The 56731-nt window shown below is 72.0% G+C and carries 50 protein-coding genes and 2 pseudogenes (1 of these 52 only partly in view); 23 read left to right on the top strand and 29 right to left on the bottom strand.

The features are described 5' to 3' along the window. From ACWGKT_RS24465 to ACWGKT_RS24420, 10 genes are all read right to left on the bottom strand, one after another. Positions 1 to 311, bottom strand: partial view of a coiled-coil domain-containing protein gene (locus ACWGKT_RS24465; protein WP_356145130.1) — the beginning only. Its footprint begins 1015 nt before the window's first position; the window shows 311 of its 1326 coding nt (coding positions 1–311); its start codon is at positions 309 to 311; its stop codon lies beyond the left edge, outside the window. A gap of 47 nt (positions 312 to 358) precedes the next feature. Beyond that, positions 359 to 1453 carry a glutamate ABC transporter substrate-binding protein gene (locus ACWGKT_RS24460; RefSeq protein ID WP_453275366.1) on the bottom strand — a complete coding sequence of 365 codons (1095 nt, stop codon included), beginning with the start codon at positions 1451 to 1453 and terminating at the stop codon, positions 359 to 361. A gap of 14 nt (positions 1454 to 1467) precedes the next feature. Further along, complete coding sequence (locus ACWGKT_RS24455) at positions 1468 to 2886, bottom strand: hypothetical protein (protein WP_453275365.1); 1419 nt, start codon at positions 2884 to 2886, stop codon at positions 1468 to 1470. A gap of 204 nt (positions 2887 to 3090) precedes the next feature. Then, positions 3091 to 4062 carry an N-acetylglucosamine kinase gene (locus ACWGKT_RS24450; RefSeq protein WP_453275364.1) on the bottom strand — a complete coding sequence of 324 codons (972 nt, stop codon included), beginning with the start codon at positions 4060 to 4062 and terminating at the stop codon, positions 3091 to 3093. Beyond that, positions 4053 to 5318 carry a 6-phospho-beta-glucosidase gene (locus ACWGKT_RS24445; RefSeq protein ID WP_453275363.1) on the bottom strand — a complete coding sequence of 422 codons (1266 nt, stop codon included), beginning with the start codon at positions 5316 to 5318 and terminating at the stop codon, positions 4053 to 4055. The genes ACWGKT_RS24450 and ACWGKT_RS24445 overlap by 10 nt, the downstream gene beginning before the upstream one ends. Before the next feature lie 6 nt (positions 5319 to 5324). Continuing rightward, positions 5325 to 6218, bottom strand: a complete 894-nt coding sequence (locus tag ACWGKT_RS24440; protein ID WP_235458982.1) for a carbohydrate ABC transporter permease — start codon at positions 6216 to 6218, stop codon at positions 5325 to 5327. 2 nt (positions 6219 to 6220) lie between these two features. Next, positions 6221 to 7162: a carbohydrate ABC transporter permease gene (locus ACWGKT_RS24435; protein WP_235458983.1), complete on the bottom strand. Its 942-nt coding sequence runs from the start codon at positions 7160 to 7162 to the stop codon at positions 6221 to 6223. Between the two features lie 7 nt (positions 7163 to 7169). Next, complete coding sequence (locus tag ACWGKT_RS24430; protein WP_453275362.1) at positions 7170 to 8513, bottom strand: ABC transporter substrate-binding protein; 1344 nt, start codon at positions 8511 to 8513, stop codon at positions 7170 to 7172. Between the two features lie 61 nt (positions 8514 to 8574). Next, positions 8575 to 9786: an ROK family transcriptional regulator gene (locus tag ACWGKT_RS24425; RefSeq protein WP_235458985.1), complete on the bottom strand. Its 1212-nt coding sequence runs from the start codon at positions 9784 to 9786 to the stop codon at positions 8575 to 8577. Positions 9787 to 10008: 222 nt separating this feature from the next. Then, positions 10009 to 10347: a Uma2 family endonuclease gene (locus tag ACWGKT_RS24420; RefSeq protein WP_453275361.1), complete on the bottom strand. Its 339-nt coding sequence runs from the start codon at positions 10345 to 10347 to the stop codon at positions 10009 to 10011. 16 nt (positions 10348 to 10363) lie between these two features. Between ACWGKT_RS24420 and ACWGKT_RS24415 the strand changes: the two genes are divergently transcribed. Then, a complete protein-coding gene (locus tag ACWGKT_RS24415) occupies positions 10364 to 10663 on the top strand; it encodes a hypothetical protein (RefSeq protein WP_453275360.1) in 300 nt (99 codons plus the stop codon). Between the two features lie 302 nt (positions 10664 to 10965). Here ACWGKT_RS24415 and ACWGKT_RS24410 read toward each other — a convergent pair whose 3' ends face one another. Next, positions 10966 to 12066 (bottom strand): mechanosensitive ion channel family protein, encoded by a 1101-nt coding sequence (locus ACWGKT_RS24410; protein ID WP_453275359.1) that lies wholly within the window; start codon positions 12064 to 12066, stop codon positions 10966 to 10968. Between the two features lie 305 nt (positions 12067 to 12371). On the opposite strand from ACWGKT_RS24410, the gene ACWGKT_RS24405 reads away from it, so the two are divergent. Further along, complete coding sequence (locus ACWGKT_RS24405) at positions 12372 to 12908, top strand: HNH endonuclease (RefSeq protein WP_453275358.1); 537 nt, start codon at positions 12372 to 12374, stop codon at positions 12906 to 12908. Between the two features lie 80 nt (positions 12909 to 12988). Here the strand turns inward: ACWGKT_RS24405 and ACWGKT_RS24400 are convergent, their stop codons facing one another. The 3 genes from ACWGKT_RS24400 to ACWGKT_RS24390 all read right to left on the bottom strand — a co-directional run bounded on the left by ACWGKT_RS24400 (position 12989) and on the right by ACWGKT_RS24390 (position 15641). Further along, on the bottom strand, positions 12989 to 14344 hold the full coding sequence (locus ACWGKT_RS24400) for an ABC transporter permease (protein WP_453275391.1): 1356 nt from the start codon (positions 14342 to 14344) through the stop codon (positions 12989 to 12991). A 68-nt stretch (positions 14345 to 14412) separates the two neighbouring features. Beyond that, the gene (locus ACWGKT_RS24395; protein WP_356145114.1) at positions 14413 to 15111 is read right to left on the bottom strand and encodes an ABC transporter ATP-binding protein; all 699 of its coding nucleotides are present in this window, start codon (positions 15109 to 15111) and stop codon (positions 14413 to 14415) included. Then, positions 15108 to 15641: a PadR family transcriptional regulator gene (locus ACWGKT_RS24390; RefSeq protein WP_453275357.1), complete on the bottom strand. Its 534-nt coding sequence runs from the start codon at positions 15639 to 15641 to the stop codon at positions 15108 to 15110. The genes ACWGKT_RS24395 and ACWGKT_RS24390 overlap by 4 nt, the downstream gene beginning before the upstream one ends. A gap of 279 nt (positions 15642 to 15920) precedes the next feature. Here ACWGKT_RS24390 and ACWGKT_RS24385 point away from each other — a divergent pair, with 279 nt between their 5' ends. From ACWGKT_RS24385 to ACWGKT_RS24375, 3 genes are all read left to right on the top strand, one after another. Next, a complete protein-coding gene (locus tag ACWGKT_RS24385) occupies positions 15921 to 16166 on the top strand; it encodes a hypothetical protein (protein ID WP_453275356.1) in 246 nt (81 codons plus the stop codon). Continuing rightward, positions 16167 to 18257: a 4-alpha-glucanotransferase gene (gene malQ / locus ACWGKT_RS24380; protein WP_453275355.1), complete on the top strand. Its 2091-nt coding sequence runs from the start codon at positions 16167 to 16169 to the stop codon at positions 18255 to 18257. It abuts the gene before it with no gap. An 89-nt stretch (positions 18258 to 18346) separates the two neighbouring features. Then, entirely contained in the window at positions 18347 to 18601 is a 255-nt protein-coding gene (locus ACWGKT_RS24375) for a hypothetical protein (RefSeq protein WP_356145107.1), read from the top strand. Between the two features lie 86 nt (positions 18602 to 18687). On the opposite strand, the gene ACWGKT_RS24370 is transcribed toward ACWGKT_RS24375, so the two are convergent. Then, positions 18688 to 19317: a TetR/AcrR family transcriptional regulator gene (locus tag ACWGKT_RS24370; RefSeq protein ID WP_453275354.1), complete on the bottom strand. Its 630-nt coding sequence runs from the start codon at positions 19315 to 19317 to the stop codon at positions 18688 to 18690. Positions 19318 to 19505: 188 nt separating this feature from the next. Here ACWGKT_RS24370 and ACWGKT_RS24365 point away from each other — a divergent pair, with 188 nt between their 5' ends. Then, a complete protein-coding gene (locus tag ACWGKT_RS24365; RefSeq protein WP_453275353.1) occupies positions 19506 to 20972 on the top strand; it encodes an FAD-dependent monooxygenase in 1467 nt (488 codons plus the stop codon). Between the two features lie 30 nt (positions 20973 to 21002). Here ACWGKT_RS24365 and ACWGKT_RS24360 read toward each other — a convergent pair whose 3' ends face one another. Continuing rightward, positions 21003 to 21503: a MarR family winged helix-turn-helix transcriptional regulator gene (locus ACWGKT_RS24360; RefSeq protein ID WP_453275352.1), complete on the bottom strand. Its 501-nt coding sequence runs from the start codon at positions 21501 to 21503 to the stop codon at positions 21003 to 21005. 128 nt (positions 21504 to 21631) lie between these two features. Between ACWGKT_RS24360 and ACWGKT_RS24355 the strand changes: the two genes are divergently transcribed. Both ACWGKT_RS24355 and ACWGKT_RS24350 read left to right on the top strand, forming a co-directional pair. Beyond that, positions 21632 to 22627 carry an EamA family transporter gene (locus ACWGKT_RS24355; RefSeq protein ID WP_453275351.1) on the top strand — a complete coding sequence of 332 codons (996 nt, stop codon included), beginning with the start codon at positions 21632 to 21634 and terminating at the stop codon, positions 22625 to 22627. 90 nt (positions 22628 to 22717) lie between these two features. Beyond that, positions 22718 to 23445 (top strand): annotated as a pseudogene (locus ACWGKT_RS24350) (DMT family transporter); the annotation flags it as partial. A 134-nt stretch (positions 23446 to 23579) separates the two neighbouring features. Here the strand turns inward: ACWGKT_RS24350 and pepN (ACWGKT_RS24345) are convergent. Next, entirely contained in the window at positions 23580 to 26150 is a 2571-nt protein-coding gene (pepN, locus tag ACWGKT_RS24345) for an aminopeptidase N (protein WP_453275350.1), read from the bottom strand. Positions 26151 to 26263: 113 nt separating this feature from the next. Here pepN (ACWGKT_RS24345) and ACWGKT_RS24340 point away from each other — a divergent pair, with 113 nt between their 5' ends. Both ACWGKT_RS24340 and ACWGKT_RS24335 read left to right on the top strand, forming a co-directional pair. Beyond that, positions 26264 to 26749 (top strand): DUF1203 domain-containing protein, encoded by a 486-nt coding sequence (locus ACWGKT_RS24340; protein WP_453275349.1) that lies wholly within the window; start codon positions 26264 to 26266, stop codon positions 26747 to 26749. A gap of 99 nt (positions 26750 to 26848) precedes the next feature. Next, positions 26849 to 28054 (top strand): MFS transporter, encoded by a 1206-nt coding sequence (locus ACWGKT_RS24335; protein WP_453275348.1) that lies wholly within the window; start codon positions 26849 to 26851, stop codon positions 28052 to 28054. 85 nt (positions 28055 to 28139) lie between these two features. On the opposite strand, the gene ACWGKT_RS24330 is transcribed toward ACWGKT_RS24335, so the two are convergent. Continuing rightward, entirely contained in the window at positions 28140 to 29159 is a 1020-nt protein-coding gene (locus tag ACWGKT_RS24330; RefSeq protein ID WP_235459135.1) for an aspartate-semialdehyde dehydrogenase, read from the bottom strand. Positions 29160 to 29267: 108 nt separating this feature from the next. Next, on the bottom strand, positions 29268 to 29450 hold the full coding sequence (locus tag ACWGKT_RS24325) for a hypothetical protein (RefSeq protein WP_453275347.1): 183 nt from the start codon (positions 29448 to 29450) through the stop codon (positions 29268 to 29270). Between the two features lie 176 nt (positions 29451 to 29626). Between ACWGKT_RS24325 and ACWGKT_RS24320 the strand changes: the two genes are divergently transcribed. Further along, entirely contained in the window at positions 29627 to 30166 is a 540-nt protein-coding gene (locus ACWGKT_RS24320) for an RNA polymerase sigma factor (protein ID WP_235459133.1), read from the top strand. Between the two features lies 1 nt (position 30167). Further along, entirely contained in the window at positions 30168 to 30968 is an 801-nt protein-coding gene (locus ACWGKT_RS24315) for a hypothetical protein (RefSeq protein WP_453275346.1), read from the top strand. Positions 30969 to 31045: 77 nt separating this feature from the next. Here the strand turns inward: ACWGKT_RS24315 and ACWGKT_RS24310 are convergent, their stop codons facing one another. Then, complete coding sequence (locus ACWGKT_RS24310; RefSeq protein WP_453275345.1) at positions 31046 to 34360, bottom strand: S8 family serine peptidase; 3315 nt, start codon at positions 34358 to 34360, stop codon at positions 31046 to 31048. Between the two features lie 204 nt (positions 34361 to 34564). Then, positions 34565 to 35107, bottom strand: a complete 543-nt coding sequence (locus ACWGKT_RS24305) for a CGNR zinc finger domain-containing protein (RefSeq protein ID WP_356145086.1) — start codon at positions 35105 to 35107, stop codon at positions 34565 to 34567. 126 nt (positions 35108 to 35233) lie between these two features. Here ACWGKT_RS24305 and ACWGKT_RS24300 point away from each other — a divergent pair, with 126 nt between their 5' ends. From ACWGKT_RS24300 to ACWGKT_RS24275, 6 genes are all read left to right on the top strand, one after another. Continuing rightward, positions 35234 to 35677, top strand: a complete 444-nt coding sequence (locus ACWGKT_RS24300) for a VOC family protein (RefSeq protein ID WP_453275344.1) — start codon at positions 35234 to 35236, stop codon at positions 35675 to 35677. Between the two features lie 2 nt (positions 35678 to 35679). Then, positions 35680 to 36621 (top strand): pyridoxamine 5'-phosphate oxidase family protein, encoded by a 942-nt coding sequence (locus ACWGKT_RS24295; protein ID WP_453275343.1) that lies wholly within the window; start codon positions 35680 to 35682, stop codon positions 36619 to 36621. Between the two features lie 9 nt (positions 36622 to 36630). Continuing rightward, positions 36631 to 37125, top strand: coding sequence for an NUDIX hydrolase (locus tag ACWGKT_RS24290; protein WP_453275342.1), 495 nt, complete (start codon positions 36631 to 36633; stop codon positions 37123 to 37125). Between the two features lie 201 nt (positions 37126 to 37326). Beyond that, entirely contained in the window at positions 37327 to 39096 is a 1770-nt protein-coding gene (locus tag ACWGKT_RS24285; protein ID WP_453275341.1) for a TIGR03767 family metallophosphoesterase, read from the top strand. A gap of 90 nt (positions 39097 to 39186) precedes the next feature. Beyond that, entirely contained in the window at positions 39187 to 40338 is a 1152-nt protein-coding gene (locus ACWGKT_RS24280) for a serine hydrolase domain-containing protein (RefSeq protein WP_453275340.1), read from the top strand. Positions 40339 to 40582: 244 nt separating this feature from the next. Further along, entirely contained in the window at positions 40583 to 41851 is a 1269-nt protein-coding gene (locus tag ACWGKT_RS24275; protein WP_453275390.1) for a glycosyltransferase, read from the top strand. Here the strand turns inward: ACWGKT_RS24275 and ACWGKT_RS24270 are convergent. From ACWGKT_RS24270 to pepN (ACWGKT_RS24260), 3 genes are all read right to left on the bottom strand, one after another. Then, entirely contained in the window at positions 41848 to 42384 is a 537-nt protein-coding gene (locus ACWGKT_RS24270; protein ID WP_453275339.1) for a GNAT family N-acetyltransferase, read from the bottom strand. The two genes, ACWGKT_RS24275 and ACWGKT_RS24270, sit on opposite strands and share 4 nt — an antisense overlap. Positions 42385 to 42499: 115 nt before the next feature. Further along, positions 42500 to 43537, bottom strand: coding sequence for a hypothetical protein (locus ACWGKT_RS24265; protein ID WP_453275338.1), 1038 nt, complete (start codon positions 43535 to 43537; stop codon positions 42500 to 42502). A gap of 178 nt (positions 43538 to 43715) precedes the next feature. Further along, positions 43716 to 46310 (bottom strand): aminopeptidase N, encoded by a 2595-nt coding sequence (gene pepN / locus ACWGKT_RS24260; RefSeq protein ID WP_453275337.1) that lies wholly within the window; start codon positions 46308 to 46310, stop codon positions 43716 to 43718. A gap of 149 nt (positions 46311 to 46459) precedes the next feature. Here pepN (ACWGKT_RS24260) and ACWGKT_RS24255 point away from each other — a divergent pair, with 149 nt between their 5' ends. After that, on the top strand, positions 46460 to 47119 hold the full coding sequence (locus tag ACWGKT_RS24255; protein WP_356145070.1) for a mycothiol-dependent nitroreductase Rv2466c family protein: 660 nt from the start codon (positions 46460 to 46462) through the stop codon (positions 47117 to 47119). Positions 47120 to 47174: 55 nt separating this feature from the next. Here ACWGKT_RS24255 and ACWGKT_RS24250 read toward each other — a convergent pair whose 3' ends face one another. Then, positions 47175 to 48602, bottom strand: coding sequence for an FGGY family carbohydrate kinase (locus ACWGKT_RS24250; protein ID WP_453275336.1), 1428 nt, complete (start codon positions 48600 to 48602; stop codon positions 47175 to 47177). Positions 48603 to 48826: 224 nt separating this feature from the next. Then, positions 48827 to 49855, bottom strand: coding sequence for a 2-hydroxyacid dehydrogenase (locus ACWGKT_RS24245; RefSeq protein ID WP_453275335.1), 1029 nt, complete (start codon positions 49853 to 49855; stop codon positions 48827 to 48829). Positions 49856 to 50070: 215 nt separating this feature from the next. Between ACWGKT_RS24245 and ACWGKT_RS24240 the strand changes: the two genes are divergently transcribed. Together ACWGKT_RS24240 and ACWGKT_RS24235 are read left to right on the top strand one after the other, a co-directional pair. Then, a complete protein-coding gene (locus ACWGKT_RS24240; RefSeq protein WP_453275334.1) occupies positions 50071 to 51516 on the top strand; it encodes an FGGY-family carbohydrate kinase in 1446 nt (481 codons plus the stop codon). After that, complete coding sequence (locus tag ACWGKT_RS24235) at positions 51513 to 52124, top strand: histidine phosphatase family protein (RefSeq protein ID WP_356145062.1); 612 nt, start codon at positions 51513 to 51515, stop codon at positions 52122 to 52124. Before ACWGKT_RS24240 ends, ACWGKT_RS24235 begins: the two co-directional genes overlap by 4 nt. A gap of 119 nt (positions 52125 to 52243) precedes the next feature. Here ACWGKT_RS24235 and ACWGKT_RS24230 read toward each other — a convergent pair whose 3' ends face one another. Then, positions 52244 to 52885, bottom strand: a complete 642-nt coding sequence (locus ACWGKT_RS24230) for a superoxide dismutase (RefSeq protein ID WP_453275333.1) — start codon at positions 52883 to 52885, stop codon at positions 52244 to 52246. 110 nt (positions 52886 to 52995) lie between these two features. Next, a pseudogene (locus tag ACWGKT_RS24225) lies at positions 52996 to 53268 on the bottom strand (amino acid transporter); the annotation flags it as partial. Positions 53269 to 53638: 370 nt separating this feature from the next. Here ACWGKT_RS24225 and ACWGKT_RS24220 point away from each other — a divergent pair. After that, positions 53639 to 54259 (top strand): biotin transporter BioY, encoded by a 621-nt coding sequence (locus tag ACWGKT_RS24220; protein WP_453275332.1) that lies wholly within the window; start codon positions 53639 to 53641, stop codon positions 54257 to 54259. A gap of 69 nt (positions 54260 to 54328) precedes the next feature. On the opposite strand, the gene ACWGKT_RS24215 is transcribed toward ACWGKT_RS24220, so the two are convergent. Further along, on the bottom strand, positions 54329 to 55057 hold the full coding sequence (locus ACWGKT_RS24215) for an LPXTG cell wall anchor domain-containing protein (protein WP_453275331.1): 729 nt from the start codon (positions 55055 to 55057) through the stop codon (positions 54329 to 54331). A 234-nt stretch (positions 55058 to 55291) separates the two neighbouring features. On the opposite strand from ACWGKT_RS24215, the gene ACWGKT_RS24210 reads away from it, so the two are divergent. Next, the coding region (locus ACWGKT_RS24210) for a protein kinase domain-containing protein (protein WP_453275330.1) at positions 55292 to 56731 on the top strand (1440 nt) is incomplete at its 3' end.

The raw sequence follows: 56731 nt of genomic DNA, 5'->3' as shown, positions 1-56731 counted from the left end.
AGCTCGGTCAGCTCGACCAGGTCTTCGCGGCTGGACCAGCGGCGCCGGGCGCGGATCTCCCGGGCGCCGCGCAGCGTGCCCGCGTACGCGTCGAAGTACGCCCACAGCAGCGTGATCGAGGCCTCCGCGGCCGCCCAGCGCTCCTGGGTGGTGCCGGTCAGCTCGGCGCCTTCGAGGAGTCTGCGGCCCGCGTGGTCCTGCAGGGCGAGCAGCGAGCTCTCGATCGCCTCGTGCTCCGCGCCGAGCCGCGCCAGCGCACGGTCCACCTCGTCCCGGTCCATCACCGGCCCGGCGGGGTCCGTGACGCCCATCGATCACCTCTCGCTGCGTTGTCGGTGCTGTCTTTGAGGAAGTCTGGTCAGCTCTTGCGCAGGTATTCCGGCGCGGGCGGCTTCGACGGTGTCGAGCTCTTCCCCAGTGTCGCCGACAGCCAGGTGTCGTACGACGCCTGCCAGCCGCTCGCGCGGTAGTCCACCAGGATCCGGTTGACCCGGCGTACCAGATCGTCGGCGTCCTTCTTCATCGCCACTCCGTAGTACTCGGTCGTGAAGGCCGAGCCCTTGAGGGCGACCGTCGGGTCCTGGGCGGCCTGGCTCGCGGCCAGCGCGCCGTCGGTGACCACCGCGTCGACCTCGCCGAGCTGCAGTCGCACCAGGCAGTCGAGCTGGTTGGGCACGGTGTGGTGGATGTCGGCGGAGGAGACCAGCCGGCCGTCCTTCTGGTCCGCCTCCAGCTTGGCGTACGCCGTGGAACCGGTCGCCGTGCAGATCTTCTTGCCGGCCAGCGACTTGTCGTAGCCCCTGACGGACGACGACTTGGCCGCGAGGACCGTCTGGCCCGTCTTGAAGTACGGCGCGGAGAAGGCGACCTTGTCCAGCCGGTCGCAGTTGATGGTCATCGTGCGGACGACCATGTCGACCCGGCCGTCCTGGATCGCCGGGATGCGCTGGCTGGTCGGGATCGCCTTGAACTGGACCGCGTTCGGGTCGCCGAGGATGTCCTGGGCGATCCGGTGCACCAGATCGATGTCGAAGCCCTCCAGCTCCGCGTCCTTGTCCTTGTTGTTCGGGTTGCGGTAGCCCCAGTGGTAGCTGTTCTGGTCGACGCCGACGATCAGCTTGCGCTTCGCGCCCGTACGGGCCTTGATGGCGTCGATCGTGGGGCCGTCCGCAGCGGACGGGGACAGCGTCTGCTTCTGGGCCTGCGCGTCCTCACAACCGTCCGCCCGCGCCTGCCCGGCGGTGGCCAGGTGCGAGCCGCCGAGTCCCGCGCCGCCGCCGGAGCCGCCGTCCCGCTGGGTCAGCGGCAGCAGCAGCACGAACGCCAGCGCCAGCGCGCACACGGCCGCCATCGCGCCCACGCCGCCCCAACCGCGCAGGGCGGCACGCACATTCCGCCGCGGAAGCGGACTCCCGGCGCCCCGGCGGGGAGGAAGGCCATCGCGCGCGTTCATCGTCACGCCCCCTTTCACCGGTACTCCGAGAGCCTGCGCCCGATGCCGAGCAGCGCGCCGGCCGCGCCCAGGACGGCGAGGACGGCCGCGCCGACGGGCAGGCCCATCATCGCGTCCCGGCCGTCACCGGCCGCCTGCCGGAACTCGGTCTGCTCGTGCGTGATCGCGGTCCGCAGGTTGTCGTCGACGCTGTCGAAGCACTCGCCGGTCGCGCCCCGGGCGCCGATCACCTTGTCCAGCGCCTGCTGGTAGTTGCCGTTCTCGTCCTCGGCGCGGGCCGAGGCGTGGCGCTTCTTCCACACCGTCATGTTGCCCTCGGCCGCCTCGACCGGCTTGCTGCCCGCCTGGTCGTCGGCGAGTCGCCCCGCCTCGGTCAGCCCCTTGCCCAGGGCCAACATGTCCTTGTCGAAGTCGTAGTAGAACGCGTCGTACGTGGTGCCGTCGACCGTGATCGTCTCGGCGCCGCGGGCCACCAGGCTCAGGTTCTCGTTGCCCCGGGCCTTGAGGGAGGCGATGCGGGCGTCGTGCAGCACGTTCAGCGAGCGGACGCCGTGGTCGTAGGAGTCGTTCAGGCCCGCGCGGGCGACGCTGTGGCCGACGACCAGCCAGAGCAGGACCACCGTCGCGGTGGCCGTGGCGGCGACCAGCCCGTGGTTCAGCACCCGGTTGGTGCGCCGGTAGTTGCGCTGCTGGGCCCAGGCGAGCGCGGCGAGGACGAGGACCCCGAGGGCTATCGAGGCCCACGGGTAGGGCGTCGCGTTCCCGTAGTCGGAGCGGAGTTTCTCGTTCTCCTTCTTGTAGAGGTCCTCCGCCGCCGGGAGCATCTCGTTCTGCATCTTGTCGTTGGCGTAGCGCAGATAGGCGCCGCCGACCGGGTAGCCCTGCCGGTTGTAGGTGCGGGCTCGCTCGACCAGGCCCTTGTACTCCGGCAGCAGCTTGTTCAGCTTGGAGACGGCCGCCTCGGACGGCGAGCCCGGCTCGGAGCTGGCGGCGGCCGTCACGAGCTTCTCGGCGGCCGTCCGGATGTCCTTCTCGTACCGGTCGCGGGACTGGGCCGTCTCCTGACCGCCCGCCAGGAAGCCGCTGGAGGCGGCCGTGTTGGCGTCCGCCAGGGAGCGGTAGATGTCGGCCGCGTCCGAGCTGAGCGGCTGGCTGCTGTGCAGCACGTCGTCGGCGGCGGCCGCGCGGTCGGAGGTCTCCCAGGCGGTGACCGCGCCGAACGCGACGACCAGGAGGGCGAGGACCGCCCCGATGATCCGCAGCCGGCCCGGTTCGGTGGTCGCGGCCGCGCGCAGCCGCTCGGCGCCCTCCGTGAACGCCGTACGGCGCGCCTGCGCGGGCGCACCGACGGGCGCGGGGGGTCCGGACTGCGGCGGTACGGACGGCAGGGTGGGCACGCCGGATCCCGGTCCTGGCGGTGCCGCGCTGCTCATCGGCGGGTGTGTCACTGTTTGACCTCCCCCATGGTCATCGTTCGCCGCCAAGTATCGCCGCCCGGACCGACATCCGCACCGGCCTTCACTGGATCTTGATCGGATCGCAGCGGAGTTGGCGGCGCGGTGCGGTGTGCTGCACCACCCCCTGCCCATGAATACGCCGCGGGAATCAGTTCGGTTCCCGCATGCCGGTCCGGCCGTTCAGGACTCCCAGTGGGCCCGTGCGCGTTCCTGCGCCGCGGCCTGCGCTCCCACCCGGTCCAGGCCCAGCAGCGCCGCCCCCAGCACCGGGCTCGCCGTCACCACGCGCGCCACCGCCTTCGGTGCCCGGACCGCCAGCAGGTCCCGGACCCCGTCGTCGAGTTGGGGGTGCCCGGCGGTGAGGACACCGCCGCCCAGCAGCACCGGGGTCTCCTCGTCGAGGAGGTCGAGGCGGGTCAGGGCGACCGTGGCCATCGACACCACCTCGTCGGCGAGCCGGTCGACGATCGCGCGGGCCACGGCGTCCCCGCCCGCCGCCGTCTCGAACAGCACCGGCGCCAACTCGTGCCGCCGGGCGTGCGCGACGTGCTCCAGGTGCAGGGCCTCGATCAGCGCGTACATCGAGGACAGCCCGAAATGGGCCGGGAGGGTCCGGGCGAGACGGGTCGGCTCCCCGCGCCCGTCGTCGGCGCGGGCCGCGTACCACAGGGCCTCCTCCGCCAGGCCCCAGCCGCCGCCCCAGTCACCGGAGATGCGGCCGAGGGCCGGGAAGCGGGCGGTGCGGCCGTCGGGGCGCATGCCGACGCAGTTGATGCCCGCGCCGCAGACCACCGCCACGCCGCGCGGCTCGGCCACGCCCGCCCGCAGGATCGCGAAGGTGTCGTTGCGGACCTCCACGGTGTCGCCCCACGCGCGCGCGTGCAGCGCGGCCGCCAACTGCTGTTCCTCCACCGGCAGATCGGCGTTGGCCAGGCAGGCGGAGACATGCGCGACGGAGGTGACCCCGGCGTCGGCGTAGGCCCGGTCGACGGCCCGGGCCAGCTCGTCCACCGCCGTGCGAACCCCCACCGCCGGCGGCCGGAACCCGCCGCCGCGCGCCGTGGCCAGGACGTCGCCGTCCGCCGCCAGCACCGCGACGTCCGTCTTGCTGTTGCCCGCGTCGATGGCGAGGACACTTGCGGTCAGGCCCACGCGAGGTGCTCCCGGTTGTGCGCGATCAGTCGGTCGGTGAGGGCTTCGGCGTACGCGTACTGGCCGATCAGCGGATGGGACAGCAGCGCCCGGAACACCCGGTCCCGTCCGCCGCGCAGCGCCGCCTCCAGCGCCAGCTCCTCGTACGCCGTCACGTTCGCCACCAGCCCCGCGAACAGCGGGTCCAGCTCCGGCACCGGCAGCGGCACCGGCCCCTTCGGGCCGACCACGGCCTGCACCTCGATCACCGCGTCGTCCGGCAGGAAGGACAGGGTGCCCCGGTTGTAGGTGTTCACCACCTGGTACGTGCTGCCCGCGCCGCCCAGCAGCGAGGCCGCGAGGTCCACCGCCGCCTCCGAGTAGTAGGCGCCGCCGCGCTTGGCGAGCAGCTTCGGCTTCTCGTCCAGGGCCGGGTCGCCGTACATGGCCAGCAACTGCCGTTCCATCTCGGCGACCTCCGCCGCCCGGGACGGCTTGGTGCCCAGCTCCCGGACCACCTCGTCGTGCGCGTAGAAGTAGCGCAGGTAGTACGACGGGACCACGCCGAGCCGGTCGAGCAGCGGCCGGGGCAGGCGCAGGTCGTCCGCGACGGCGTCGCCGTGGTCCGCGAGCAGCTTCGGCAGGGCGTTCTCGCCCTCCGGGCCGCCCAGGCGCACGCCCGTCTCCCAGGTGAGGTGGTTGAGGCCGACGTGGTCCAGGTGGATCTCGGCCGGCGCCACGCCCAGCAGGGCCGCGAACTTCCGCTGGAAGCCGATGGCCACGTTGCACAGCCCGACGGCCTTGTGCCCGGCCTGCAGCAGCGCGCGGGTCACGATGCCCACCGGGTTGGTGAAGTCGATGATCCAGGCGTTCGGGTTCGCCCGCCGGACGCGCTCGGCGATGTCGAGGACCACCGGGACGGTCCGCAGCGCCTTGGCCAGACCGCCCGCGCCGGTGGTCTCCTGGCCGATGCAGCCGCACTCCAGCGGCCAGGTCTCGTCCTGCTGCCGGGCCGCCTGCCCGCCGACGCGCAACTGGAGCAGCACCGCGTCCGCGCCCTCGACGCCCGCGTCCAGGTCGCCGGTGGTGACGATCCGCCCGGGGTGGCCCTGCTTGGCGAAGATACGGCGGGCCAGGCCGCCGACCAGCTCCAGGCGATCGGCGGCCGGGTCGACGAGGACCAGCTCCTCGATGGGCAGCACGTCTCTCAACCGCGCGAAGCCGTCGATGAGTTCGGGTGTGTAGGTCGAGCCTCCGCCGACCACGGTGAGTTTCATACGGGGTTAACCCTTCACTCCGGTGAGCGTGACGCCTTCGACAAACGCCTTCTGGGCGAAGAAGAAGACGAGGATCACGGGGGCCATGACCAGCACGGTGGCGGCCATGGTGAGGTTCCAGTCGGTGTGGTGCGCGCCCTTGAACGACTCCAGGCCGTAGCTGAGCGTCCAGGCGCCCGGGTTCTCGGACGCGTAGATCTGCGGGCCGAAGTAGTCGTTCCAGGCGTAGAAGAACTGGAAGAGGGCGACGGCGGCGATGCCCGGCCGGGCCATCGGCAGGACGACCTTCAGCAGGGTCCGCAGATCGCCGCAGCCGTCCACCCTGGCCGCGTCCAGGTACTCGTTCGGGATCGTCATGAGGAACTGACGCAGCAGGAAGATGGAGAACGCGTCGCCGAACGCCATCGGGATGATCAGCGGCCACAGCGTGCCCGACAGATCCAGCTGTTTCGCCCAGAACAGGTACATCGGGATGATGATGACCTGCGGGGGCAGCATCATCATCGAGATCACCAGCATGAGGGACAGGTTGCGACCCGGAAAGCGCAACTTCGCGAGCGCGTACGCGACGGGGATGGACGATACGACGGTCAGCACGGTGCCCAGACCGGCGTAGATCAGCGTGTTCTTCCACCAGGTCAGGAAGCCCGGGGTGTCGAACACCTTCCGGTAGTTGCCCCACTCCCAGGTGTCCGGGACCAGGTCCCGGCTGAGGGCCTGGCTGTCGCTCATCAGGGACGTCAGGAAGACGAACACGAAGGGCAGCGTGAAGAAGAGCGCGGCGGCGATCCCGAGGGAGTGCACCGCGATCCACTCCAGGAGCGCCTTGCGGCGGGCCGTGCGCTCGGCCGTCGACGCCGGGGTCCGCACGTCCACCGGCTTGTCCAGCACTTGGGTCATGGTCAGTCACCTGCCTGGATGAGACCGCCCCGGCGCCGCATCAGGAACGCGGTGAACACCATCGACAGGGCGAAGAGGACGAGGGCGACGACACACGCGGAGCCGTAGTCGAAGCGCTGGAAGCCGAGGTTGTAGACGAGTTGGGGGAGGGTGAGCGTGGACTTGTCCGGATAGCCGGGCTCGAACTGGGTGCCCGCGCCCTGGATCACGCCCGAGGCGACCTTTCCGGCGATCAGCGGCTGTGTGTAGTACTGCATCGTCTGGATGACACCGGTGACGACGGCGAACATCACGATCGGCGAGATGTTCGGCAGCGTGACGTACCTGAAGCGCTGCCAGGCCGAGGCGCCGTCCAGTTCGGCGGCCTCGTACTGCTCCTTCGGCACGTCGAGCAGCGCGGCCATGAAGATGACCATCAGGTCGCCGACGCCCCACAGCGCCAGCAGGGTCAGGGCCGGCTTGGACCAGGCCGGGTCGTTGAACCAGCCCGGCGCCGGGATGCCGATGTTCTCCAGGATGGAGTTCACCGGGCCCGTGCCGGGGTTGAGCAGGAAGGCGAAGGCCATCGTCGCGGCGACCGGCGGGGCCAGGTAGGGCAGGTAGAACAGGGTGCGGAAGACACCCGTACCCGTCTTGATCTTCGTGATCAGCAGGCCGACGCCGAGTCCGAAGACGACCCGCAGGCTCACCATCACGAGGACCAGCCACAGCGTGTTGCGCAGGGCGGGCCAGAAGAGCGGGTAGTGCTCGAAGACGTACGTCCAGTTCTTCGTGCCGCTCCACGTCGGCGGTTTGAAGCCGTCGTAGTGCATGAACGAGAAGTAGACCGTGGAGATCAGCGGGTACGCGAAGAAGACCGCGAAGCCGATCAGCCAGGGCGACATGAAGGCGACCGTCCGAAGCGCCGCCCGGCGGCGCTTCGACGCGAGGGTTACCGTGCTCATCGCTGGACTACTTCGCCTGCGCGATGTCCGTGTCGATCTGCGCGGCCGTCTTCTTCAGGCCCGCCTTCAGGTCCGTGGTCCTTCCGCTCTCGTAGTCGTAGCCGAACTGCTGGATCGTCACCAGGTAAACACCGCCGTTGATCGAGGCGGGAGACGTCGTCGAGTTCGGGTTCGCGGCGATGTCCAGGAACGTCTTGAAGCGCGGGTCGTACTTCAGCTTCGGCGACTTCAGCGCGGCCAGCGTGGACGGCACGTTGTGGATCGCGTTGGAGAAGCCGACCACCGCGTCCGTGTCGGTGGTCATGTACTTCACCAGTTCCCAGGCCGCGTTCTGCTTCTTGCTGGTGGCCGCGATGCCCGCGATGGTGCCGGTGATGTAGCCCTTGCCGTACTGCGCCGCCTGCTCGTCGGGGACGGGCAGCGGGGCGACGCCGATCTCGAAGCCGGGCTTGGCCTCCTCGGCCATGCCCAGGCGCCACTCACCGTCGAGCTGCATGGCGACCTGGCCGGTGTGGAAGGGGTGCTTGGGGCCCCATTCGTCGCCGAGGGTGGCGCGGAACTTCTCCAGCTTCTGGTAGCCACCGAGTTCGTCGACGAGCTTCTTCTGGAGCGAGAAACCGGCCTGGAACGCCGGGTCCTTGGCGAGGTTCGACTTTCCGCCGCCGTCGAAGTACGTCGGCGAGAACTGGGCGAAGTAGTGCTCGGTGGTGGATTCCCAGCCGTGGTAGTTCGGCATGAATCCGAGCTGCTTGTAGCTGTCGCCCTGGGTGATCGTCAGCTTCTTGGCGTCGGCCTCGAATTCCGACCAGGTCTTCGGCGGGTTCGCGATGCCCGCTTTCTTGAACGCCGTCTTGTTGTAGTAGAGCCCGTACGCGTCGCCCAGCAGCGGCACCGAGCAGCGGTTGCCGTCGAACTGGGTGTACTCGTTCATCGGCTTCGGGAAGGTCTTCTCCGGGTCGATGTTCGACTTCTTGAAGAAGGGGTTCAGATCGACCAGGGCGCCCGAGGAGCAGAACTTGCCCACGTTGTTGGTCGTGAAGGAGGAGATGACGTCGGGGGCCTTCTCGCCGCCGGTCCGCAGCGCCTGGTTGATCTTGTCGTCGGTCATGTTGCCGACGACGTTCACATGGATGTTGGGGTGGGCCTTCTCGAACCCGGCGATCAGGTTCTTGATGCCCTTCACCTCGTTCGGCGCGCTCCAGGCGTGCCAGAAGTTGATCGTCGTGTCCTTGGAGGCGTCGTCGGAGGCGCCGGAGGAGGACTGGCCGGTACAGGCGGCGGTGAGCAGGACGGCGGAGGCGGTGAGGGCAAAAGCCGCCTTTCGGGCGACTTCGGGTATGGCTGTGGGCATGGCGAGGTCTCCCAGGAACGGGGTGGGTGAGGAGGAAGGGGCGGAAGGGGCGGTACGGGGCTCAGCGCGAGGTGTCGAAGACCTCGTCGCGGGTGGTCGCGAGCGCGCTCTCCAACGCGCCGCGCAGCACGGGGTGTTCACGGACGTCGCCGACCACGAGGCGCGGGCGGGCCGCCGCCAGCTCCTCCAGCTCGGCCTGGACGAGGGCGCGCAGTACCTCGCCGCCCGCGGTGAGTGAGGTGCCGCTCAGCACGACGAGTTCGGGGTCGAGGACGGAGACGAGGGAGGCGAGACCGGTGGCGAGCCGGGTCGCGTACGTGCGCAGCAGTTCGCGGTGGGGTCCGGTGGCGTGGTCGGCGGCGTCGGCCACGAGCGTGGCGGCGGTCTCGGTGTACGGCCCGGTCGGCACGTCCTCGATGCCCAGCTCCCGGGCCAGCTTCGGCACCGCCTGCGAACCGGCGAGTTCCTGGTAGCCGCCGCTGTTGGCCTTGGTCACCTGGCGCACCAGGGGCGTGCCCGGCACGGGGAGGAAGCCGACCTCGCCGGCGCCGCCGGTCCAGCCGCGGTGCAGTCGCCCGCCGAGGACCAGGGCGGCGCCGAGGCCCTCCTGGTTCCACAGCAGGACGAAGTCGCCGTGTCCGCGGGCGGCGCCCAGCCGCTGCTCGGCTATGGCGACGAGGTTGACGTCGTTCTCGTACTCGACCGGCATCGGCAGCGCGGCGGCGAGTTCGTCGAGCAGTGTGGGGGAGTGCCAGCCGGGCAGGTGGGAGGCGTAGCGCAGGCGGCCGGTGCCCGGGTCGAAGGCGCCGGGTGTGCCGATGACCAGCCGGTGGACGTCGTCGCGGGCGAGTCCGGCGGCCTTCACGGCGCCGTCGAGGGCCTCGGTGACCTGCTGGACGACGGGCCGGGCCGGACGTCTGCCCGGGGTGGGCAGCTCGTACTCGCCGACCGTCCGTCCGGTGATGTCCGCGACGGCGGCGCGGATGCGACCCGGGTTGACGTCGAGGCCGGCGGCGTGGGCGGCGGCCGGGTTGACCGAGTAGAGCTGGGCACTGGGGCCCGGGCGGCCCTCGCTGGTACCGGTGGCCAGGACCAGGCCGGCCGCCTCCAGGCGGGCCAGCAACTGGGAGGCGGTCGGCTTGGACAGGCCGGTGAGCTTGCCGATCCGGGTACGGGACAGCGGCCCGTGCTCCAGCAGCAGGTCCAGTGCGGCGCGGTCGTTCATGGCGCGGAGCACGCGCGGGGTGCCCGGCGTACCGGCGGTTCCTGCCATGTGGGTCGACACCTGCCTTTCCAACTGCCCAGTTTCCCAGTGACCTGGGCGGGAAGTCCATCCGGTGATCGTTATCGGATGCTCGCCCCATGATCACTGTTAGGAAAGTTTCCTATTGGGTGGGAGGAACGTAAGCCCAGGACGAAGGGGGCGTCAATAGACACCGCCCCCGAGGCAACAGACTCGTTACCTCGGGGGCGGTGGGGGTGGACTTCGGTCGGCTCAGTCGGTGAGGAACGGGGCCGTGTCCAGGGTGGGGTACGGAGCCGGGAGGGCGAGCGGGTCGCCGAGGTCGACCTTGTTGTCGGTGTCGTAGTAGGCCTCGGTGGGGTCGTCGCCGGGGAGGACGGGGTCGGTGTAGCAGTGGGCCGTCTTGGCGTGGCGGTCGATGGGGACGTAGACGGGTACGCCGGCGGCGGCGTAGGTGCGGAACTTGGGGCCGGTGTCGATCTCGTGATTGCTGGAGGTGACTTCGCCGACCAGCGAGAGCATGTCGATGGGGTACCAGCCCTTGTGAGCCCGGCGGTACGACTCGTCGAGCTCGGTCGGCTGCCGGCGCATGACGTAGAAGTCAGGGATGGACGAGAGCCATGGTGTTGCCGTCTTTGCCGGTGGCCCGATAGCCGTTTCCCACACCCGCCAGATCGAACCCCACGTTGAAGAACTGGACGGCGAGCTGGAACGCGCCGTGGCTGTGTTCGTTGTTCGGCTGCGGTGGCACGCTGACGGACCCCTCGATGAACTCGGGCCGAATCGGCGCCACGGACGCCTCCTCGAACGCGATCAACAAATCGATGGGGTCCTGCTGCGTATCACCGGCTCCATGATCGGTTCGGCGCTCATCGCGGTTCTCCTCGTCATGCTGGTGCCGGGCTAAGCCCGCCCCGGGTGCCCCGGCAGAACGATGGGGCACCCAGGGGCCTGTCCGGCGGATCCTGTCGCAGGAGCGGGGTCTGGCACGCCCATCTACCGCGTTGTCGTCGGTCGCCGACGCTCCGCGTCGACTCCCTCCTCCGCCTTGCAGCTGGACGCACCAGACCCCGCTCACCTGCGCCGATCGGATGCCGTTTCTTTCCTGCGACCTGATCCGCCGGACAGGCCCCTGCGCCTGTGCGGCGCCGGATGCCCCCGCCCTTCACTCGAACGAGCGTGCTGAAACCGTTCCTCCGGTTCCGCGGCCTACTTGATCGGCGGCGCGGCCCGCTGAGGAGTGATCGGTGTCGTCGCCATCGACTGCGGGGAGTCCGCGTTGGCGAACGCCGAGGGGGCCGCGACCACCGCCGTCGGGTCGGGGACGTCCGTGCCCAGCACGGCGGTCTCGCCGCCCACGATGCGGATGTGGGCCGCGTCGAAGGCCCGCTTGATGCGCCAGCGCAGCTCGCGCTCCACCGTCATCGCCTTGCCCGGCATGGTCTTCGCCGAGACGCGCACGACCATCGAGTCGATCAGGACGCTGTCCAGGCCCAGCACCTGGACGGGGCTCCACAGGAGCTCGTTCCAGGGCTCCTCCTTGCCCATCTTCTCGGAGACCTCTTCGAGGGTGGCCCTGACCCGGTCCAGGTCCTCGGAGGACCTGACGGTGACGTCGACGCCCGCCGTCGCCCAGCCCTGGGACAGGTTGCCGATGCGCTTGACCTCGCCGTTGCGGACGTACCAGATCTCGCCGTTGTCGCCGCGCAGCTTGGTCACCCGCAGGCCGACCTCGATCACCTCGCCGGAGGCGACCCCCGCGTCGATGGTGTCGCCGACGCCGTACTGGTCCTCCAGGATCATGAACACGCCGGAGAGGAAGTCCGTGACCAGGTTGCGGGCACCGAAACCGATGGCCACGCCGGCGACACCGGCGGAGGCCAGCAGCGGGGCCAGGTTGATCTCGAACGTGCCCAGGACCATCAGCGAGGCCGTGCCGAGGATCAGGAACGACGCCACGGAGCGCAGCACCGAGCCGATCGCCTGTGAGCGCTGGCGGCGCCGCTCGGCGTTGACCAGCAGGCCGCCGAGGGCCGTGCCGTCCACCGCCTCGGCCGTACGGCCCATGCGATCTATGAGCTTGGTGATCGCCCGCCGCACCACCACTCTCAGCACACCCGCGATCACCAGGATCAGCAGGACGCGCAGACCGATCGCGAGCCACGTCGACCAGTTCTGCTCGACCCAGCTCGCGGCGTTCGTCGCGCTCTCCTGGGCGTCCTGGAGCGTGGGGACCGTCGGGGTCGTCGACTCGGCAGGAGTGGGCGAAGGGGACGATCCGGCGGCCAGTAGGACGGCGGACAAGGACACGGCAGGTACCTCCAGGTGCGGCGCTGCCTCGCCCGGTGTGGCGGTCAAGGTCACGAAAAGGTCACCGGACGTGCAGGGTCACCACACTAACGGGGCATCGTGTGTGCCCCGGCGCGATACGCGTAGGAGAGACCGGGCTCACCCGGGCTTGAACAGGCCGTGATCCGGGGGATGACTGTGGTGTGGTCGAAAACACTCCCAGCCCGTTACCGGGACATGGTGGCGCTTCCACCAGGCAAGAGGGGAGACTGGCCGCAGATCGTCCCGGCGCGAGCCACGCGCCGCCGACGCCCAAGGAGGCACCCGTGCCGCATGTCCTGGTCCTCAACGCGTCGTACGAGCCACTTGGCGTCGTACCGCTCCACCGCGCGCTCGTCCTCGTGCTCGAAAACAAGGCGGTCTGCCTTGAGGAGTCGGGCGCCTTCATGCACAGCGCAACCGTCACAGTCCCCGCACCCAGCGTGGTCCGGCTCAAGCGATTCGTGCGGGTTCCCTACCGGGGGCCCGTTCCTCTCACCCGACGGGCCCTGTTCGCCCGTGACGGGGGCCGGTGCATGTACTGCGGTGGCGTCGCAACCAGCGTCGACCACGTCATCCCGCGCAGCCGCGGGGGCAAACACGTGTGGGACAACGTGGTGGCGTCCTGCCGTCGCTGCAACCACGTGAAGGCCGACCGTCACCTCGTCGAGATCGGCTGGCGGCTGCGCCACAAACCCGCTCCGCCCACCGGTCTGGCCTGGCGCATCATCGGGACCGGACATAGGGACCCGCGCTGGCTGCCCTACTTGCAGCCGTACGGCGCGGACGACGCCTTGGCCCGGATCGACGGCATTTCCGCCTGACGATCCGGGCCTTCGCACACGCGGGCACGCGAGCGTGCGTGCCGGCCCCGGGAGTCCCCTGTGCCCCCGGGGCCGGACGGTCATGCGTACCGCAGCTCCGCCGGGTGCACCGAGCGGCGCAGCAGGGGCAGCGAGGTGGCCGCCGCCAGCAGGCAGCACACGTACACGCCCACCGGGACCAGCAGCGCCGCGTACGGCACGGTCTGGGCGGCCCGCCCGGCGGTCAACGAGCCGTACCAGACGCCGATCGCCATGCCGCCCGTGCCCGCCAGCACGACCGCCGGGGCCAGCGGCAGCGCCGTCTCCAGGAGCAGCGCCCGGCCGAGGACCGCCCGCGGCACTCCGGCCGCGACCTGCGCGGCCAGGCCGCGCCGGCGGTTGGCCAGCGACTCGGCGGTGCCGACGGCCAGACCCGAGAGGGTGATCGCGAGGGCGACGAGGATCGCGGCGGCCGTCAGATCGAGGCCCGTCACGTAGAAGGACATGTCCATGCCCAGCGAGCCGTCGCGCCGCATGGCGTCCAGGACGGCCAGGAACACCTGCCGGATGCCGACGAAGCCCGTGCCGACGATCGTGACCAGCAGCACCGCCGCGTGCGTACGGGCCGCCGCCCACGGGTCGTCGCGCAGCCGCTCCGCCGCGATCAGCGTGGCCGCGGACCGGGCCCGGCCCGCGAGCAGCCGCCCGACCAGCAGGGACGTGCCGCCGGCCAGCCACACCGTGCCGCCGCCGACCACGAGGACCAGGGCGAACGCCGTCAGCGGCACCCGCGCCCGGTCACCGCCCGCGGTGTTCGCGACCGCCACCAGCGCGAGCAGCAGCACGGCCAGCACCCCGCCGACGAAGAGCAGCCCCGGTCCGCGCCCGCTGCTGGGCCGGGTCCGGCGTACCCACCCGAGCGGGGAGGCCACCACCCGGCGCAGCGCCAGCGCGCCCGTCGCCGCGCCCAGCACCGGCGCCCCGAGGGCGACCAGTGCGAGGCCGGCCCAGGCCGGGACGGTCGGGCTGCTCCACAGGCCCAGCAGGACCGGGACCGCGACGGCGGTGGCGAGGAGCGAGCCCGCCAGACACGCCAGCCCCGTCTCCAGTGCCGCGATCCGGCGCACCTGGGCCGGGGTGGCGCCCGCCAGCCGCAGCCCGGCCAGCCGCCGGTCGCGGTGCACGGCGCCGATCCGGGCGCACTGCCCGAGGAACCCCAGCACCGGCACCAGCAGGAGCAGCAGACTGACGATCACCCCCGAGCGCTCGCCGGGGCTGTTCAGCAGGCCGTGGCCGAAGGGCACGCTGTAGTAGCCCCGGAGCGAGGCCAGGGCGACGGCCGTGAGGGCGAACCCCGTCGCCAGCGCGGCCCCGGCCGCGGTCAGCCCCACCCGCCACCACTCCTGCCGGTCCGAGCCCCGGGTGAGCTCCCAGGCGAGCCGGACGTCGGTCGCCACACCGCCTCCGGCGCCCCCGCGCCCGGCCGTCGTCGCACCGCCGCGGGCGGTCCCCCGCACGTCCGTCGTCACGCCGTCACCTCCGCCGCGACCGTGGCGCCGTCGCTCAGCCGCACCTCGCGGTCCGCGTACGCGGCCACCTGGGCGTCGTGCGTGATCAGCAGCACCGCCGTGCCCGACTCGCGGGCCGTGTGCGTCAGGGCCGTCATCACCTGCTCGCTCGCCAGCGAGTCCAGCGCCCCCGTCGGCTCGTCCGCGAAGACCACCTTCGGGCCGGTCACCAGCGCCCGCGCCAGGGAGACCCGTTGTGCCTGACCCCCGCTCATCTCGCCGGGCCGCAGTTCCTGTTGGCCGAGCACCCCGAACCGCTCCAGCCACTCGCCCGCCCGCGAACGGGCGCCGGTGCGGGACGCTCCCGCCAGCATCAGCGGCAGCGCCACGTTGTCGGCGGCGGTCAGCTCCGGAATCAGCTGCCCGAACTGGAAGACCACGCCGAAGTCGGAGCGGCGCAGTTCGCTCAGCCGCTTCTCCGGCAACCGGTCGAGCCGCTGCCCGTCGTAGGCCACCGAACCCTGGTCCGGGCGGACGATGCCCGCGAGGCAGTGCAGCAGCGTGGACTTGCCACTGCCGCTGGTCCCGGTCACGGCGAGGATCTCGCCGGCCCGCAGGTCGACCGAGGCGCCGCACAGTGCCCGTGTCCTGCCGTGCGCCTTGACCAGGTCCCGGCCCGCCAGAAGCGGCACCGAGGTGTCCCCCTTGTTGCTCATGCTGTGTCGACCTCCGCGGTCAGATGGGTCAGCCGGGCCGCCGTGGTGTTCATCCAACGGAGGTCGGCGTCGAGGTGGTTGAGGGCGTAGTCGGCCGAGAGCACGGTCGCCAGATCGGAGTGCGGGGCGGTCTTGACGGCCGTGAGCTCCCGCATGCGCTCCATGTGCGCGGCGCGCTGGGCCCGCAGGTAGGACGCCGGGTCGCCGTCCGCGAGGATCGACACGACGACCTTGGCGAAGATCTCGTTCGCCACGAAGGGCGCCGGCGCGGCGATCTCGCCCGCCCACCGGGCCAGTTCGTCGGAACCGGCCTGCGTCGAGCGGTACATCGTCCGCTCCGGTCCGCCGTCGGCGTCGGTGCCGTCGACCTCCGCGAGGCCGTCACGGACCAGGCGCTGCAGGGTCGTGTAGACCTGCCCATAAGCCAGGGGGCGCGCCTGCGGGAAGCGTTCGTCGTGGCGTCGCTTGAGGTCGTAGCCATGACTCGGCCCAGCCTTCAGCAGCCCCAGGAGGATGTGCCGGGTGCTCATGGAGATCAGTATGCATCGGATACATGTACTGAGTGAATAGTGATCGACGGTTGGGGCGGGAGAGCCGGTGGGGGAGCCGGTGGGAGAGCTGCCGCTGTGCCGCGCTTCAAGGGCGCCGGAAGCGGACCGGGGAACCGTTCGAGAGCGACGCAGGGAGTGCTCGGCATGACGTATGAATCACGTTGTTCGTGTCTGTACGTCTGCCATCGCGCCCACTGGGTAGGCCTGCCGTAATCCACCAGAAGCTGCAGTATCCGACGTCCCGACAAGGAGACCCCCGTGGCCGCACCGGCTCACCTCTCGCTCCCGGCCCAGTCCAAACCCGTGGCGGAGCCGTCCGCCGAGCCCGATGTGCAGCGGCTGTACGTGTTCAGCGCGGAGGGCGTGCACGCAGAGGCCCCGCTGACCAGCGAGCCGCCGCTGCCCGACGCCGAACCCCTGACCAGCGAGCCGCCGCTCGCCGACGCCGCGCCGCTCACCAGCGAGTCCGACGCGATCGCGGACCCGTACGACCCGGGGTTGTAGATGACCGAGCCCGGGCCGGTCACGCCCTGCGACGAGGAGCTCCGCCGGCTCGCCGGCCTGCACGGCGTCGCCACCTCCTACAGCCCGTCCCCGGACCGCACGGTCGAGGCGTCCGCCTCCGCCGTCACGGCCGTCCTGACCGCGCTCGGCGTCGACGCGAGCACCCCCGGCGCGGTCCGCGCGGCCCTCGACACCCGCACCCGCGAGCTGGGCGAGCGACTGCTGCCGCCGACGGTCGTGCACTGGACCGGCGCCGCCACGGCCGTCCCGGCGGCCCTCGACGCCCTCCCCTCCGGCACCCGGCTGCGCGTCGAGACCGAGCAGGGCGAGACCCGGGACACCGTCGAGCGGCTCCCGGTCGGCGTGCACAGGGTCGGTGCCACCGCTCCCGACGGACGCACCGGCGAGACCCGGCTGATCGTCGCCCCGGACCGGCTGCCCACACCCGCCGGACGCTCGTACGGACTCCTCGTCCAGCTCTACTCCCTGCTGTCGCGGCGCTCCTGGGGCATGGGCGACCTCGGTGACCTCGCCGAACTGGCCGCATGGGCGGGCCGCGTGGCCGGGGCCGGATTCGTGCAGGTCAACCCGTTGCACGCGGCCGTGCCCGGTGCCCCCACCGACCCCTCGCCGTACCGGCCCTCCTCCCGCCGCTTCCCCGACCCGGTGCATCTGCGGGTCGAGAACATCCCCGAGTACGCCCACGTCGAGGACCGCGAACGCGTCCGCGTCCTGCTGGAGCGGGCCGAGCGGCTGCGCGCCGACGTGCTCGACAAGGGCGCGCTGATCGACCGGGACGCGGTGTGGGAGCTCAAGCGGGAGGCGCTGGAGCTGGTACGGGCCGTACCGCTGGGACCGGGCCGGCAGGCCGCGTACGCCGACTTCCTCGCCCGGGAGGGCCAGGACCTGGAGGACCACGCCACCTGGTGCGCGCTCGCCGAGGCGCACGGATCCGACCGGGACCGCTGGCCGCGGGGCCTGCGCGACCCCCGCTCGGCCGAGACCGCGCGGGCCCGCGCCGAGCTCATGGACCGCGTGGACTTCCACTCCTGGCTCGCCTGGCTCACCGACGCCCAGCTCACCGCGGCCCAGCGTGCCGCGCGCGAGGCGGGCATGCCGGTCGGGATCGTGCACGACCTCGCGGTGGGCGTGCACCCCGGGGGCGCGGACGCCTGGGCGCAGCAGGAGTACTTCGCGGACGAAATGTCGGTCGGCGCCCCGCCCGACGCCTTCAACGCGCGCGGCCAGGACTGGGGCCTGCCGCCCTGGCGCCCGGACCGCCTGGCCGAGTCCGGCTACGCGCCCTACCGCCGCCTGCTCCGGGCCCTCTTCCGCTACGCCGGCGCCCTGCGCATCGATCACGTCATGGGGCTGTTCCGGCTGTGGTGGGTGCCGCAGGGCCGGCCGCCGACGGAAGGCACGTACGTCCGTTACGACGCCGAGGCCATGCTCGCCCTCCTCGCCCTGGAGGCTTCTCGGGCCGGCGCGGTGGTGATCGGCGAGGACCTGGGCACCGTGGAGCCGGGCGTGCGCGAGACACTGCAGCGGCACGGGGTGCTCGGCACCTCGGTCCTCTGGTTCGAACGGGACTGGGAGGGCGACGGCCAGCCCCTGCCCCCCGAGGGCTGGCGCGCCGACTGCCTGGCCACCGCCACCACCCACGACCTGCCCTCCACGGCCGCGCGCCTCACCGGCGACCACGTCGAACTCCGCGCCCACCTCGGCCTGTTGACCCGCCCCCTGGCGGAGGAACGCGCGGCGGCGGCCGCCGACACGGCGGAGTGGCTGGCCCTGCTCAGCCGCCTCGGCCTGCTCCGCGGCACGGCCGGGGACCTCTCCTCGGCCGCCGAGGAGGCGCAGATCCAGGCCGTGCACCGCTTCCTGCTCCGCACCCCGGCCCGCATGATCGGCGTCTGGCTCCCGGACGGGGTCGGCGACCGCCGCCCGCAGAACCTGCCCGGCACCTGGGACCAGTACCCGAACTGGCGCCTGCCCATCGCCGACGCCGACGGCCGCCCGGTGACGCTGGAGGAACTGGCGGCCTCGCCCCGGCTGCACGCCCTGATCGACGTCCTGCGAGAGGTCGGGTGAGGCCGCGGGCCCGCCGGGGCGCACCCCTGGCGGTGCTTGTGGGGCACCCCGGACGCGCGCTCCGTTCAGGCGTTCGCTACTTTTGCACCGTGGACAAGAAGAACGCCCTGCGCGCCGGCGCCCTGGCCGCCGGTACGACGCTGATGATGCTGCTCATGTCGTCCCCCGCGCTCGCGCTGACCCGCGACGACGGCGACGACCCCGGCCCCGGCCTGAGCGTCATCCAGACGCTGGGCCTCTACGTCGTGGCCCCCATCGCCCTGTTCGTGATCATCGCGGGTCTGGTGATGGTGCTCGACAAGTCCAAGATCCGCGTGTCCAAGCCCGGCAGGGCCAAGGCCTGAGCGGAACCTGAACCGACGCCGAAGGGCGCCGTCCTCCCGACCTGTGCGGGGACGGCGCCCTTCGGCGTTCTTGCCTACGCGGGAGCTCAGGGGCTCGGCGCCGTCAGGTACCGCTGCACGGTGGGCGCGAGCCAGGCGACGATCTCCTGGGGGTGCAGCGCCACGGCGGGCGGCAGGCGCAGCACGTAGCGGGTGAGCGCCAGCCCGAGCAGCTGCGAGGCGCAGAGCGCGGCGCGGACCGGGATCTGCTCGGGGTCGGGGCAGGCCTGCCGGGCCACCGGCAGCAGCTGGTCGCGGAAGATGCCCTGCATGCGCTCGGCCCCGGCCTGGTTGGTCGCGCCGACCCGCAGCACGGCCGTGAGCTCCTCGTTCTCCTCCCACAGGCTGAGGAAGTGGCCCACCAGCGCCCGGCCGACCTCGTCGCGGGGCACCGCGGTCAGGTCCGGCAGCCGCAGATCGAGCGCGACGGCGGCGGCGAACAGGCCCTCCTTGCTGCCGAAGTAGCGCATCACCATCGACGGATCGATGTGCGCGTCCTTGGCGATGGCCCGGATGGTGGCGCGCTCGTAGCCGTCGGAGGCGAAGCGCTCGCGCGCGGCGGTGAGGATCGCGCCGCGGGTGGCGTCGGAGCGGCGGGCCCCGCTTGAGGCTCCACCTGGGGCGCCGGTGCCGGTGCCGCCCGGGGTGCCGGTGGGGTCGGCGTTGCTTGCAGTCATGTCAACGAGCGTAGGCCAACGGGTGTGGGTGTCAACAGGCGTGTGCCAACACACGTAGGCCAACAGGTGTTGACTTCGTCGTCGCCCCGCTCTTAGGCTTGCCAACAAGCGTTGACCCACAAGCGTTGACCTATGAATGTTGGCCTACGAATGTTGGCCAACGAGCGTTGTCACCTCAGGAGGTCCTCATGAACGGCACGACTCCCGCCGCCCCCCGCGTCCTCGTCGTCGGCTCCGGCCCCACCGGCCTCCTCCTCGCCGGGGACCTCGCCAGCGCCGGCATCCCCGTCACGCTCCTCGAAAAGCGCCCGCACAAGATCAGCAATCTCTCCCGCGCCTTCGTCCTGCACGCCCGCACCCTGGAGCAGCTCGACGCCCGCGGCCTCGCCGACGACCTGGAGGCCGTCGGGCAGCCCCTCGACCGGCTCCGCCTCTTCGGCCGCCTCACCGTCGCGCTCGACACGCTCCCCTCCCGCTTCAACCACCTGCTCGTCCTCCCGCAGTACGAGGTGGAGAAGGTGCTGGAGCGGCGTGCGGTGGAGGCGGGCGTGGACTTCCGGTACGAGAGCGAGGTGACCGGGCTGGCGCAGGACGCGGACGGCGTCACCGTCGAGGTCCGCCGCCCAGGCGGCCGCACCGAGAGCCTGCGCGCCGCCTACGTGGTCGGCAGCGACGGCATGCGCAGCGCCGTGCGCGAGGCGATCGGGCTGCCGTTCCCCGGCAAGTCGGTGATCCGTTCCGTCGTCCTCGCCGACGTGCTGCTCGCCGAGAAGCCGGACAGCCTGCTCACCGTCAACGCCGTCGGCGACGCCTTCGCCTTCGTCGCCCCCTTCGGCGACGGCTACTACCGCGTCATCGGCTGGCACCGCGGCCGCGACGTCCCCGACAGCGAGCCCGTCGGCCTCGACGAGGTCAAGGAGATCACCCGCCTCGCCCTCGGCCGGGACTTCGGGATGCACGACGCGCGCTGGATGTCCCGCTTCCACAGCGACGAGCGGCAGGCCCCCGCCTACCGCGTCGGCCGCGTCTTCCTGGCCGGCGACGCCGCGCACGTGCACACCCCGGCCGGCGGTCAGGGCATGAACACCGGGCTGCAGGACGCGGCCAACCTGAGCTGGAAGCTGGCCGCCGTCGTCACCGGACACGCCGACCCCGCGCTCCTCGACACCTACCAGGCCGAGCGGCACCCCGTGGGCAAGGCGGTGCTGCGCAGCAGCGGCGGCATCGTCCGCCTCGCCATGGCCAAGCGCCCCTGGACGCTGGCGGCGCGCGCGGCCGTGACGGCCTTCCTCAACCGCGTGGGCCCGGCCCGCCGCAGGGCCGCGGGCCGGATCACCGGCACCGGCTTCCGGTACCCGGCCCCCCGCGGCGCCCACCGCCTCACCGGCACCCGCGTCCCGGACGTCGCCCTCGCCGGCGGCGGCCGCCTCTACGAGGCGCTGCGCGGCGGGCGGTTCGTGCTGATCACTCCGGGGCCGTACGACGGCGGCGCGGGGCGCGCGGACCGGCTGGCCGTGGAGCGCTGGGCCGGTGGCGAGCGTCGTACGGCCGTGCTGGTGCGCCCCGACGGGTACGTCGCCTGGGCGGCCGACTCCGCCGACCCGGCGGCGATCGGGGCGGCGCTGGACCGGCACCTCGGCCGGGTGGCCGCCTGACCCCGCCCGCCGCGGCCCGCCCCGTGCCGCCTACTTCGCGGTTCCGCGCAGCAACTCCCGCAGCAGGTCGGCCAGTCGGCCGGCCTGTTCGTCGTCCAAGGCGGACAGCGCGTCCGTCTGTTCTTCGAGGCCGGCGCCGACCGCCTCGTCGATCAGCCGCAGCCCCTCGTCCGTCAGCGTCACCTGGAGGCCGCGCCGGTCGTGCGGGTCGGGGGAGCGGCGCAGCAGGCCCGCTCGTTCCAGCTTGTCCAGCCGACCGGTCATCCCGCCGGTGGTGAGCATGAGCGTGGCCGAGAGCTGGCGGGGCGAGAGAGTGTACGGCTCGCCGGAGCGGCGCAGGGTGGCCAGGACGTCGAACTCGCCGCGCGAGATCCCGAACCGCTCGTACGCCTTCTCCATCCGGTCGCCCATCGCGCGGGAGAGCCGGAAGATGCGGCCGAAGACCTCCATCGCGGCGGTGTCGAGGTCGGGCCGTACGGCCGCCCACTGATCGATGATCGCGTCGACGGGGTCCTTGCGCTCTGCACTCATGGCCGGAGTATCCGCCGGGTTACGGTCACCCGCAAGAAAGTGGCTTGACGGTAAGTAGCTTAAGGCTAAGCTATCTATGCCTGACCTGATCGGTCGGACCTGCTCGGCTCTCCCGAAGGGTGCCTTCCATGGCTATTAACCGCCCCGCGCTCATAGCCCTCACCGCCCTCGCCCCCGTCTCCTGGGGCACCACCTACGCCGTCACCACGCAGTTCCTGCCGCCCGACCGCCCCCTGTTCACCGGTCTCCTGCGTGCCCTTCCGGCCGGCCTGCTCCTGCTCGCCCTCGCCCGCGTGCTGCCACGCGGCGCCTGGTGGTGGAAGGCCGCCGTCCTCGGCGCGCTCAACATCGGCGCCTTCTTCCCGCTGCTGTTCCTGTCCGCGTACCGGCTGCCCGGCGGGATGGCCGCCGTCGTCGGCTCGGTCGGCCCGCTGTTCGTCGTCGGCCTCTCCGCCCTGCTGCTCGGGCAGCGGCCGACCGTACGGACACTGCTCGCCGGGGCCGCGGCCGCGTTCGGCGTCAGTCTGGTCGTCCTCAGGGCGGCCGGGACGCTCGACGCGGTGGGGGTGCTCGCGGCCCTCGCCGCCACCGCCTCCATGTCCACCGGCACCGTCCTGACCAAGCGCTGGGGCCGTCCCGACGGCGTCGACCCGCTGGCGCTCACCGGCTGGCAGCTCACCGCGGGCGGACTGGTCATCGCGCCGATCGCCCTCCTCGTCGAGGGCGCCCCGCCCGCGCTGGACGGCCGGGCGATCGGCGGCTACCTCTACCTCGCCCTGGCCAACACGGCGGTCGCCTACTGGCTCTGGTTCCGCGGCATCGGACGCCTCACCGCCACCCAAGTCACTTTCCTCGGCCCGCTCTCGCCGTTGACGGCCGCCGTCGTCGGCTGGGCCGCCCTCGGCCAGACGCTGACGCCGGTCCAACTGGCGGGCATGGCGCTGGCCTTCGGGGCGACGGTGGCCGGGCAGCTGGGAGCACGTCCGAGGGCGGCGGCAGGAGCGGCGGCAGTGGCCGGGTCCACGTCCGGGTCCGGGTCCGGGTCCGGACGATCGTTCAGTTCCGCTGAACAGAACGGTCGAAAAGATTCGATGGACCTCACGGATTCCGCGCTGCGACGGTAGACGGGTCAGCCCGATCACCGACCGGCGAAAGGACCTCCGTGGCCGCCGTCCTGCCCAGGACCACCACCACTCCCACCTCCTCGCACTCCGGGAACAGCCGCCCTCGGCCTCGCCCTCGCCGCCCTCGCCACGCTCGTCTGGTCCGGCAGCTTCGTCACCTCCCGTGCCCTGCACGACAGCGTGCCGCCCGTCCAGCAGGCCTTATGGCGCTGGCCGGTGGCCCTGGCCGCGGCGGCCCCCCTTCGGCGCGCGGGAGGCATGGCGGCAGCGGCGGACGATCCGGCGGCACCTCGGATTCGTGCTCCTGGCCTCCCTTCTCGGCGTGGCCGGCTACAACACCCTCGTCAACCAGGCCGGACTGACCACACCGGCCGCCACCATGGGCATGATCATGGCCGCGTCGCCGGTGCTCATGGCGGTCTACGGCGGATGGGCGGCGTCCGGCTCGGAGCGCGCCGCATCACCGGACTGCTCACCGCCTGCGCAGGCGTGCTGCTGCTGGCCGGCGGGGGAGCGTCCGGCGGGGGAGCGGCGGGCTTCGCCCAGGGCGCCGGGTGGATGGTGGCCGCGGCCTGCTGCTTCGCCTCGTACAGCGCGCTGTTGCGCCGTAGGCCCGCCGCGCTGGGCGGCACCGCCTTCCTGTTCACCACGTTCCTGCTGGGCAGCGCCCTGCTGCTGCCCGCCTACGGCACGAGCCTCGCCGTCCAGGGCGGCTTCGAGGCGAGGCCGGCACGGTCCTGCCGCTCCTGTACGTCGGGGTCGCCTCCTCCGCCGTCGCCGTCTTCGCCTGGAACAAGCACCTGACGCCGCGAGGCCCGCCCGCCGGGCGGACGACGCGAGTTTGACGACAGGACCCAGCGCCGGTACCGCTGGTCGCGCCGGTACCGCTCGCAGAAGCCACGCGAAGGGGCGCCCGGCACAACGCCGGACGCCCCCGTCACCGTACGGACGACTACGCGTCGGCCGCGTCCGCCGCCTGGGCCTTCAGGGCCCGCTCGATGCCCGAGCGGGACTCCGAGACGAGGCGGCGCAGGGCCGCGCTGGGCTCGGCCGAGGCCAGCCACGCGTCCGTCTTGGCCAGGGTCTCCTCGGAGACCTGGACCGACGGGTAGAGGCCGATCGCGATCTGCTGGGCGATCTCGTGGGAGCGGGCGTCCCAGACCTCCTTGAGGACCTCGAAGTACCGGTCCGTGTAGGTAGCCAGCAGCTCGCGCTGGTCGGTCTGCACGAAGCCGCCGATCACCGCCTCCTGGACGGCGTTCGGGAGCTTGTCGGACTCGATGACCGCGGCCCAGGCCTCCGCCTTGGCCTCCGGCGTCGGGCGGGCCGCACGGGCGGTGGCCGCGTGCCGCTCGCCGGCCGCGGTCTTGTCCCGCTCGGCCTCGCCCGCGATCTCCGCCTCGTCGAAGCGGCCGACCGCCGCGAGGCGCTCCACGAACGCCCAGCGCAGCTCCGCGTCCACGACCAGACCCTCGATCGTCTGGGTGCCGTCCAGCAGACCCTCCAGGAGGTCCAGCTGCTCCGGCGTGCGGGCGGTCGCCGCGAAGGCGCGAGCCCAGGCCAGCTGGTGGTCGCTGCCCGCCTCGGCGGCACGCAGGTGGGCCAGCGTCGCGTCCGTCCAGCGGGTGAGCAGGGCCTCGCGGGCGGCCGGGTCGGCGTACAGCTCGATGGCCAGCTTCACCTGGCGCTGGAGCGACTGCACGACGCCGATGTCGGACTCCTTGCCGATGCCGGACAGCACCAGGGACAGGTAGTCGCGGGTGGCGAGCTCGGCGTCGCGGGTCATGTCCCAGGCCGACGCCCAGCACAGGGCGCGCGGCAGGGAGGACTCGAAGTCGCCGAGGTGCTCGGTGACGAAGGCCAGGGACTGCTCGTCCAGGCGGACCTTCGCGTACGACAGGTCGTCGTCGTTGAGCAGGATCACGGCCGGGCGGTGCCTGCCGACCAGCTCGGGTACGGCGGTCAGCTCGCCGTCCACGTCCAGCTCGACGCGCTCGGCACGGACCAGCTTGCCGGTGTCCGCGAGCTCGTACAGGCCGACCGCGATCCGGTGCGGGCGCAGCGTCGGCTCGCCCTTGGCGCCGACGGGCAGGGCCGGGGCCTCCTGGCGGATGGCGAAGGAGGTGATGACGCCGTCCGCGTCGGTCTCGATCTCCGGGCGCAGGATGTTGATGCCGGCCGTCTCCAGCCACTTCTTCGACCACGTGCTCAGGTCACGCCCGGAGGTCTCCTCCAGGGCGCCCAGCAGGTCGGACAGGCGGGTGTTGCCGAAGGCGTGGCGCTTGAAGTAGGCCTGCACGCCCTGGAAGAACGCGTCCATGCCGACGTACGCGACGAGCTGCTTGAGCACGCTCGCGCCCTTGGCGTACGTGATGCCGTCGAAGTTGACGAGCACGTCGTCCAGGTCGCGGATCTCGGCCATGATCGGGTGGGTGGACGGCAGCTGGTCCTGCCGGTACGCCCAGGTCTTCATCGAGTTCGCGAACGTGGTCCACGCGTGCGGCCAGCGCGATCCGGGCGCGTAGGCCTGGCAGGCGATGGAGGTGTAGGTGGCGAACGACTCGTTCAGCCACAGGTCGTTCCACCACTCCATGGTGACCAGGTCGCCGAACCACATGTGGGCCAGCTCGTGCAGGATCGTCTCCGCGCGGACCTCGTACGCCGCGTCGGTCACCTTGGACCGGAAGACGTACTGGTCGCGGATGGTCACCGCGCCCGCGTTCTCCATCGCGCCCGCGTTGAACTCCGGCACGAAGAGCTGGTCGTACTTCTTGAAGGGGTACGCGTAGTCGAACTTCTCCTGGAACCAGTCGAAGCCCTGGCGGGTGACCTCGAAGATCGCGTCCGAGTCGAGGAACTCGGCGAGCGAGGGACGGCAGTAGATGCCGAGCGGCACGCTCTGCCCGTCCTTCTCGTACACGCTGTGCACCGAGTGGTACGGGCCGACGATCAGCGCGGTGATGTACGACGAGATCCGCGGCGTCGGTTCGAAGACCCAGACGTCGTCCTTGGGCTCCGGCGTGGGCGAGTTGGAAATGACCGTCCAGCCAGTCGGTGCCTTCACCGTGAACTGGAAGGTGGCCTTCAGATCGGGCTGCTCGAAGGAGGCGAAGACCCTGCGGGCGTCCGGCACCTCGAACTGGGTGTAGAGGTACGCCTGCTCGTCGACCGGGTCGACGAAGCGGTGCAGGCCCTCGCCGGTGTTGGTGTACGCGCAGTCGGCGACGACACGGAGGACGTTGCGGCCCTGAAGGAGGCCGGGCAGGGCGATCCGCGAGTCCTTGAAGACCTGGTCGGGGTCGAGCGGGTCGCCGTTCAGGGTGACCTCGTGGACCGCCGGCGCCACCAGGTCGATGAAGGACTCGGCACCGTTTTCGGTGACGTCGAAGCGCACCGTGGTCACGGACCTGTAGGTGCCGCCCTCCTGCGCGCCGGAGAGGTCGAGATCGATCTCGTACGAGTCAACGGTCAGCAGCTTCGCCCGCTGCCGCGCCTCTTCGCGAGTCAGGTTTGTGCCAGGCACGCGGTCATCTCCTCGTTATGTGTGGGTTGCGTCATCCTTCCATGGGACCCGAGGGGAACGCGATGTCCGGATCCCGCCGGTCACGGGGGCCGCAAACACGCCAGCCTGGGCCCATGACCACGTACACCGCACGCCCCATCGACCCCCGGGTCCTCAAGGAACTCCGCTCCACGGACGACGCGGGACGCCCGGCGGTGCTCCTGACGGACGAGGAGGGCGGCGCCCCGCTGCGCTGCTGCCTGCGCCGCAGCGACCCCGGCGAGGAGATCGCCCTCGTCTCCTACGCCCCGCTGCGCCGCTGGGCGGCCGCGACCGGAGCCGAGCCGGGCGCCTACGACGAACAGGGCCCCGTCTTCATCCACGCGGAGGAGTGCCCGGGGCCGTCCGGCGGCGTCCTGCCCTTCACCCACGCCCACCGCACGGTCCGCCGCTACTCCGCCGACGGACGCATCCTGGGCGGCCGCCTCGTCACCGACCCCGCCGGACCCGCCGCCTTCGACGAAGCCTTCACGGAGGCCTTCACCGACCCCGAGGTGGCCCTGGTGCACGTCCGGGCCGTGGAGTACGGCTGCTTCCTCTACGAGGTGCGACGGCCCTAGCCCGTAGCCCCTGGCCCTTGGCCCCTGGCCGAGCGCCCGTCGCCCAGCCTGGCCGTCGAGGCCGTTGTTCCGGGGCGGGGCGGGCAAAAGGGTGGGGGCATGCCCTCCACGACCCCTGCCGTCACCGCACCGGGACCTCCCACCGCCCGCGCGCCCGGCCGTCCGTGGGCCGCCGTGCTCGTGCTCGCCGCCGCGACCTTCTCCGTCGTCACCACCGAGATGCTGCCCGTCGGACTGCTCACCTCGCTCGCCGCCGACCTGCGCGTCACCACCGGCGGCGCGGGCCTCGCCCTGACCCTGCCCGGCCTGGTCGCGGCGGTCGGCGCGCCCCTGCTGCCGGTGGTCGTGCGCGGCACCGACCGGCGCACGGTGCTGTGCGCGCTGCTGCTCCTGCTGGGCGCCGCCGACCTGCTCTCCGCGCTCGCCCCGGCCCTCCCCGTCCTGCTCGCCGCCCGCGTCCTGGTCGGGGTGTGCATCGGCGGCGTGTGGGCGGTGGCCGCCGGGCTCGCCGTACGACTGGTGCCCACGGCGTCCGTCGGGCGGGCCACCGCCCTGATCTTCAGCGGCATCGCGGTGGCGTCGGTGCTCGGCGTCCCGGTCGGCACCTTCCTGGGCTCGGTCAGCGGCTGGCGGTGGGCGTTCGCCGGGACGGCCGCCTGCGCGCTCGCCGTGGCGGGCTGCCTGGCCGTGGTCCTGCCGCCGCTGCCCGCCGAGCGCCCGGTGCTGCCGTCCGCGTTCGTCCGCCTCCTGCGCGCGCCCCGCCTCGGCCTCGGCCTGGTCACCGTGGCCCTCCTGGTCACCGGCCACTTCACCGCGTACACCTACGTCCGCCCGCTCCTGGAACGCGTCCCCGGCACCGGACCGGCACTGGTCAGCACCCTCCTGCTGGCCTACGGCGTCGCGGGCGTCGCCGGGAACTTCGCGGGCGGCACGCTCGCGGCCCGCGATCCGCGCCGGGCCCTGCTCGTGCTCTCCGCGGCGCTGGGCACGGCCGTCCTGCTGCTGGTCTTCGCGGCGGACTCGCTGCCCGCCTCGACCGCCCTGCTCGTCTCCTGGGGACTGGCCTACGGCGGTGTCTCGGTGTCCGCCCAGACCTGGCTGTCGACCACCGCCCCGCACTCCCGCGAGGCCGGGTCCGCCCTCTTCGCCGGCGTCTTCAACACGGCCATCGCCCTCGGCGCCTTCACCGGCGGCCGCCTCACCGACGGCCCCGGCCCCACCGCCGTGCTCTGCCTGGGCGCGGGACTGGCCCTGCTCGCCGCAGCGGTCGCCGCGTACGCGGACCGGACGGCCGACGGGACGTGACGGGGACGTGACGGGGACGGACGGAAGGGGCGGCCACCGGATCGTGGCCGCCCCTTCCGTCCGCGTCGGCGTCGTGCCGCGCGTGTTACTTCGCGGAGAGCTCCGCCGCCACCAGCTCCGCGATCTGGACGGCGTTCAGCGCCGCGCCCTTGCGGAGGTTGTCGTTGGAGATGAACAGGGCCAGGCCGTGGTCGACGGTCTCGTCACGGCGGATGCGGCCGACGTACGACGGGTCCTTGCCGGCCGCCTGGAGGGGGGTCGGGATGTCGGTGAGGACCACACCCGGGGCGTCGGAGAGCAGCTCCGTGGCGCGCTCCGGGGACAGCGGGCGCGCGAAACGGGCGTTGACCTGGAGGGAGTGGCCGGAGAAGACCGGCACGCGCACGCAGGTGCCGGAGACCTTCAGCTCGGGGATCTCCAGGATCTTGCGGGACTCGTTGCGGAGCTTCTGCTCCTCGTCGGTCTCGTTCAGGCCGTCGTCGACGATGTTGCCGGCGAGGGGGAGCACGTTGAAGGCGATGGGCCGCTTGTAGACGGCGGGCTCCGGGAAGTCGACCGCCTCGCCGTCGTGCGTCAGCTTGTCCGCGTCGGCGACCACCTTCTGCGCCTGCCCGTGCAGCTCGGCCACGCCCGCGACGCCCGAGCCGGACACCGCCTGGTAGGTGGCGACGACCAGCGCCTCGAGACCCGCCTCGGCGTGCAGCACCTTCAGGACCGGCATCGCGGCCATCGTGGTGCAGTTCGGGTTGGCGATGATGCCCTTGGGCCGGTCGGCGACGGCGTGCGGGTTCACCTCGGAGACGACCAGCGGCACCTCGGGGTCCTTGCGCCAGGCCGAGGAGTTGTCGATCACGACGGCACCCTGCGAGGCGACCTTCTCGGCCAGCGCCTTGGACGTCGCGCCGCCCGCCGAGAAGAGCACGATGTCCAGGCCGGTGTAGTCGGCGCTCGCCGCGTCCTCCACCGTCACGCCGTCCAGCACCGACCCGGCCGACCGGGCCGAGGCGAACAGACGCAGCTCGGTGACCGGGAAGTTCCGCTCCGTGAGGATCTTGCGCATGACCGTGCCGACCTGACCGGTGGCTCCGACGATTCCGACCCTCACTGCGACTCCTTTGCGTGGCTTGCGGGTGCCCCTGGCGTGGCCGGGGCCTTTCCATCATGCGTCCGACCCCGGCCGTCGTGTCCAATCCTTTGCCCGAGGAGCGGACAGTCACTCCTGTCGGTCGCGGTTCTCGATCTCCCACTTCCCGCTGGTCCGCATCTGCAGGATTGCGTTCGGCAGCCGCTGGAGACCGGAAGCTGTACCGATCCGGCGTATCGGAGACAGGTGTTCGTCCAGCTCCCACAGGATCGGGATGCCGCTCGGCCCGCCGCCGGAGCTCGTGATCCGCATCTCGGTCTCCGGACCGGTGTGACGCACGACTCGTCGCTCGCGATGTCGTACTCCAGCAGCGCGGGCCGCCCGGGGGAGGGGTTGACCGGGTCCGGAAGATCGCGGAAAAACACTCCGAACCCTCCGAACGTTTCCCCTCCCACGGGCGTCATAGGGGAAACGCGGCGAGGGGAGGGGTGGCTGTGCTGCGCATCAAGGCCCGCCGCGGCCAGGGGGCGGACCACGGAGGGGACGATCCGCTGGACGCGGCCCAGGAACGCCGGGTACGTGCGGTGCTCGCACTCGGCGGGGTTCCTCAGGCGGACCTGCTGGACGGGGTGCAGCAGGTCCGCCTGCGGCTGCTGGAGCGGGCCGCGAAGGGCGAGGAGGCGCCGCGGGACGTGTCCGCGTGGGCGGCCGTCGTCGCCTCCAACCTGGCCATGGACTGGCACCGTGCCAAGCGCCGCCAGGATCGGCTCGGCGAGCGCCTGGCCTCGCTGCGGCAGGGGGAGCACCCCTCCGGCGAGGACACCAGCCTGCTCTCCGTCGCCGTCGCCCAGGGACTGGACGAACTGCCCGACGCCCAGCGTCAGATCCTCGTCCTGCGCTTCTACGCCGACCTGCCGGTGCGCGGGATAGCCGACCAGCTGGGCATCCCCGAGGGCACGGTCAAGAGCAGGCTGCACGCGGCGGTACGGGCCATGCGCGCCCGCCTGCACGAGGACGAGGTGGTGTGACGTGACCGCCGAACACGACGGACACGAGGGCCGCGAAGGACGCGACGAACAGGGGGGTGATGACGGCATGGACGCGCTGCTCGCCGTGCTCGCGGACGAACCCCTGTCGGACGAGACCCGCGCCGACGCCGCCTTCATGGCCGCGCACCGGTCGGCTCAGGCCGACGTGGCGCTGCTGCGCGAACACTTGGGGATCATCGGCGACGCGCTCGCCGACCCCCCGAAGGCCGCGACGGCCGAGCGGCCGGCCCCGGTGCGGGCGGCACGGCCCGGGCGCCCCCGGCGCCCCCGCGTCCTGCGCCTCGCCGTCGGCGCCTTCGCCGTGGCCGCCGTCGCGACCGTGCTGTCCGGTATGGCCTGGCTGCTGACCCAGACGGGCACCGGCAGCGACATGAAGAGCGGCGCGAGCGACAGCGGGGCCAAGGCCGGCGGCGCGTACGGGGCGGAGTCGGGGCTGCTGGACTGTGCCCGGCTCGTCGTCGAGGGCGACGTGACCGCCGTACAGCGCGTCCCCGGCACCGAACTGCGCAGCGTCACCGTGCGCGTGACCCGCCACTACAAGCCGGCCGAGGGCAGGGCCGAGATCACCGTCCGCACGGACGAGGCGATCGACCCCGCCCCGCGCGCGGGCACCCACGTCCTGATCGGCATCCTCAGCCACTCCTCCGCCGTGGCGGACCTGTGGGTGACCGACAGGACGGAGCTCGCCGCCCAACGGGCGGAGCTCCTCCGGGAACTGGGCACGCAGACGCAGAAGTCGACACCGACATCGACCCCGACGGCCGAGGACACCTGCGGCTGACCCCGCACGCCAAGGGGCGGGCGCCCGTCAGGACGCCCGCCCCCATCAGCCCTACGTGCCGAGCCAAGGCCCGACGGTTACGGCGTGACCTTCTCGATCTTCACGCTGCCCACGCCCGCGGCCGTGCCGCGCGCGTTCACCAGCTGGACCTGCCCGAAGAACTCGCGTCCCGCGGGGGCCTCCGCGGCCGCCGTGACCTGACCGGTCACCGTGGCCGAGTCACCCGTGCCGAGCTTCACCGGCGCGGAGCCGTCGACGGAGACGGTGCCGAGGGTGGAGGAGAAGAACACGTCACGGTAGTCGTAGTCGGTGGAGCCCGACGGGACCGAGTAGCCGACGACCTCGATGGTGTACGTGCCGGCGGCCGGCGAGGCGATGGAGACCGCCTCCTCGGAGTCGCCGTCAGCGGACTGCGCGACCTGCTTGCCGTTCGCGTCGTACACCGTCAGGTCGAGGTCGGCCGCCGTGTCGGAGACGCCGCCGATGGCGACGTCGAGCGACTTGGCGCCCTCGGGCACCGTGACCGTGGTGGTCTGGGTCTCGCCCTGCTTGATGGCCGGCCGGGCCGTCTTGGAGGAGCCGAGCGGACCGCCGACCAGCTTGCCGTCCAAGGCGGCGAAGCCGTTGGTCACCTTCCAGGAGGCGGCGGCCGGGGTGCCGACCTTGGCCTCGGGCACGGTCACGGTCTCCGGGTCGAAGGCCGCGCCGAGCAGGGTGACGTCCAGCTTGTACGGGTTGTCGAGCAGCGGCGAGGTACGGCGCGACTCGACCTCGATCTCCCAGACACCGGCCTGCGGGTCGGCGTACGCGCGCACGTCGGGCTTGCAGCCGTTGCCGTCGAGGTAGTTGTTGTAGCAGAACGGCGTCGAGGTGTTGTCGACGGGCGTGCCGTACGGGTGGATCGCGATGAACCGGGTCTGGCTCTTGTCCGCGAGCCCGCTCATGGCGACCTCGAGGGACTTGGCGCCGGCCGGCACGTTCACGAAGTACGAGGTCGTGCTGTTGCGCTGCACCGAACCCGAGGCCGAGTACGTGTAGTTCACCGGGGCCGAGACCACGACGGTGGTGAGGATCTGCTTGTCGATCCCCTCCGTCCTCGGGTCGTCGACCTCCAGGATCGCGCTCTTGAGGCCCGCGGACCGCGGGGCCGCCTGGACCTTGACGGTCACCGGCTGGTTCAGCGGCAGCCGCACCATGTCGTCGCCGACGATCCGGAAGGTGTCACCGGCGTTGTTCTCGAAGTTCAGCTCGTGCCACAGCGCCCGGTCCGGGCCGGAGGTACGGGTGATGGTGACGTCGTACGTCTTCTTCTGCCCGGCCTTCAGCCCGCCCTCGCGGTCGTACAGGCCCGTGCCGAAGCCCGGCGTCTTCAGGGCGAAGTCGATCGCGGTGTCGACCGGTGCCTTGACCGTGTAGTCGTGCGCGGTCGCGTCGTCCTTGATGGACTCCCACGCGTCGACGATGTTGATCCGGCCCGCACCCTCCTCGTACGCCTGCGCACCCTTGATGTGGTCCGCGGTCGAGGTCAGGGCCGTGCGCAGCTCGGCGGGGGTGAGCTCGATCCCCTTCTGCTTGGCGGCGCTCAGCAGCAGCGCGCTCGCGCCCGCGGCCTGCGGGGACGCCATCGAGGTGCCCTGCAGCATCGAGTAGCCGGCCGGAAGCTTGTAGCCCGCCTCGGCGACCGGGGAGCCCGGCAGCCAGGTCTGGGTGGTGTTGATGGACGCGCCGGGGGCGACGAGGGTCGGCGTGAAGCCGCCGTCCTCGCGCGGGCCGCGGGAGGAGAAGGGCAGCAGCGCGTACTTCTTCTCCACCAGGGAGCCGTAGTTGGAGGCCCAGGTCTGCTTGGAGATGCCGGCGCCGACCGAGATGACCTTGTCGGCCAGGCCCGGGTCGCCGATGGTGTTCGCGCCGGGGCCGGAGTTGCCCGCGGAGATCACCAGCTGGACGCCGTAGGTGTCGATGAGGCGCGTGTACATCTCGGCGCGCGCGTTGTTGCCGTCGTTGAGCGCCGGCAGGCCGCCGATCGACATGTTGACGATGTCGACGCCACGGTTGGCGACGAGGTCGATCATGCCCTCGGTGAGCGCGACGTTGGTGCAGCCGCCGGTCCAGGTGCAGGCCCGGGAGGAGACGATCTTCGCGCCGGGGGCGGCGCCGTTCATCTTCCCGCCGAACAGGCCGTTGGCCGAGGTGATGCCGGCGACGTGCGTGCCGTGCTCGGACTCGATGACACCGATGTTGACGAAGTCGGCCTTCTTGCCGACCCAGGACCCGCCGAACGGGTCCATCGGCACGTCCTTGCGGATCTGCACGACGAACGGCTGCCGCTCGACCACGTCGGTGGCCGGGTTGTCGGTGCCGAAGTAGCCGATCTGGTAGCCGTCCTTGTACGGCTTCATCGGCGTGTCGTCGCTGAAGTCGTTGTTGTTGTTCAGGTCGACGGTGACGGTGCCGGCCGCCGCGTCGTACAGGACACCCCAGGAGTCGGTGGTGTCACCGTCGCGGTTGGCGTCGCCGGCCGCGTCGCCGCCGGCCGTGTACGACTCCTTGAACGTGCTGATCTGGTACGACCCCGCGGGCGCCGTCCAGGTCTTGCCGCCGTAGGTGAAGCTCGGCCCCGACACGGACGTCACCATCGGGCGCCAGGTCTGGTCGCTGTCGACGATCGGGTCGGTCGCGGTGACCCAGTCGACGATCTTCCGCTCGCCGGTGGTGGTCTTCTGCAGGGCCGGGTGGCCGAGGTCGACGCCCGAGTCCAGGATGCCGATGGTGATGCCCCGGCCGTCCGCCTTCGGGTGGTCCTGCACGAAGTCGACGGCGCCCGTCTCGAAGGACGGGTTGTACGGGTTCTCGGCCGGGGTGTTCTTGTTCGGCGCCGGGTAGCTCGTGCTCGTGGCAGTCGACTGAGCACCCTTGGCGGTGTCCGCGCTCGGCGCCGGGTCGTCGAGCTGGATCTCCTGGCGCAGGTCGATCGCGTGCACCGAGGACAGCTTCGCGGCGGCGGCGATCGCGGCGTCCGCCCGGCCGGTGGGGACGGTGGCCCGGACGTAGCCGAGCTTGTCGTACGTACGGCCCACCGAGCCGCCCTTGACCGCGTCCAGTTCGTCGGCGACCTGCTCGGTCCGCCCCGGCGCGGTCGCGATCATCATCGTGACGTTCTTGGCGCCCGCTGCCTTGGCGTCGGCCAGCAGCTCGGCATCGTCCGAACCGAGCTTGTCCTGAGCCGACTTGACGCCGGGGTCGGCGGTGGTGGGCTGCTGCCCGGCGGTCGCGGAGAAGGCCATGGGTATCGGCCCGGTCGCGGAGAGCGCGGCCACGACACCGACGGCCACGGCTATGCGGGCCAGGCGTCTGGCGCCCGGTGCGGGGTCACGCTGGGGGGTCTGGGTCATCTGCATCCCTTGTAGGTAAAGGAACGAGCGTCGAGAGAACGGCCCGGTCGGGCCGGGTCGTGATCGTCCGGGATGCCGCTCCGGACGAGCGCTCAGCTTTACCCAAGGGACAGGTGTTTGGGAGTCGTTGACCGAATCGAGATGGAGCTATGGGGAAAACCCGCGATGCGATTCGGGGTATTGGTCGCAAATGGTGGGGTTCGCTCAGGATTCCTTGGAGCGGGCGTAGTGGCGGGACGCCTTCGCGCGGTTGCCGCAGGCGGCCATGGAGCACCAGCGGCGGGTGCCGTTCCGCGAGGTGTCGAAGAAGTGCAGGATGCACGACTCGTGCGCGCAGGCGCGGATCCGGTCCGGCGCGGTGGCCAGCAGCTCCAGGTAGTTCCGGGCGGCGAGCCAGGCGGGACCCCAGGCGGGGTCGCTGAACTCGGGGTGCTCACCCGGCCCCCCGGCGGTGAGCGTGGGGCGGATCCGCCCGTGCGCGAGGACATCGTCGACCAGCGGCGCCCCCTGTTCCAGTGACCCGTCCACGACGGCCCGCAGCGCGTCCCGTGCCGTGCGCAGGTGTCCCAGCACCTCCGGGGCCGGGGCGTAGGTGCCGTCCAGACCGTTGCTCGTGAGCCACACCGCCAGACCGTCGGTGTCGGTGAGCAGGTCCTCGGTGACGCCCTCGTGGTTCCACCGCGTGTTGAGCAGGTCGAGCGCGAGCGGTTCACCGGTGAGGGGGCGGGGATCGGGGGCGGCGGCCATGGGGACTCCTTCTCTGCTAACCGCTCAAGAGTACGTGACCGGTTGACGTTCTCGATTCTAACCTCTAACCTCATTTACGCAGGTTAGATCAAAAGGATCGCCGGGGAACGGCAGAAGGGCACACCCATGACCTTGCGCACCGGCCACATCGGCCTGAACGTCACCGACCTCGACCGCTCGCTCGCCTTCTACCGGGACGTCCTCGGCTTCGCCCTGCTCGCCGAGGGCAAGGAGGACGACCGCCGGTACGCGTACCTGGGCGACGACGACGGCCCCGTCCTCACCCTCTGGCAGCAGGCGCGGGGGTCGTACGACAGCGGCAGCGCCGGCCTGCACCACCTCGCTTTCAGGGCGGACTCGATCGACCAGGTCACCCGGTACGAGTCCGCACTGCGGGCGGCCGGCGTGGACTTCGCCCACGAGGGCGTGGTGGCCCACAGTGAGGGCGCGGTCTCGGGCGGGATCTTCTTCCACGACCCGGACGGCACCCGCCTGGAGGTCTTCGTCCCGGACGGCGCCGAGGGCGCCCCGGCCCCGCACGAGTCCGCGCCGACCTGCGGTTTCTTCTAGCCATGAGCGCGTATCCCGGCATGGACGCGGCGGACGTGTTCCACCGGGGCTCCCGGGCGGTGCAGGACCGCGTCGGCGTGCGCGACACGGCCGACCACGTGGGGCGCGCCATCGGCCAGGGCATCAAGCCGGTGGCCGCCGCCTTCCTGGAGCTCCAGCCGCTGCTGATCGTGGGCGCGGCGAGCCCGGCGACGGGCCGGGTCTGGGCCTCGCCGCTGTCCGGCGCCCCCGGCTTCGTCCGGGCCACGGGCCCGCACCGGGTCTCCGTCGCTGGGGGTACCACCCACGCTTTCGGCAGTGGGGGAGGGCCACCCCCGACCGACCCGCTCGCGACGGCCCTCACCGCACCGGGCACCCCCGTCGGCACCCTCGCGCTCGACCCACGCACCCGCCGCCGCATGCGCCTGAACGGCCGGCTCCGGCCCACGGGCCGGGGGTTCGAGATCGAGGCGGACCGGGTGTTCGCCAACTGCCCCAAGTACCTGCAGAAGAGGGAGACGTACGACCTCACCGACCGAACCCCCGGCCCAGCCCTGCGGTCGGCGGAACTGACCCCGGCCCAGACCGAGTTCGTGGCGGCGGCCGACACCTTCTTCGTCGCCACCGTGCACACCGGCGGCGCGGACGTCAGCCACCGCGGCGGCAACCCCGGCTTCGTCAGGGCCGATTCACCCCGCGAGCTGAGCTGGCGCGACTACCCGGGCAACTCCATGTTCCTCACCCTCGGCAACCTGGAGACCGACCCGCGCGCCGGACTGCTCTTCCTGGACTGGACGACGGGCACGGCCCTCCAGCTGACCGGCGAGGCCCGCACGGAGTTCACCGGCGACGGCGAGCGGACGGTCCGCTTCACCCTCACCGAGGCCGTGCACACCCCGGCGGCGGTGCCGCTGCGCTGGTCCGCGCCGGAATACTCGCCTGCCAATCCGGCCCGGCCGCGTTAACGTCACCGCGTGCGCGAGAAGTTGAGGGTGGCGGCCTACGCCGTGTGCGTCCGCGGCGGACAGATCCTGCTCGCCCGTTCCCCGGCCCCCGACGGCACCCCTGAGTGGGTGCTGCCCGGCGGCGGCATGGAACACGGCGAGGACCCCTACGACACCGTCCGACGGGAGGTCACCGAGGAGACCGGCTACCGCATCACGGTCACCGGTCTCCTCGGCATGGACTCCGCCCGCCACGTCCTGGGCCGCAGGCGGCTGCGCCCGCCCACCGACCATCAGGGCCTGCGGATCATCTACGAGGGCGAGATCGCCGGCGGTGAACTCCGCAACGAGGTGGGCGGTTCCACCGACCTGGCCGCCTGGCACGACCTGACCGCCGTACCCGGACTGACCCGGATCCGGCTGGTCGACATCGCCCTGCGGCTGTGGCGCGAACGGCCGACCGACGGAAGGCTGCACACCGGGCCCGAGGCCCGTCCCCTACCCCCGCAGATGAACACGGAGTGACCGCGCCCCGGCCGCCCGCAATCCACTCCATGACCACCCCCGGTACCCCGTGATCCACGTACGGTGATCGGCGCTGCCCGTTGCCGTCCCGTTCACGCGCAGGTCATCCCTGGTGCCAACGATCCAAAGTGAGCGGGATGTTCGCGACAGCGACCGCCCCGCGACCACTGCCGACGCGTTCGCACTCGGGGAGACCGCGCCATGTCGCGCATACGCTCTGTCGCCACCTCCGCTCTGGGGGTCAACCGCCGTACCGTCCTCGCCGCCGCCACGGCGGTGTCCGTCTCCGCGGGCGTCGGCTACGCCCTGCGGCCCGGCGAGAGCCAGGCCGCCACCACGCCCGAGGCCCACGCCGCCGCCTCCGAGGCCCCCGTCGCCTCCTCCCGCAAGGCCTGGGCCGCCCCGCTCGCCCCGTACACCAGAGGCACCACCGTCGCCTCGGTCGCCGCCCCGCGCACCGCCTCCGGCTTCCGCCGCCTCGGCGACGGCCCCGGCTGGAAGCGCGTGGTGCGCGGCGAGCTGGCCGCCCCCAAGACCGGCCGCGCGGCCCGCCGTGCCACCCTCGCCGCGTTCGTGCAGTTCACCGACCTGCACCTGATGGACACCCAGCACCCGCTGCGCCTGGAGTTCCTGCGCTCCACCGACCAGCACGCCTGGCGGCCGCACGAGGCGCTGACCGTCCAGGGCGCCGTCTCGCTCGTCGAGCGGGTCAACGCGCTGCGGGGTGCCCCCGTCACCGGCTCCCCGCTGCACTTCGTGATGACCACCGGCGACAACACCGACAACAACGCCCACTCCGAGCTGGAGTGGTTCATGAAGGTGATGAGCGGGGGCCGCATCACCCCCAACTCCGGTGACCCGCGGCACTACGAGGGCGTGCAGAACAGCGGCCTCAAGCTGTACTGGCAGCCCGACTCCACCCTGCGCGACGGCGACAAGGTGCTCGGTTTCCCGCACTTGCGGGGCTTCATGGCCGCCGCCGTCCGTGAGGCCCGCAGCCCCGGCCTCACGCTGCCCTGGTACTCGACGGTCGGCAACCACGACGCCCTGCCCCTCGGCTGCTACGGCTCCCACGCCGACCCCTACCTCGCGCAGGCGGCCATCGGCGGCAAGAAGCTGATGAGCGTGTCCGCGGCCGACGCCAAGAAGCTGCAGGACGCCATCAAGAACGCCACGGACCCCAAGGGCGTGCAGTACCGGGACTTCCTCAAGGCCCACGCCCGGTCGATGCGCTCGGTCACCCCGGACGAGAAGCGGGCGCCGTACACCGCCGCCGACTACCTCAAGGCCCACCTGGACCCGGCCTACCAGGGCCACGGCCCGGTCGGCCACGGCTACTCCTCCGCGAACCTCGACGCGGGCACCCAGTACTACGCCTTCCGCATCTCCGACGACGTCATCGGCATCAGCCTCGACACCACCGACGCGGGCGGCCACTACGAGGGCTCCATCGGCACCGCCCAGTTGAAGTGGCTCGACAGGACGCTGAAGGACAACAAGGACTCGTACGTCGTCGTCTTCAGCCACCACACCAGCAAGACGATGACCAACACCCGCCCCGACCCGGCCCACCCCGGCGAGCGCCGCCACAACGGGGCCGAGGTCGTCTCCCTCCTCGCGAGCCACACCAACGTGCTGGCCTGGGTGAACGGGCACATCCACAAGAACGTGATCACCCCGCACGCCACGTCCGGGGGCCGCTCCTTCTGGGAGATCTCCACCGCCTCGCACGTCGACTACCCCCAGCTGGCCCGCGTGATCGAGCTGGTGGACAACAAGGACGGCACGCTCTCGGTCTTCACGACCCTCATCGAGTCCGCCGCCCCCCACCGCACGGACTTCTCCGATCTCTCCCAGACCGGCCTGGCGGCCCTCTACCGCGAGCTGTCCTTCAACGCCCCCGGCGCCAACAAGGGCCTCGCGGGCGACGCGAACGACCGCAACACGGAGCTGGTCCTGAAGAAGGGCTGAGAGTCGCTCAACCGGCTTACAGCGGGGCAACCTTCGCACACCGGCACCCGGTCACTTCCCCCGACCGAACCGAACAGTTTGGGGGAAGACATGCGTGCACGTACGACCCTGGTGGGCGCCACCGCCCTGTTCCTGGCGGCGGCCGTGGCGGGCCCGGCCTTCGCGGCCGGCACCGCCACCGGCGCCCGCTCCACCGACACCCACGCCGCCGCCCGCCGCGCGATTCAGGCGGCGGTCCGGGCCGGCGTCCCCGGGGTGACCGCCACCGCCGAGGACGCCCACGGCACCTGGTCCGCGACGGCCGGCGTGGGCGACACCGGCACGGGCAAGCCGCGTTCGACGGCCGACCGCTACCGCGTCGGCAGCATCACCAAGACCTTCGTCTCCACCGTCCTGCTCCAACTGGAGGCGGAGGGGCGGCTGTCCCTCGACGACACGGTGGACCGGTGGCTGCCGGGGGTGGTGCGCGGCAACGGCCACGACGGCCGGACCGTCACGGTCCGCCGGCTCCTCAACCACACCAGCGGCATCTTCAACTACACGGCCGACGAGGACTTCGGGCGCACGTACTTCCTGAAGGACGGCTTCTTCCGGCACCGCTACGACACGGTCACCCCGCTCGACCTGGTGGCGATCGCCATGAAGCACAAGCCGGACTTCGCGCCGGGCACGTCCTGGAACTACTCCAACACCAACTACGTCCTGGCCGGCATGGTGATCGAGAAGGTGACCGGCCACTCGTACGCCACCGAGATCACCCGCCGCATCCTCCGGCCGTTGCACCTCACGGCCACCTCCCTGCCCGGCACCCGGGTCACCGTCCCGCGGCCCAGCAGCCGCGCCTACTCCACACTCGCCCTGACGGCGACGGGCCCGACGTACGACGTGACGACCCTGAACCCCTCCATCGCCTCCTCGGCCGGCGAGATGATCTCGGACTCCGCGGACCTGGACCGCTTCTACAGCGCCCTCCTCGGCGGAAAGCTGCTTCCGCCGCGGCAGCTGAAGGAGATGAAGACCACGGTGAAGTCACAGATCCCGAACGCCGGCTACGGCCTCGGCCTCATCGACACCACCCTGAGCTGCGGCGTCCACGTCTGGGGCCACGACGGCGGCATCCACGGCTCCGCCTCCACGGCGGTGACGACAACGGACGGCAGCCACTCCCTCGCCCTCAACTTCAACGGCGACTGGGTGGGGGACACGGCGGCGGTGACGGAGGCGGAGTTCTGCGGCAAGTGACCGGCGGCAAGTGATCCGCGGGGCATAGGTCCCCCGTCCCGGCGGACCCGCACGTGGTCCGCCGGGACGGCCCGGCGCGGTCGTGTGACGTACCTCGCGTCATTGATGCGACTTCGACATGAGACACGCCGTTCATCTGTACGAAATGTCCGTACCGCCTCATATCGGCTAACCCACTATTCAGGGGTTTGGCTCGATTTTATGCAAGGCGGGTGGTCGTGTGCGCGCGAGGCACGGACTGCGTGTGCTCTCGGTCTACGAGGGCTTCTTCTCCGGCGGAGCCCGGATCGTTCACAGCGACGCGGTGCTGGGGCTCGCCGAGGGCGGCCAGCAGCGTCACCGGGTGCTGAGCATCCACGGTGAGGTGCACCGGGAGGCCACCCGGCAGCGGATGGAGGACGACGCCTGTTACCGCTCGCTCACGGCGGGTGGCGTCGGGGTCACCTCGCTGGGCCGCGCCGCCGGGCTGGTGGACGGCTCCGTGGCGGCGTCTGTTTTCAGCGGACCCGAGCTGGCCGAAACCGCTCGGGCCATGGCCGGGGCCGACGTGATCCTCTCCCTCAAGGAACAGCCGCTCGCGCTGCTGAACCAGGCCGGGCTCCCGCGCCGGCCGGTCGTGGTCTGCCTGCACCGCTCCGACCCCGAGAACCAGGGCCCCGCCCTGGACGAGCTGAAGGCCGCCATCGCCGACGGCACGGTCGTCGCCTGCGTGTGCTGCGCCGAGTCGACCCGGGACGCGTACCGGGCCGCCGGCATCCCCGGCGAACTGCTCCACGTCATCCCCAACGGTGTGGACCTGCTGCGCTTCCGTCCGGACCCGGCGATCCGGGCAGCGTTCCGGGCCTCGCTCGGGATCCCGGCGACGGCGCCCGTGGTGGTCTTCGCCGCCCGCTACGCCGCCATGAAGAACGTCTCCCTCTTCCTGCGCGCCGCCCGTGCCTGGCTGGCCCGCGAGGGCGGCGGGCACGTGGTGATGTGCGGGGCCGGGATGACGGACGACAACCCCGCGCTCTGGGCGGACATCGCGGTCGCGTTCGGGGCCGACGAGGAGGCGCTGCGCGGGCGCATGCACCTGCTCGGCGTACGGCGGGACATGGAGGCGGTGTACGCCGGTTCCGACGTCGTCGCCCTCACCTCGATCTCCGGCGAGGCGGCCCCGCTGTGCCTCATCGAGGGCATGATGTGCGGAGCCGTCCCGGTGACCACCGACGTCGGCGACAGCGCGGCCATCGTCGCCGGACACGGCTTCATCACCCCGCCGGACCCGGGCGCCATCGCCCTGGCCTGGTCGAGCGCGGTCGCCGGCCGCGCCGACTTCGCGCCGGTGCTGGCCCGCAGCCGCGAGCGGTTCAGTCGTACGCGCATGATCGCGGCCTACGCCGCACTCCTCGACCGCGTCCACGCCTCGCACGTCGGCGAGGTGAGGGAGGACCTCCTGCCGCCCCTGGCCGGCCAGGAGGCCAGCGGCGCCGCTCCGCTCCTCGGGGTGGCCGAGGGGGACACCGGCCTCTAGCGGCCGGCGGAACCGGCCGGAAGATCGTCGCGAAGGATGCTGTAGCAGACCCCGTCCCGCCACCGCCCGTCGCGGAAGACGATGCTGCGCCGTATTCCCTCGCGGGTGAAACCGGCCTTCTCCAGGGCGCGTTGCTCGGCGATGTTCTCCGCCTCCGTGTCGGCCTCGATCCGGACGACCGGGGTGTGCGCGAACAGGTACTCGACGAGCAGCCGTTGGGCCCGCGTGCCGATGCCGCGTCCCTGGGCGTGGGGCAGCAGCTGGATGCCCATGTTCCAGCAGGAGGAGCCGGGGCGGACGACGATCCTCCGCCACGCCACGAACCCGAGCCGCTCGTCCCCGCTCGCCACCATCAACTGTCCGCCGTCGTCGGTCAGCAGCCCGTTCTCCGCCCACCGCCGCCGCCAGCGCCGGGGATCCGACCACCCGTACCACTGGAACGGCCCCGCGCTCTCGGGCTCCACCAAGAACCGCTCCAGCAGAGCCAGATCACCCTCACCGACGGGCTGAAGCCTCACCCTCTCAAGTCCCATCCAGTCACACTAACGAGGTCCCGGGGCCTCCCCGCGCACGTACAGAGGAGGGGCCCCGGGTATGCGGCCCGGCGGCCCCTCCTCTCCCCTCCTGCTGTGCTGCCCCCGTCGGTCGCTACCGGGGCAGCACCACGACATGGGCGGCGGGCTCACGATCGCCCGACGCCATCAGCGCCGTACGGACGATCGCCGCCTGCTGCTCCATCGACTCCCTGAGCTTTCGGGGGGTGATGTGGACGACCGTGATGCCCAGGCGCTCCAGGTGCTCGCGCTTGCGGGCGTATTCCGACCAGAGCGCGTCCTCGTCCTGGCGCGGGGCGCGGGTGTCGAGTTCCACCGCCACGGCCTGGTCCGGCCAGTAGGCGTCGAGGCCGCCGAGGTGCGGGCCGCCGGGCAGGCGCAGGTCCACGTTCCAGACCGGGTCCGGCAGACCGTACTCCCGCACCATCCGGTACAGCCGGTCCTCCGCGATCGCCCGCCCCTCCGCCAGCAGCGAGTCCACCGCGTCCACCACGTGCGGGCGGCTCAGCAGCTTGGCCTGGTTCAACTCCCGCACGACCGCGGCCGGTTCGCAGTGGCCGGTGCGAACCGCCTCGGTCAGCAGCCGCCGTACCGCGCCCGCGTCGGCCAGGTCCGCCACCGCGTCCGCCAGGGCGCGGGGTACCGGGGCCACCGGGAGACCGGAGATCTGCCGCGGGTTGGGCAGGGACGGGGTGCGCAGGATGCGGACGTAGCCCGTCGTGCGCAGCCGGCGCAGACGCGGGACCAGGACGTCGATCCGCTCCAGGGAGGCGAGCGGGGGAGCGGACGAGAAGCCGTGCAGGGCCAGGGCCGCCATGCCCGTGATCACCGCCTCGGCGTAGACCGGGCGGTGCGGTTCGTCGGGGCGCGGCTGGGACGGGACCCCGGGCGCCGACTCGCGCGCCGCGTACAACAGGGCGGCGTGCAGGCGCTCCTCGTCGGTCGGCGGGCCGGGGTGGAGCAGCACGACGTGGGGGAGGAGCTGCTGCCAGGGGCCGCCGGGCCGGCACTGCTCGTTCAGTTCGGCGGTCGCGATGCCGTGGGAGCGGAGCTGGGTGGCGGACATCACCCGGCGGTGCACCTCGGTGACGTGACGGAGGGGGCGGGGGGAGAGCGGGGTGTTGTGGTTCATGGCCTGGGGATTCCCGCGCCGGATCCCTCCTTTAACCGCTGTTACACGCTCGTCGAAAAATGCGGACAAGCCGGCACTAAAGGACGGGTGTTCGGATGCCGAGTAGGCACGGAAAACCCCTGGTCCGTTCAGGTGCGGACCAGGGGTTACGGCTGTTATTGCCTGAATTCCGTAACGGTCACGGACGGCCCAAGTCCTGGCCAGAGCTCGCGGCGTCGCACGCCTGTGCGCGCAACGCCCGTGCCAGGTCGTCCCTCGCCTCCAGAACCAGCCGACGCAGAGCGGGGGCCGCGTCCTGGTGCGACTGAAGCCACGCGTCCGTCGCCTCCAGCGTCCGGGGCGAGTCCTGGAAGGACGGGAACAGACCTCGGACCACGTCCATGCCGATCTGGATCGACCGCTCCCGCCACACCCGCTCGATCGCCGCGAAGTACTTCTCCGCGAACGGCGCCGTCAGCTCCCGCTGCGAGGGCTGGTCGAAGCCCAGGATCGTCGCCTCCACCAGGGCGTTGGACAGCGCGTCCGACTCCACCACCTGCGCCCACGCCTGCGCCTTGACCGCCTCCGAGGGGCGGGCGGCCAGACAGCGGACCTGATGGCGCTTGCCGGAGGCCGTGTCGTCGCGGGCCAGTTCCGCGGCCAGCACCGACTCGTCCGCCACCCCGTGCGCGGCGAGCGGCTCCAGCAGCGCCCAGCGCAGCTCCTGGTCCACCTCCAGACCGTCGATCTTCGTGGCGCCGTCCAGCAGGTCCTTGAGCAGCTTCAGGTCCGTCTCGGCGGACGCCGCCGTCGCGAAGAAGCGCGCCCACGCCAGCTGGTGCTCACTGCCCGGCTCGGCCGCGCGCAGCTCGGCGAGAGCCCCCTCGGTCAACTGCCGCTCGCCCGTGGCCCGCCACTCGGGCGCCACGTAGTGGACCAGCGCCGAGTTCGCCCAGGCGTGCAGCATCTGCAGCACGCCGATGTCGGACTCACGGCCGGCGAAGCGCAGCACCAGGCCGATGAAGTCCCGCGCCGGCAGCAGCGCGTCGCGGGTCATGTTCCACAGCGCGGACCAGCACACGGCGCGGGCCAGCGGGTCGGTCAGCGCGCCCAGGTTCTCGCGCAGGGTCGTCAGCGAGGTCTCGTCGAGCCGGACCTTGCAGTACGTCAGGTCGTCGTCGTTGACCAGGACCAGCTCGGGCGCCTCGGCGCCGGCCGCCTCCGCCACGACCGTCCGCGGACCCTCGACGTCGGCCTCCACGCGCGCGTACCGCTCCAGGCTCCCGGCCGGGGTACGGCGGTACAGTCCGACCGCGATCCGGTGCGGGCGCAGCTCGGGGTGCGACTCCGGAGCCTCCTGGAGCACGGCCAGCTCGGCCACCCGGCCCTCCGTGTCCAGCAGCACCTGCGGGGTCAGCGAGTTCACCCCGGCCGTCTGCAGCCAGGACCGCGCCCACGCCGCCATGTCCCGGCCGCTGGTCTCCTCCAGGACCGACAGCAGGTCACCGAGGCGCGTGTTGCCGTACGCGTTGCGCTTGAAGTAGCGCCGGGCGCCCTCCAGGAACGCGTCCTGGCCGACGTACGCCACCAGCTGCTTGAGCACCGAGGCGCCCTTGGCGTAGGTGATGCCGTCGAAGTTCAGCTTGGCGTCCTCCAGGTCACGGATGTCCGCCGTGATCGGATGCGTGGACGGCAGCTGGTCCGCGCGGTACGCCCAGGCCTTGCGGCGGTTGGCGAAGGTGACCCAGGCGTCCTTGAAGCGGGTCGCGCCGACGTTCCCGAACGTGCCCATGAAGTCCGCGAAGGACTCCTTGAGCCACAGGTCGTCCCACCACTCCATGGTGACCAGGTCGCCGAACCACATGTGCGCCATCTCGTGCAGGATGACGTTGGCCCGCGCCTCGTACGACGCCTGCGTCACCTTGCCGCGGAAGATGTACTCCTCGCGGAAGGTCACCAGGCCCGGGTTCTCCATCGCGCCCATGTTGTACTCGGGCACGAACGCCTGGTCGTACTTCCCGAACGGGTACGGGTAGTCGAAGTGGTCGTGGAAGAAGTCCAGGCCCTGCTTGGTGATCAGGAAGACGTCGTCGGTGTCGAAGTGCGGGGCCAGGCCCTTGCGGCACATGGCGCCCAGGGGGATCTCCAGCCGCGTGCCGTCCTCGAAGACCCGCTCGTAGGAGTCCGTCACATAGTGGTACGGGCCCGCCACCACGCAGGTGATGTACGTCGAGATCGGCTTCGTCTCGGCGAACCGCCAGACCCCGTCGGTGCGTTCGCCAACCCCGTTGCTCCACACCGTCCAGCCCTCCGGCGCCCGCACCTCGAAGCGGAAGGGGGCCTTGAGGTCCGGCTGCTCGAAGTTGGCGAAAACACGCCGCGCGTCGGCCGGCTCGTACTGGCTGTAGAGGTAGACCTCGCCGTCCTCCGGGTCGACGAAGCGGTGCAGGCCCTCGCCGGTGCGGGAGTAGCCGCACTGGGCGTCGACCACCAGCTCGTTCTCGGCGTCGAGCTCCTCCAGCTGGATCCGGGTGCCGTCGAAGACCTCGCTCGGGTCGAGATCCCTGCCGTTGAGGGACACCGCGGTCACGCTCGACGCGATCAGGTCGGCGAAGCTCGACGCGCCGGGCTCGTTGCAGCGGAACCGGACCGTGGTCACCGAGCGGAAGGTGCGCGGCTCACCGTCTCCCGCGTCGACGGCGGACCGCACGTCGAGCGACACGTCGTACCCGTCGACGGACAGCAGGGCGGCCCGCTCCCGGGCCTCGTCGCGGGACAGATTCTCACCGGGCACTGAAGCACTCCCTCTGACCATGTCGGACACATCTCGGATACGGCGGAACAGCGCCGATCCTGCCATGCGCCCCTGACACGGGTCAGCAGGGAATGGGATGCGGGTGGCCGATGTTGCGCGAACACGAGCACGCACCCCTGAGGAGAGTCATGTCCGACACCGCGACCGGTGGCAAGACCCCCGTCGACTTCTGGTTCGACCCGCTGTGCCCCTGGGCCTGGATGACCTCCCGGTGGGTGCTGGAGGTGGAGAAGGTCCGCGACATCGAGGTCCGCTGGCACATCATGAGCCTCGCGGTGCTCAACGAGCCGAGGCTCGACGAGCTGCCCGAGGAGTACCGGCAGCTGATGACCACCGACGCGTGGGCGCCGGTGCGCGTGGTGACCGCCGCCTGGCAGAAGCACGGCGACGACGTCCTCGGCCCGCTCTACACCGCGCTGGGCACCCGCATCCACAACAACGGCGAGGGCCCGACCGTCGAGGCCGTCGCCGGCGCGCTCGCCGACGTCGGCCTGCCCGCCGACCTCATCGACTACGCCGACCAGGAGAACTTCGAGTTCGACGCCGAGCTGCGCGCCTCCCACAAGGAGGGCATCGAGAAGGTCGGCCAGGACGTCGGCACGCCGGTCATCGCGGTCCCGGGCGCCGACGGCGAGCAGATCGCCTTCTTCGGCCCGGTCGTCACGCCCGCCCCCAAGGGCGAGGACGCGGCCCGCCTGTGGGACGGCACCCTCGCGGTCGCCTCCGTCCCCGGCTTCTACGAGATCAAGCGCAGCCGGACGGCTGGCCCGGACTTCAGCAACCTGTAGGCCACCCGGCCCCGGCACCCGCGCGGGCGGGGCCCTGACCTCCTTTCGGACCCGGTCAGTGCCGCGCCCGCGTCCGTGCCCGGGCCAGCCGCTCCAGGTGCTCCTCGTAGCCCTTCGCGTAGTACGCCGCACGTTCCGGGTCCGGCTCCACGATCGTGGCCGGCTCGGTCCAGGGTGCGGTGTCCAGTGCCACCCCGTACCGCTCGGCGGCCGCGAGCACCGCGCCCCGCGCGCCCACCTCGCCCTCGACGACCCGCAGCGGCCGGCCCAGGACATCGGCGAGAAGACGCGTCCAGGCGGGGCTGCGGGTGCCGCCGCCGCACACCGCGAGCGTGCCGGTCAGGCCGGCCGCCGCCAGACAGTGCCGGGCCGCGTAGCCGATGCCCTCGCAGGTCGCGCGGATCAGGTCGGCCGGAGTCGACTCCAGACAGACACCGGTCAGTTCGGCGCGCAGCCGGGGCTCCACGAAGGGGGCGCGCTCGCCCGAGGGCGCGAAGTACGGCAGTACGCGCACCCCGTGGGCGCCCGGCGGGGTCCGTGCCAGCAGCGCGTCCACCTCCTCGTGCCGCACGCCCGTCGTCCTCAGCACCCAGTCCAGGGCCGCCGTGCCGACCATCGCGGGCATGGCGCGCAGCCAGTGGCCGGGGCGGTCGGTGGAGATGTACAGGCCGGCCGGCTCGCCGGTCAGGTCCAGGTCGGTGGTGGCCACCAGGGCGGCCAGACAGGTGCCGACGATCAGCAGACCGTCACCGGGGGCCGTGACGCCGGCGCCCAGCGCGCAGGCGGGCAGGTCGTACGGCCCGTTCGCCAGCGGGGTGCCCGCCGGCAGCCCCTCGCCGCGCGCCCGGCCGGTCGCCACCGGGTCGCTGATCGCCGGCAGCAGGCCCCGGCGGTGGGAGAGGCCCAGCAGCTCTACGACACCGTTGTCGTACGACCGGGTCCGCGGGTCGAGGAACGGCATCGACGCGTCCGACACGTCCGTCGTCGCCCGCGCCCCGCCGGTCAGGCGCTGGAAGACCATGTCCTTGCAGAAGACGGCCGCGGCCGCCGTGTCCAGGGACGCCGGCTCGTGGCGGTCGAGCCAGGACAGCAGCGGGCCGGGGCAGCCGGGGAACATGGCGTTGCCGGTGCGCCGGAACACCGTCTCGAAGGTGCCGTCCGCCAGCCACCGGTCGAGCAGTTCGTCCGCCCGGCCGTCCATCCAGGAGGCGGCCGCCCGCACCGGATGCCCCTTCGCGTCGACCAGCCACACCCCGTCGCCCTGCCCGGTGAGCCCGGCCAGCTCCACCGGCCCCGGCACCCGCGCGCTCAGCCCGTCGAGCACGGTGACGACCGCGCCGTACACCTCGTCCATGTCCTGCTCGACCCGGCCGTCCCGCAGCTCCAGTCCCACCGGCCGGGCCTCGACGGCCAGCTCCCGGCCGACGGCATCGAACGCGGCGGCCTTCACCATGGACGTACCCACATCGATCCCGACGTACATACCGACGACTCCTTTGTTGGCTCGTTCGCCTTCGGGGCGCCCAAGCCGGTGTCGAGACCACGATCGTGCTCAGCCCTTCGGGCCTCCGCGCGCTCGCGGCCTCGACACCGGCGCGCCCCTGCGGCTCACTCGCGGCCGGCGCGTTGGCAAGCGCGGCCTTGGACGGCCCTCGCCGTTGCTTCAGGCAATGTGTTCCATTACGTCCGTTTCAGGTGGTTCGGCTGTCACGTCAGGCAGTGCGCCAAGGGCTCGCCGCGGGTCCAGCGGGCCACCTCCTCGGCCGCGATGTGTGCCGCCTTCTCCGCCACCGCGCGGCTGGCGCCGCCGAGGTGCGGGGTGAGGACCACCCGGTCGGCCAGTCCCGGCAGTCGTGAGTCGGGCGGCAGGGGCTCCTGTGCGTAGGTGTCCAGGGCCGCCGCCGACAGATGGCCCGCCTCCAGCGCGTCGCACAGTGCCTCCTCGTCCAGCAGGGGGCCACGGGCCGCGTTCACCACGACCGCGCCGGGCGGCAGCAGCGCCAGCTCGCGGGCGCCGATCAGGCCGCGGGTCTCGGGGGTGAGGCGGGCGTGCAGGGTGATCACCCGGGAGCGGCGCAGGAGTTCGTCGAGGGAGGCCACGCGCAGGCCGTGGATCTCGCCGTGCACGTACGGGTCGTGGACCATCACCCGCGCCCCGAACGCGCCCAGCACCCGCGCGACCCTGCTGCCCACCGCCCCGTACCCGATCAGCCCGACCGGCAGGTCCTCCAGCTCCAGGCCGGCGCGCTCGTACGTGTAGTAGGCCGCCCCGGCCCAACTGCCCTGCCCGGCCAGGAGGTCATGGGCCTGCGGGATGCGGCGCAGGGCGGCGAGCAGCAGGCCGACGGTGAACTCGGCGGTGGCGGCCGCGTTGCGGCCGGGGGCGAAACACACCCGCACGTCGTGTCGCTTGGCCGCGTCCAGGTTGACGTTCACCGGCCCGCCCCGGCACACGACGACCAGCCGCAGCTCGGGGCAGGCGTCGAGGACGCGTTCGGTGACCGGGCCCATCTGGGTGACCAGCACCGGCGTGTCGGCGAGCGCGTCGATCAGCTCGTCCTCGGCGTCGCTCGCCTCCGCGACCTCGGCGACCGGGCCGAACGGGGTCAGGGGCCAGTCGAGGGACAGTTCCCGTACCTCGCAGACGAGTTCGCGGGCGATGGCGGCCCTGATGAGCGAGGGCAGGACGAAGTGGTCGCCGGCGGCCAGGACGCGCAGGGTGGTGGCGGAGGTCATCGCAGGGGTCTCCCGTCTCGGCGTTGAGGACTTGGGCGATTGGTCGGGCCGGTCGGGGTCAACAGGTCGGATCGATTCGTTGACAGAGGGTGTAACGGCCGGGAAGGGGCGTCAATCCCTCGTGGGGGGAGAAAACTCGGGGACGAGTGGGAAGTTCATGGTTCGGTTCGTGGGATAGCGGGAGGTCGGGGGACGGATGGACGGGAGGTTCGGGGATGGTGTCCGAGGGCGCGGCCTGGCTGGGAATCGACCTGGGGACACAGGGCGTTCGCGCGCTGCTGGTGACCGTTGACGGCCGGGTTCTGGGCAGCGGTTCGGCCCCGCTGAGCGGGCGGCGCGAGGGGGTGCGGCACGAGCAGGATCCGGGGCGGTGGTGGGAGGCGGTGTGCCTGGCCGCCCGCGCGGCGCTGACGGGCGGGCACGGGGTCCGGGGCGTCGCGGTCTGCGGGACCTCCGGGACCGTACTCCTGACGGACCCGGCCGGGCGGCCGCTGAGCCCCGGGCTCATGTACGACGACGGGCGGGCGGCGCGGGAGGCGGCACGGATGCGCGAGGCCGGGGTGGCGGTGCAGGACACGTGGGCGCTGCCGAAGGCACGGTGGCTCATCGACGCGTACGGCCCCGGACGGGTGACCCATCAGCCCGACGTGATCACCGCACGCCTCGTCGGGCACGAGGTGCCCACCGATTCCAGCCATGCCCTCAAGACGGCGTACGACGTGGAGCGCGACGCCTGGCCCGAGGGCACCGACGTTCCGCCGGACCTGCTGCCCGACGTCGTCCGTCCCGGCACCGCCCTCGGCGAGGTCACCCCGTCCGCCGCCGAGGCCACCGGCATCCCCGCCGGCACCCCCGTGATCGCCGGCATGACCGACGGCTGCGCGGCGCAGATCGCCTCCGGGGCACTGCGGGAGGGGTCCTGGAACTCGGTGCTCGGGACGACGCTGGTGCTCAAGGGGGCCTGTGCCGTGCCCGTCCGTGACGACACCGGCGTGGTCTACAACCACCGTGCCCCGGACGGGAGCTGGCTGCCCGGCGGCGCGTCGAGCGTCGGTGCCGGAGCCTTGGCGGCCCGCTTCCCGGACGCCGACCCCGCCGCGCTGGACGCCGGGGCCGCCGCCTACGAGCCGTCGAACGCGCTCGCCTACCCGTTGGTGTCGCCGGGGGAACGCTTTCCCTTCCGGGCCCCCGACGCCACCCCGCTCCTGCTGGGCGAGCCCGTGTCGGACGCCGACCACTGGGCCGCGCTCCTCCAGGGGGTGGCGCTGACCGAACGTCTTTGCCTGGACTACCTGCACTTTCTCGGCGCCCCGCTGACCGGCCCGCTCGCCTTCACCGGCGGGGGCGCCCGCAGCGCCTACTGGAACCAGCTGCGCGCCGACGTCCTGGGCCGCCCGGCCCGCGTGCCGGAACAGACCGAACCCGCCCTGGGCATGGCCGCGTTGGCGGCCCTCGCGACGGGCGCGGCACCCGCCCTCGCCGACGTCACCGACCGCATGGTCCGCATCCGGACGGTCGTCGATCCGCGCCCCGACCGCACGGCCCGCTTCGCCGAGCCGTACGCCCGCCTCCTGGACGCCCTGGAAGCGCGGGGCTGGCTGCCCGCGCCGGTCGCGGCGCACGGTCGCGGCCGGCTCGACCCGGATACTTCTCAGTCATGAGCACCGCACTCCTCCTCGCCCGCCACGGCCAGACCGTCTGGCACGCCGAGAACCGCTACGCCGGGGTGAGCGACGTCGCCCTCACCGACGTCGGGCGGGAACAGGCCGAGGCGCTGGGCCGGTGGGCCGCCGCGCATCCCGTCGACGCGGTGTGGACGTCCACGGTCTCCCGGGCGATCGCCACCGCCGAGCCCGCCTGCCGCGCCCTCGGTCTCACCCCGCACCGCGACGCCGACCTGCGCGAATGCGATTTCGGCGGGATGGAGGGCCGGACCCTCGCCGAGCTCGCCGCCGAGGATCCGCGGGCGGCGCGGGCCTTCCGCGACGACCCGGTGGCCCACGCCTTCCCCGGCGCCGAGGACCCGCGCGCCGCGGCCGCCCGGGGCGCCGCCGCCCTGCACCGCGTCGCCGCCGCGCACCCCGGCGGACGCGTCCTCGTCGTCGCCCACAACACCCTGCTGCGGCTGGTGCTCTGCTCGCTGCTGGGCATCCCCCTGGCCGAGTACCGCCGGGTCTTTCCACGGCTGCGCAACGCGGCGGTCAGCGAACTCCGCCTGGACGGCTCCTCGGCCGGTCTGCTGTCGCTCAACGTGCCCTGCGCGCCGTAGAGGAACCGGGACGGCGACGGGAAAGCCCCCGCGAGTCAGGTTCTCGCGGGGGCTTCCTCATCCGCCTGCCTGCGTGAAGGGTGAGAAGACGATCACGAGGCAGGACGTCTCCCTGTCCGTCAGGGCGTCAGCAGCAGGACATCCGCGCGGGACCGGGCGGCCGCGTAACGGCGCGCCACGTCCTGCCAGTTCACGACCCGCCACATCGCCTCGACGAAGTCCACCTTCTGGTTCCTGTACTGCAGGTAGAAGGCGTGCTCCCAGGCGTCGAAGACCAGGATCGGGGTCGAGCCCTGGCCGACGTTGCCCTGGTGGTCGTAGACCTGCTCGACGATCAGGCGCTCGCTGAGCGGCTCGTACGCCAGCACGCCCCAGCCGGAGCCCTGGGTGGTGGCCGCCGCCTTGGACAGCTGGGTCCTGAACGCGGCGAAGGAGCCGAAGGAGTCGGCGATCGCGTTCGCCAACTCGCCCACGCCGTCCCGCGCGAGGGGCTCGCCGCCGCCGTCGCCGGTCATGTTGTGCCAGTAGATCGAGTGCAGGATGTGGCCGGAGAGATGGAAGGCCAGGTTCTTCTCCAGGCCGTTGACCGAGCCCCACGCCTCCTTGTCCCGTGCCTCGGCGAGCTGCTCCAGCGTGTCGTTCGCGCCCTTCACATAGGCCGCGTGGTGCTTGTCGTGGTGCAGCTCGATGATCTCGGGGCTGATCACGGGAGCCAGCGCGGAGTAGTCGTACGGGAGTTCAGGCAGCGTGTAGACGGGCATGGGTGGGTCCCCTCCGAACCTCTTATTGCAAAGAGCTTGCAACTACACGCTAGCAACAAAAAGGCCCCCGCGGATGCACCGCGAGGGCCTTTCGGGAGGCTGTGGCGAGGTCAGGACCTGGCGCGCACCCGCTGTCGGACGTAGCCCGCGACCGCGAGGAGCAGCGTCATCGCGCCGGTCGAGTACAGCTGCGTCCGTGTGTCCGGCTCCCGGGCCATGAGTACGAAGATCGCCCCCATGCCGGCCAGCGCCACCCAGGTCGGCACCGGGAACGCCCACATCCGGACGACCGGCTTCTCGGGCGCCTCCCGCTCGATGCGGCGGCGCAGCAGCAGCTGGGAGACCGCGATGAAGACCCAGACGACCAGGATCACCGCGCCAACGCCCACAGTCTGGGCGGCCCGTCCGCTCACACGAGGGAGTCGCCCACTGTCCGGACACCGACTGTACGCAGGGTGAACGTGCTGTTACGTGGCACCCGGGTGGGCGGCACCAGGCACCGCCCTGTCCGCTTCTCTGCTCCCTTCGTGCTCCCTTTGGCGGGAACGCACAATCCCGTCGACGGCCGCGCGCGTGAGCGACGCGTCCCCACCTCAGTGATCGGCGTCACGTCGTACCCGGTGTAACCGGCATCCTTTGTCAGGAGCCCACCAAGTCCGCGTTCCACCCTTTGTCGAGCGCTGACGGTGATCGACTCCAGCGCCCTGGGATAGCGTCGCCGTGTCCCCACGTGCCCTCACCAGCGGAGTCCTCATGAGCACCGCCACCGCCACCGTCCGCCCCGGCGCAGTCCTCGCCGACCTCCTGCCCTCCCCCAAGCTCTCGGCTTCGCTCGAGCAGGGCGGTGCCCCCGCGCGCGTGCGGGACGTCGCTCTCGTGGTCGGCGGTGCCGTGCTCACCGGCCTCGCGGCCCAGATCTCCGTCCCGGTGCCCGGCTCCCCGGTGCCGGTGACCGGCCAGACCTTCGCCGCCCTGCTCGTCGGCACGTCCCTGGGTGCCGGCCGCGGCTTCCTCTCCCTCGCGCTGTACGCGGTCGCGGGCGTCGTCGGTGTGCCGTGGTTCGCGGGCGGCACCTCCGGCTCGGCCGCCGTGTCCTTCGGTTACATCCTCGGCATGATCCTCGCCTCGACCGTCGTCGGCGCGCTGGCCCGCCGCGGTGCCGACCGCTCCATGCTGCGCATGGCGGGCGCGATGCTGCTCGGCGAGGCCATCATCTACGCCGTCGGCGTACCGTACCTGGCCTACGCCGCCGACATCTCCGCCTCCAGCGCCATCGCGAACGGCCTCACCCCGTTCCTGATCGGCGACGCCCTCAAGGCCGCGCTGGCGATGGGCCTGCTGCCCGCCGCCTGGCGCTTCGTCAACAAGCGCTGACGCCACAGTCCTCACGGAAGAGGCTCGCCGGGTCGCACCGCGACTCACTCCGGCGAGCCTCTTTCGCGTTCAGCCCCGCTGTCGTACCTCGGCCGGGCGGCGCTGCGACCACCACAGCCCGGCCGCGCCGACCGCGACCAGCGCGGCACCGGCCGCACCGAGCGGCAGTACGTCACGGCCCACGCCGGTCTTGGGCAGCTGGTCGCCGCCCGGGGCCACCGGCTTGTTGTCGGTACCGAGCAGCAGGGGGGTGGCCGGGGCGTTCGGCGACGGGTTCGTCGTACCGAACGGCACCGGGCCCTGCTGCCAGAAGGTCTTCTTGCCGTCCGCGGTCTGCACCGGCAGGCAGATCTTCCCGGTCTTGCCCAGATCGAAGGTGGCGTCGATGTCGTACGACGTCGACTTGCCGGCCGCGAGATCACCGACCGGGCAACTGAAACCGCTGTTCGAACCTTCCGGCAGGTCCTTTTTCGCGAGTGCGTCGCAGCCCTGAACGCTGTTGACCTTCAAGCCGTCGAAGCCGACCACCAAAAGCCTGATGTCGCCGCTGTTCTTGCTTCCCCCGTTCTTTACGGTTGCGGTAATCGCAGTCTTTTGCGAACTGTTGTCGACCGAGATCTTCTCGGGCAGCAGCGTGCTGAGCTTCACGCCCGCCGGTGCCTCGTCAACTGCCTTTCCCCCCTTGCTGCTTCCCGGTCCCTGGTCATCGGCGACGGCCGTGAGCGGGAGGATCATCACGGCGGAGAAAGATGCCGTGACCAGCGATCCCGCGACGACCGTCAAACGACGAGAACTCATGTTCGTCCCCCTTGCAACCCCCTGGACTGCGCCTGAATTCGCAGTACTTGAAGAGGTACCACAAGATTTCTCCGCACTATGCTGGTACGGCTCGAAGTGTGACCATTGTGTTTCTGCAGAGGCGGTCGTTGAGGGGGGTGCGGCGGATTGCCGGGGAATGTGCGGAACGGCGGTGTTCCGGGGTTACTGGTGACGGGGCGGTACCGGCTGGTCGAAAGTATCGGCCAGGGGGGAATGGGACGTGTGTGGCGGGCCGCCGACGAAATGCTCGACCGGCAGGTCGCCGTCAAGGAAATGCGTATCGACGGGCTCGACGCGGAGGACACCCGCACCCGCCGTGAACGCACACTGCGCGAGGCGCGGGCCACGGCCCGGATCGACCATCCCCATGTCGTCCGCGTCTATGACGTCGTCGACGAGGGCGAGCGCCTGTGGATCGTCATGGAGTTGGTCGTCGGCCGCTCGCTGGAACGGGTCATGGTCGAGGAGGGGCCGCTGGGGCCGCACGAGACGGCGCGGATCGGGCTGGGGCTGGTGGCGGCGCTGCGGCAGGTTCATGCCGGGGGAGTGCTGCACCGGGACATCAAACCGGGGAACGTTCTGGTGGAGAGCGGCGGCCGGCGGGTGGTGCTGACGGACTTCGGCATCGCCGCCATCCAGGACGCCAAGGCGCTCACCATGGTGGGGATGCTCGTCGGGTCCCCCGACTACATGGCCCCCGAGCGGATCTCCGGCCGCCCGCAGGGCCCGCCGTCGGACGTCTGGTCCCTGGGCGCGACGCTGTGCGCGGCACTCGGCGGCCGTTCCCCCTTCTCCCGCGACACGACACTGGCGACCCTGCACGCCGTGCTGTACGAGGAGCCCGAACTCCCGTCGGCAGCGGGCCCGTTGCGCCCGATCCTGGCGGCCCTCCTGGAGAAGGAGCCGACGGTCCGCCCCCACCTGACGGAGATCGAAGCGGCCCTCCACCCGATCGCCCACCCGGCACCGACACCTACGTTGCCGGTGGGGGAGGGGGCGGAGACGGTCCGGGAAGGTCGGCAGGGGGGCCGGGAACGGCAGGCGGGTCAGCCCGGTTGGGCGGGTCAAGCCGGTCAGGGTGGTCGGGCCGATGAGATTGGAAAGACCGAACCGGGTATTCAGGAGGGCCAGGAGGGCGAGGCCGACCGGGGCGGTGAGCCGAGCGGCGAGCCTGTGCCGGAGGCCGAGCCGTCGTCGAGCACAGGGGCGGGTGCACAAACGCCGAGCGCGACGCCGGTGTTGCCGTGGCCACCCAGAGAGTGGCCCACTCCGGCGTTCGTGGAGCGGCCGAGTGGGCGGACGGGGAGCAAGCCGTCGGAGTCCGAGCACGCGCCCGGGACGGGGACTCCACCGAATCCCGAGCATGCGCCTGCGGCGCAGCCTCAGCCAGATGAGGTTCCGGTCCCGGTTCCGGATGCGGCTCCGTCCCCGAGCCCGTTCCCGGCCCCAAGCCCGCCCCCGGAGACGGGTCCGTCCCCGGACTGGGCTACGGACTCGCCCCCGGCCCAAGCCCATGACTCGGCCTGGCACTGGGCCTCGGCTCCGGCCTCGGGTCCTGCTCCGGCCTCGGGTCCTGCTCCGGCCTCGGGTCCTGCTCCGGCCTCGGGTCCTGCTCCGGCCTCGGGTCCTGCTCCGGCCTCGGGTCCTGCTCCG

It is taken from the genome of Streptomyces sp. NPDC054794, assembly GCF_053611585.1.
The sequence above is the reverse complement of the archived record's forward strand: the minus strand, read 5'-3'. Positions and strand labels throughout refer to the sequence as shown.

Excerpts from the sequence above, each read along its gene's own strand:
- ACWGKT_RS24430 (WP_453275362.1), bottom strand. The coding sequence starts at position 8,513 with ATGCCCACAGCCATACCCGAAGTCGCCCGAAAGGCGGCTTTTGCCCTC.
- ACWGKT_RS24365 (WP_453275353.1), top strand. The coding sequence starts at position 19,506 with ATGAACGGCACGACTCCCGCCGCCCCCCGCGTCCTCGTCGTCGGCTCC.
- ACWGKT_RS24230 (WP_453275333.1), bottom strand. The coding sequence starts at position 52,885 with ATGCCCGTCTACACGCTGCCTGAACTCCCGTACGACTACTCCGCGCTG.
- ACWGKT_RS24240 (WP_453275334.1), top strand. The coding sequence starts at position 50,071 with ATGGTGTCCGAGGGCGCGGCCTGGCTGGGAATCGACCTGGGGACACAG.
- ACWGKT_RS24255 (WP_356145070.1), top strand. The coding sequence starts at position 46,460 with ATGTCCGACACCGCGACCGGTGGCAAGACCCCCGTCGACTTCTGGTTC.
- ACWGKT_RS24220 (WP_453275332.1), top strand. The coding sequence starts at position 53,639 with ATGAGCACCGCCACCGCCACCGTCCGCCCCGGCGCAGTCCTCGCCGAC.
- ACWGKT_RS24310 (WP_453275345.1), bottom strand. The coding sequence starts at position 34,360 with ATGACCCAGACCCCCCAGCGTGACCCCGCACCGGGCGCCAGACGCCTG.
- ACWGKT_RS24250 (WP_453275336.1), bottom strand. The coding sequence starts at position 48,602 with ATGTACGTCGGGATCGATGTGGGTACGTCCATGGTGAAGGCCGCCGCG.
- ACWGKT_RS24435 (WP_235458983.1), bottom strand. The coding sequence starts at position 7,162 with ATGAGCACGGTAACCCTCGCGTCGAAGCGCCGCCGGGCGGCGCTTCGG.
- ACWGKT_RS24370 (WP_453275354.1), bottom strand. The coding sequence starts at position 19,317 with ATGACTGCAAGCAACGCCGACCCCACCGGCACCCCGGGCGGCACCGGC.
- ACWGKT_RS24335 (WP_453275348.1), top strand. The coding sequence starts at position 26,849 with ATGCCCTCCACGACCCCTGCCGTCACCGCACCGGGACCTCCCACCGCC.
- ACWGKT_RS24445 (WP_453275363.1), bottom strand. The coding sequence starts at position 5,318 with ATGAAACTCACCGTGGTCGGCGGAGGCTCGACCTACACACCCGAACTC.
- ACWGKT_RS24270 (WP_453275339.1), bottom strand. The coding sequence starts at position 42,384 with ATGGGACTTGAGAGGGTGAGGCTTCAGCCCGTCGGTGAGGGTGATCTG.
- ACWGKT_RS24295 (WP_453275343.1), top strand. The coding sequence starts at position 35,680 with ATGAGCGCGTATCCCGGCATGGACGCGGCGGACGTGTTCCACCGGGGC.
- ACWGKT_RS24300 (WP_453275344.1), top strand. The coding sequence starts at position 35,234 with ATGACCTTGCGCACCGGCCACATCGGCCTGAACGTCACCGACCTCGAC.
- ACWGKT_RS24360 (WP_453275352.1), bottom strand. The coding sequence starts at position 21,503 with ATGAGTGCAGAGCGCAAGGACCCCGTCGACGCGATCATCGATCAGTGG.
- ACWGKT_RS24265 (WP_453275338.1), bottom strand. The coding sequence starts at position 43,537 with ATGAACCACAACACCCCGCTCTCCCCCCGCCCCCTCCGTCACGTCACC.
- ACWGKT_RS24460 (WP_453275366.1), bottom strand. The coding sequence starts at position 1,453 with ATGAACGCGCGCGATGGCCTTCCTCCCCGCCGGGGCGCCGGGAGTCCG.
- ACWGKT_RS24280 (WP_453275340.1), top strand. The coding sequence starts at position 39,187 with ATGCGTGCACGTACGACCCTGGTGGGCGCCACCGCCCTGTTCCTGGCG.
- ACWGKT_RS24415 (WP_453275360.1), top strand. The coding sequence starts at position 10,364 with ATGGACGAGAGCCATGGTGTTGCCGTCTTTGCCGGTGGCCCGATAGCC.
- ACWGKT_RS24355 (WP_453275351.1), top strand. The coding sequence starts at position 21,632 with ATGGCTATTAACCGCCCCGCGCTCATAGCCCTCACCGCCCTCGCCCCC.
- ACWGKT_RS24305 (WP_356145086.1), bottom strand. The coding sequence starts at position 35,107 with ATGGCCGCCGCCCCCGATCCCCGCCCCCTCACCGGTGAACCGCTCGCG.
- ACWGKT_RS24420 (WP_453275361.1), bottom strand. The coding sequence starts at position 10,347 with ATGCGCCGGCAGCCGACCGAGCTCGACGAGTCGTACCGCCGGGCTCAC.
- ACWGKT_RS24455 (WP_453275365.1), bottom strand. The coding sequence starts at position 2,886 with ATGAGCAGCGCGGCACCGCCAGGACCGGGATCCGGCGTGCCCACCCTG.
- ACWGKT_RS24215 (WP_453275331.1), bottom strand. The coding sequence starts at position 55,057 with ATGAGTTCTCGTCGTTTGACGGTCGTCGCGGGATCGCTGGTCACGGCA.
- ACWGKT_RS24325 (WP_453275347.1), bottom strand. The coding sequence starts at position 29,450 with ATGCGGATCACGAGCTCCGGCGGCGGGCCGAGCGGCATCCCGATCCTG.
- malQ (WP_453275355.1), top strand. The coding sequence starts at position 16,167 with ATGACCGAGCCCGGGCCGGTCACGCCCTGCGACGAGGAGCTCCGCCGG.
- ACWGKT_RS24235 (WP_356145062.1), top strand. The coding sequence starts at position 51,513 with ATGAGCACCGCACTCCTCCTCGCCCGCCACGGCCAGACCGTCTGGCAC.
- ACWGKT_RS24390 (WP_453275357.1), bottom strand. The coding sequence starts at position 15,641 with ATGAGCACCCGGCACATCCTCCTGGGGCTGCTGAAGGCTGGGCCGAGT.
- ACWGKT_RS24395 (WP_356145114.1), bottom strand. The coding sequence starts at position 15,111 with ATGAGCAACAAGGGGGACACCTCGGTGCCGCTTCTGGCGGGCCGGGAC.
- ACWGKT_RS24285 (WP_453275341.1), top strand. The coding sequence starts at position 37,327 with ATGTCGCGCATACGCTCTGTCGCCACCTCCGCTCTGGGGGTCAACCGC.
- ACWGKT_RS24245 (WP_453275335.1), bottom strand. The coding sequence starts at position 49,855 with ATGACCTCCGCCACCACCCTGCGCGTCCTGGCCGCCGGCGACCACTTC.
- ACWGKT_RS24440 (WP_235458982.1), bottom strand. The coding sequence starts at position 6,218 with ATGACCCAAGTGCTGGACAAGCCGGTGGACGTGCGGACCCCGGCGTCG.
- ACWGKT_RS24425 (WP_235458985.1), bottom strand. The coding sequence starts at position 9,786 with ATGGCAGGAACCGCCGGTACGCCGGGCACCCCGCGCGTGCTCCGCGCC.
- ACWGKT_RS24340 (WP_453275349.1), top strand. The coding sequence starts at position 26,264 with ATGACCACGTACACCGCACGCCCCATCGACCCCCGGGTCCTCAAGGAA.